At 71.9% G+C, this 57,671-nt stretch carries 44 protein-coding genes, 2 tRNA genes and 3 pseudogenes (2 of these 49 only partly in view); 26 read left to right on the top strand and 23 right to left on the bottom strand.

Translation table 11 applies throughout. The annotated features are described in order from the left end of the window. The 4 genes from OG819_RS19235 to OG819_RS19220 all read left to right on the top strand — a co-directional run. Positions 1 to 991, top strand: the 3' portion of a protein-coding gene (locus OG819_RS19235) for an extracellular solute-binding protein (protein ID WP_266650576.1). The gene continues 341 nt to the left of window position 1, outside the view; 991 of the gene's 1,332 nt are visible here — the last part of the coding sequence; its start codon lies beyond the left edge, outside the window; its stop codon occupies positions 989 to 991. A 5-nt stretch (positions 992 to 996) separates the two neighbouring features. Continuing rightward, positions 997 to 2,022, top strand: a complete 1,026-nt coding sequence (locus OG819_RS19230) for a carbohydrate ABC transporter permease (RefSeq protein ID WP_266652743.1) — start codon at positions 997 to 999, stop codon at positions 2,020 to 2,022. 12 nt (positions 2,023 to 2,034) lie between these two features. Beyond that, positions 2,035 to 2,943 (top strand): carbohydrate ABC transporter permease, encoded by a 909-nt coding sequence (locus OG819_RS19225; RefSeq protein ID WP_266650574.1) that lies wholly within the window; start codon positions 2,035 to 2,037, stop codon positions 2,941 to 2,943. 151 nt (positions 2,944 to 3,094) lie between these two features. Continuing rightward, on the top strand, positions 3,095 to 4,531 hold the full coding sequence (locus tag OG819_RS19220) for a GH1 family beta-glucosidase (RefSeq protein WP_266650572.1): 1,437 nt from the start codon (positions 3,095 to 3,097) through the stop codon (positions 4,529 to 4,531). Between the two features lie 99 nt (positions 4,532 to 4,630). Here the strand turns inward: OG819_RS19220 and OG819_RS19215 are convergent, their stop codons facing one another. Next, positions 4,631 to 5,053 carry an ATP-binding protein gene (locus tag OG819_RS19215; protein WP_266650570.1) on the bottom strand — a complete coding sequence of 141 codons (423 nt, stop codon included), beginning with the start codon at positions 5,051 to 5,053 and terminating at the stop codon, positions 4,631 to 4,633. Between the two features lie 251 nt (positions 5,054 to 5,304). On the opposite strand from OG819_RS19215, the gene OG819_RS19210 reads away from it, so the two are divergent. Together OG819_RS19210 and OG819_RS19205 are read left to right on the top strand one after the other, a co-directional pair. Next, complete coding sequence (locus OG819_RS19210; protein WP_266650568.1) at positions 5,305 to 6,186, top strand: helix-turn-helix transcriptional regulator; 882 nt, start codon at positions 5,305 to 5,307, stop codon at positions 6,184 to 6,186. Positions 6,187 to 6,197: 11 nt separating this feature from the next. After that, a complete protein-coding gene (locus tag OG819_RS19205; protein WP_266650562.1) occupies positions 6,198 to 6,392 on the top strand; it encodes a DUF397 domain-containing protein in 195 nt (64 codons plus the stop codon). Between the two features lie 48 nt (positions 6,393 to 6,440). Here the strand turns inward: OG819_RS19205 and OG819_RS19200 are convergent. Then, positions 6,441 to 6,623, bottom strand: a pseudogene (locus OG819_RS19200) (DNA-binding protein); the annotation flags it as partial. 173 nt (positions 6,624 to 6,796) lie between these two features. Between OG819_RS19200 and OG819_RS19195 the strand changes: the two are divergent. Continuing rightward, positions 6,797 to 8,200, top strand: coding sequence for a transposase (locus tag OG819_RS19195; protein ID WP_266650560.1), 1,404 nt, complete (start codon positions 6,797 to 6,799; stop codon positions 8,198 to 8,200). A 56-nt stretch (positions 8,201 to 8,256) separates the two neighbouring features. Then, a complete protein-coding gene (locus OG819_RS19190; protein WP_266650559.1) occupies positions 8,257 to 8,988 on the top strand; it encodes a class I SAM-dependent methyltransferase in 732 nt (243 codons plus the stop codon). A gap of 17 nt (positions 8,989 to 9,005) precedes the next feature. On the opposite strand, the pseudogene OG819_RS19185 reads toward OG819_RS19190, so the two are convergent. From OG819_RS19185 to OG819_RS19175, 3 genes and pseudogenes are all read right to left on the bottom strand, one after another. Next, positions 9,006 to 10,445, bottom strand: a pseudogene (locus tag OG819_RS19185) (cellulose binding domain-containing protein). Between the two features lie 204 nt (positions 10,446 to 10,649). Then, complete coding sequence (locus tag OG819_RS19180; protein ID WP_266650557.1) at positions 10,650 to 12,029, bottom strand: HAMP domain-containing sensor histidine kinase; 1,380 nt, start codon at positions 12,027 to 12,029, stop codon at positions 10,650 to 10,652. Beyond that, positions 12,026 to 12,727, bottom strand: a complete 702-nt coding sequence (locus OG819_RS19175; RefSeq protein ID WP_266650555.1) for a response regulator transcription factor — start codon at positions 12,725 to 12,727, stop codon at positions 12,026 to 12,028. Before OG819_RS19175 ends, OG819_RS19180 begins: the two co-directional genes overlap by 4 nt. 119 nt (positions 12,728 to 12,846) lie before the next feature. Here OG819_RS19175 and OG819_RS19170 point away from each other — a divergent pair, with 119 nt between their 5' ends. Continuing rightward, positions 12,847 to 13,374 carry a hypothetical protein gene (locus OG819_RS19170; RefSeq protein WP_266652741.1) on the top strand — a complete coding sequence of 176 codons (528 nt, stop codon included), beginning with the start codon at positions 12,847 to 12,849 and terminating at the stop codon, positions 13,372 to 13,374. 105 nt (positions 13,375 to 13,479) lie between these two features. On the opposite strand, the gene OG819_RS19165 is transcribed toward OG819_RS19170, so the two are convergent. Together OG819_RS19165 and OG819_RS19160 are read right to left on the bottom strand one after the other, a co-directional pair. Then, positions 13,480 to 14,397, bottom strand: a complete 918-nt coding sequence (locus tag OG819_RS19165) for a spermidine synthase (RefSeq protein WP_266624908.1) — start codon at positions 14,395 to 14,397, stop codon at positions 13,480 to 13,482. A gap of 75 nt (positions 14,398 to 14,472) precedes the next feature. Further along, entirely contained in the window at positions 14,473 to 14,904 is a 432-nt protein-coding gene (locus OG819_RS19160) for a hypothetical protein (RefSeq protein WP_266624909.1), read from the bottom strand. A gap of 300 nt (positions 14,905 to 15,204) precedes the next feature. Between OG819_RS19160 and OG819_RS19155 the strand changes: the two genes are divergently transcribed. Then, positions 15,205 to 16,653, top strand: coding sequence for a hypothetical protein (locus OG819_RS19155; RefSeq protein ID WP_266650553.1), 1,449 nt, complete (start codon positions 15,205 to 15,207; stop codon positions 16,651 to 16,653). Positions 16,654 to 16,673: 20 nt separating this feature from the next. On the opposite strand, the gene OG819_RS19150 is transcribed toward OG819_RS19155, so the two are convergent. Beyond that, on the bottom strand, positions 16,674 to 17,270 hold the full coding sequence (locus tag OG819_RS19150) for a histidine phosphatase family protein (protein WP_266650551.1): 597 nt from the start codon (positions 17,268 to 17,270) through the stop codon (positions 16,674 to 16,676). Between the two features lie 261 nt (positions 17,271 to 17,531). On the opposite strand from OG819_RS19150, the gene OG819_RS19145 reads away from it, so the two are divergent. The 7 genes from OG819_RS19145 to OG819_RS19115 all read left to right on the top strand — a co-directional run bounded on the left by OG819_RS19145 (position 17,532) and on the right by OG819_RS19115 (position 24,140). Beyond that, entirely contained in the window at positions 17,532 to 18,533 is a 1,002-nt protein-coding gene (locus tag OG819_RS19145) for a phosphatase PAP2 family protein (protein ID WP_266650549.1), read from the top strand. Next, entirely contained in the window at positions 18,484 to 19,674 is a 1,191-nt protein-coding gene (locus tag OG819_RS19140; RefSeq protein ID WP_266652739.1) for a hypothetical protein, read from the top strand. Before OG819_RS19145 ends, OG819_RS19140 begins: the two co-directional genes overlap by 50 nt. After that, positions 19,665 to 21,281, top strand: coding sequence for a hypothetical protein (locus tag OG819_RS19135; RefSeq protein WP_266650547.1), 1,617 nt, complete (start codon positions 19,665 to 19,667; stop codon positions 21,279 to 21,281). Before OG819_RS19140 ends, OG819_RS19135 begins: the two co-directional genes overlap by 10 nt. Further along, positions 21,278 to 22,612, top strand: a complete 1,335-nt coding sequence (locus OG819_RS19130) for an AAA domain-containing protein (protein WP_266650545.1) — start codon at positions 21,278 to 21,280, stop codon at positions 22,610 to 22,612. Before OG819_RS19135 ends, OG819_RS19130 begins: the two co-directional genes overlap by 4 nt. Positions 22,613 to 22,792: 180 nt before the next feature. Next, complete coding sequence (locus tag OG819_RS19125) at positions 22,793 to 23,176, top strand: hypothetical protein (protein ID WP_266624914.1); 384 nt, start codon at positions 22,793 to 22,795, stop codon at positions 23,174 to 23,176. Between the two features lie 264 nt (positions 23,177 to 23,440). After that, complete coding sequence (locus OG819_RS19120) at positions 23,441 to 24,076, top strand: bifunctional DNA primase/polymerase (RefSeq protein ID WP_266624915.1); 636 nt, start codon at positions 23,441 to 23,443, stop codon at positions 24,074 to 24,076. Then, a tRNA-Lys gene (locus OG819_RS19115) sits at positions 24,067 to 24,140 on the top strand. The genes OG819_RS19120 and OG819_RS19115 overlap by 10 nt, the downstream gene beginning before the upstream one ends. A gap of 90 nt (positions 24,141 to 24,230) precedes the next feature. Here OG819_RS19115 and OG819_RS19110 read toward each other — a convergent pair. After that, positions 24,231 to 25,703, bottom strand: a complete 1,473-nt coding sequence (locus OG819_RS19110) for a M6 family metalloprotease domain-containing protein (RefSeq protein WP_266650543.1) — start codon at positions 25,701 to 25,703, stop codon at positions 24,231 to 24,233. Positions 25,704 to 26,233: 530 nt separating this feature from the next. Here OG819_RS19110 and OG819_RS19105 point away from each other — a divergent pair. Beyond that, positions 26,234 to 28,282, top strand: a complete 2,049-nt coding sequence (locus OG819_RS19105) for an EAL domain-containing protein (RefSeq protein WP_266650541.1) — start codon at positions 26,234 to 26,236, stop codon at positions 28,280 to 28,282. A 13-nt stretch (positions 28,283 to 28,295) separates the two neighbouring features. Here OG819_RS19105 and OG819_RS19100 read toward each other — a convergent pair whose 3' ends face one another. The 3 genes from OG819_RS19100 to OG819_RS19090 form a co-directional block, all read right to left on the bottom strand. Beyond that, on the bottom strand, positions 28,296 to 29,390 hold the full coding sequence (locus OG819_RS19100; protein WP_266624918.1) for an LLM class flavin-dependent oxidoreductase: 1,095 nt from the start codon (positions 29,388 to 29,390) through the stop codon (positions 28,296 to 28,298). A 426-nt stretch (positions 29,391 to 29,816) separates the two neighbouring features. Then, complete coding sequence (locus OG819_RS19095; RefSeq protein ID WP_266650539.1) at positions 29,817 to 30,548, bottom strand: aspartate/glutamate racemase family protein; 732 nt, start codon at positions 30,546 to 30,548, stop codon at positions 29,817 to 29,819. Beyond that, positions 30,545 to 31,327 carry an aspartate/glutamate racemase family protein gene (locus OG819_RS19090; RefSeq protein ID WP_266650537.1) on the bottom strand — a complete coding sequence of 261 codons (783 nt, stop codon included), beginning with the start codon at positions 31,325 to 31,327 and terminating at the stop codon, positions 30,545 to 30,547. Before OG819_RS19090 ends, OG819_RS19095 begins: the two co-directional genes overlap by 4 nt. Before the next feature lie 274 nt (positions 31,328 to 31,601). On the opposite strand from OG819_RS19090, the gene OG819_RS19085 reads away from it, so the two are divergent. Together OG819_RS19085 and OG819_RS19080 are read left to right on the top strand one after the other, a co-directional pair. After that, positions 31,602 to 32,552 carry a D-2-hydroxyacid dehydrogenase gene (locus OG819_RS19085; protein ID WP_266624920.1) on the top strand — a complete coding sequence of 317 codons (951 nt, stop codon included), beginning with the start codon at positions 31,602 to 31,604 and terminating at the stop codon, positions 32,550 to 32,552. Between the two features lie 29 nt (positions 32,553 to 32,581). Further along, entirely contained in the window at positions 32,582 to 33,997 is a 1,416-nt protein-coding gene (locus OG819_RS19080; protein ID WP_266650535.1) for an amidase, read from the top strand. Here the strand turns inward: OG819_RS19080 and OG819_RS19075 are convergent. Then, positions 33,978 to 34,472 carry a DUF3830 family protein gene (locus OG819_RS19075; protein WP_266650533.1) on the bottom strand — a complete coding sequence of 165 codons (495 nt, stop codon included), beginning with the start codon at positions 34,470 to 34,472 and terminating at the stop codon, positions 33,978 to 33,980. The two genes, OG819_RS19080 and OG819_RS19075, sit on opposite strands and share 20 nt — an antisense overlap. 107 nt (positions 34,473 to 34,579) lie before the next feature. Between OG819_RS19075 and ehuB the strand changes: the two genes are divergently transcribed. The 6 genes from ehuB (at position 34,580) to OG819_RS19045 (ending at position 38,830) form a co-directional block, all read left to right on the top strand. Further along, positions 34,580 to 35,518, top strand: coding sequence for an ectoine/hydroxyectoine ABC transporter substrate-binding protein EhuB (ehuB, locus tag OG819_RS19070; RefSeq protein ID WP_266650531.1), 939 nt, complete (start codon positions 34,580 to 34,582; stop codon positions 35,516 to 35,518). Continuing rightward, positions 35,515 to 36,234, top strand: a complete 720-nt coding sequence (gene ehuC / locus OG819_RS19065) for an ectoine/hydroxyectoine ABC transporter permease subunit EhuC (RefSeq protein ID WP_266624924.1) — start codon at positions 35,515 to 35,517, stop codon at positions 36,232 to 36,234. Before ehuB ends, ehuC begins: the two co-directional genes overlap by 4 nt. Next, positions 36,231 to 36,881 (top strand): ectoine/hydroxyectoine ABC transporter permease subunit EhuD, encoded by a 651-nt coding sequence (ehuD, locus tag OG819_RS19060; protein ID WP_266650529.1) that lies wholly within the window; start codon positions 36,231 to 36,233, stop codon positions 36,879 to 36,881. The genes ehuC and ehuD overlap by 4 nt, the downstream gene beginning before the upstream one ends. Before the next feature lie 10 nt (positions 36,882 to 36,891). Beyond that, positions 36,892 to 37,668 (top strand): ectoine/hydroxyectoine ABC transporter ATP-binding protein EhuA, encoded by a 777-nt coding sequence (ehuA, locus tag OG819_RS19055; protein WP_266634357.1) that lies wholly within the window; start codon positions 36,892 to 36,894, stop codon positions 37,666 to 37,668. A gap of 216 nt (positions 37,669 to 37,884) precedes the next feature. Continuing rightward, positions 37,885 to 38,643, top strand: coding sequence for an IclR family transcriptional regulator (locus OG819_RS19050; protein ID WP_266582638.1), 759 nt, complete (start codon positions 37,885 to 37,887; stop codon positions 38,641 to 38,643). A gap of 113 nt (positions 38,644 to 38,756) precedes the next feature. Then, positions 38,757 to 38,830, top strand: a tRNA-Lys gene (locus tag OG819_RS19045). Between the two features lie 33 nt (positions 38,831 to 38,863). On the opposite strand, the gene OG819_RS19040 is transcribed toward OG819_RS19045, so the two are convergent. The 10 genes and pseudogenes from OG819_RS19040 to OG819_RS18995 all read right to left on the bottom strand — a co-directional run. Next, positions 38,864 to 41,476 (bottom strand): amino acid adenylation domain-containing protein, encoded by a 2,613-nt coding sequence (locus OG819_RS19040; RefSeq protein ID WP_266650527.1) that lies wholly within the window; start codon positions 41,474 to 41,476, stop codon positions 38,864 to 38,866. A gap of 37 nt (positions 41,477 to 41,513) precedes the next feature. Further along, positions 41,514 to 42,342, bottom strand: a pseudogene (locus OG819_RS19035) (SDR family oxidoreductase). 5 nt (positions 42,343 to 42,347) lie between these two features. Continuing rightward, a complete protein-coding gene (locus OG819_RS19030) occupies positions 42,348 to 43,070 on the bottom strand; it encodes an alpha/beta fold hydrolase (RefSeq protein WP_266650525.1) in 723 nt (240 codons plus the stop codon). An 85-nt stretch (positions 43,071 to 43,155) separates the two neighbouring features. Then, the gene (locus OG819_RS19025; RefSeq protein ID WP_266650520.1) at positions 43,156 to 44,448 is read right to left on the bottom strand and encodes a M18 family aminopeptidase; all 1,293 of its coding nucleotides are present in this window, start codon (positions 44,446 to 44,448) and stop codon (positions 43,156 to 43,158) included. A gap of 6 nt (positions 44,449 to 44,454) precedes the next feature. Next, entirely contained in the window at positions 44,455 to 50,121 is a 5,667-nt protein-coding gene (locus OG819_RS19020) for a MupA/Atu3671 family FMN-dependent luciferase-like monooxygenase (RefSeq protein WP_266650518.1), read from the bottom strand. Further along, on the bottom strand, positions 50,118 to 53,366 hold the full coding sequence (locus OG819_RS19015; RefSeq protein WP_323139351.1) for a beta-ketoacyl synthase N-terminal-like domain-containing protein: 3,249 nt from the start codon (positions 53,364 to 53,366) through the stop codon (positions 50,118 to 50,120). Before OG819_RS19015 ends, OG819_RS19020 begins: the two co-directional genes overlap by 4 nt. Further along, the gene (locus OG819_RS19010) at positions 53,320 to 54,642 is read right to left on the bottom strand and encodes an MFS transporter (protein ID WP_266624931.1); all 1,323 of its coding nucleotides are present in this window, start codon (positions 54,640 to 54,642) and stop codon (positions 53,320 to 53,322) included. Before OG819_RS19010 ends, OG819_RS19015 begins: the two co-directional genes overlap by 47 nt. A 254-nt stretch (positions 54,643 to 54,896) precedes the next feature. Further along, positions 54,897 to 56,597, bottom strand: coding sequence for an AMP-binding protein (locus OG819_RS19005; protein ID WP_266624933.1), 1,701 nt, complete (start codon positions 56,595 to 56,597; stop codon positions 54,897 to 54,899). Between the two features lie 26 nt (positions 56,598 to 56,623). Beyond that, entirely contained in the window at positions 56,624 to 57,121 is a 498-nt protein-coding gene (locus OG819_RS19000; protein ID WP_266650516.1) for a DUF3592 domain-containing protein, read from the bottom strand. 129 nt (positions 57,122 to 57,250) lie between these two features. Further along, positions 57,251 to 57,671: the 3' portion of a lytic polysaccharide monooxygenase gene (locus tag OG819_RS18995; protein ID WP_266624935.1), read on the bottom strand. The gene runs 218 nt beyond the window's last position; 421 of the gene's 639 nt are visible here — the last part of the coding sequence; its start codon lies off the right edge, out of view — the gene reads right to left on this strand; the stop codon is at positions 57,251 to 57,253.

The following is a 57,671-nucleotide window of genomic DNA, read 5'->3' as shown; positions in this document are numbered from 1 at the left end:
CAACATCGCCGAGGTCGTGGGGACCCAGGCGAGCAAGCTCGTGGACCTGTCCAAGGTCTCGGGGGTGAGCAAGAGCAACTGGCTGGACTGGAAGTGGCAGCAGGCCACCACCAAGGACGGCCAGACGATAGGACTCGGCACCGACATCGGCCCGATGGCGATCTGCTACCGCAAGGACCTCTTCCAGCAGGCCGGCCTGCCCACCGACCGTGACAAGGTCGGGCAGCTGTGGGCGGGCGACTGGAGCAAGCTCGTCGCCGCCGGCGAGACGTACAAGAAGAAGGCGCCCAGCGGCACCACCTTCATGGACTCCCCCGGTGGTCTGCTCAACGCGGTCATCAGCAGTGAGCAGGAGAAGTTCTACGACTCCTCCGGCAAGGTCATCTACAAGACGAACCCGGCCATCAAGAGCGCCTTCGACCTGACCGCGAAGGCCGCCTCGGAGGGGCTGGTCGGCGCGCAGACGCAGTTCCAGCCGGCCTGGGACACGACGATCGCCAACAGCAAGTTCGCCGCGGTGGCCTGCCCGCCGTGGATGCTCGGCTACCTCAAGGGCAAGTCGAAGCCGGACGCCGCGGGCAAGTGGGACGTGGCCGCCGCGCCCAAGTCCGGCAACTGGGGCGGCACCTTCCTGACCGTGCCCAAGAGCGGCAAGCACGTCACGGAGGCCGAGAAGCTGGTCACCTGGCTGACCGCACCCGCCCAGCAGGCCAAGCTGTTCAACGTGCAGGGCAGCTTCCCGAGCGCACCCGGTGCCTACAGCCTGCCCCAGGTGACCGACGCGAAGAACACGATGACCGGTGACACACCGATCGGCAAGGTCTTCGCCGAGGCCGCCAAGGCCATCCCGACCCAGGTGATCGGCCCGAAGGACCAGATCATCCAGCAGGGTCTGACCGACAACGGCGTCATCCTCGTCACCAAGGGCAAGTCGGCCGCGGAGGCCTGGAACACGGCCACCAAGACCATCGACAACAACCTCGAGAAGTGACCGGTATGGCCACCCGGCACGACACCGCCGCGCCCCCCGCCGAGGAGGGGGGCGCGGCCCCGGGCCGTCCGCCCGCCGACGCCGTATCCGCCGAGCCCGACGAGAAGGACCGGCGGCGCCGGGCCCGACTGTCCCGCCGCTGGCAGCGGGACCTGCGGTGGAGCCCGTACGCGTTCGTCTCACCGTTCTTCCTGCTGTTCCTCGCGTTCGGCCTGTTCCCGCTGATCTACACGGGCTGGGCCTCGCTGCACACGGTGGAGCTGACGGCGCCCACCGACATGCAGTGGGCGGGCCTGCGCAACTACACCCGCATCTTCGACGACGACTTCTTCTGGAACGCGGCGAAGAACACCCTGACCATCGGGATCATCTCGACCGTCCCGCAGCTGCTGATGGCGATGGGCCTCGCCCACATCCTCAACTACAAGCTGCGCGGCTCGATCTTCTACCGGGTCATGATGCTCGCGCCGTACGCGACGTCGATCGCCTCCGCCTCGCTCGTGTTCGTGCTGCTCTTCGGTCGCGACTACGGCATGATCAACTGGGCGCTGCACGCCATCGGTTTCGACAAGATCGACTGGCAGAACGACAAGTGGCCCTCCCAGATCGCCGTCTCGACGATCGTCATCTGGCGCTGGACCGGCTACAACGCGCTGATCTACCTGGCGGCGATGCAGGCGATCCCGCACGACCTGTACGAGTCGGCGGCCCTCGACGGGGCCAACCGCTGGCAGCAGTTCTTCCATGTGACCCTGCCGTCGCTGCGGCCGACGATCCTGTTCACCGTCGTCGTCTCGACCATCGGAGCAAGTCAGGTCTTCGGCGAGCCACTGCTGTTCGACGCCAACAAGGGCGCGTCCGGCGGTGCCGAGCACCAGTTCCAGACACTCGGCCTGTACCTCTACGAGCAGGGCTGGGTCAACCAGCACCTGGGCCGCGCCTCCGCGATCGCCTGGACGATGTTCCTGATCCTCATCGTGATCGGGATCGTCAATTACGTCATCTCGCGCCGGCTGCGCGCCAGTAGTTAAGGAGAACCGGCCGTGACGACGACCCTGACGAAACCCCCGGCGGACGCGGTACCCGAACCGCCGAAACGTCTGCGGCGCCCCAAGTCGGCACGCGCGGGCGGACAGATGCACGCGGGGCCCCTCGCGTACGTCATCCTCGCACTGTTCACCTTCGGCTCGCTGGGCCCGCTGGTGTGGACCGCGATCGCCGCCTCCCGCGACACCAACCGGCTGGCGCAGTCCCCGCCGCCCTTCTGGTTCGGCTCGAACCTCTTCCACAACCTCGACGTCGCCTGGACGGAGGCCAATCTGGGCGAGGCCTTCGTCAACACCACGTTCGTGGCGGGTGTTTCGGCGGTGACCGTGGTCTTCCTGTCCACCCTCGCCGGATTCGCCTTCGCCAAACTGCGCTTCAAGGGCCGCGGCGCCCTGATGCTGATCGTCGTCGGCACGATGATGGTGCCGCCACAGCTCAGTGTGATCCCGCTCTACATGATGGTCGCCAAGCTCGACTGGACCGACCAGCTGCAGGCGGTGATCTTCCCGTCGCTGGTGAGCGCGTTCGGGGTGTTCTTCATGCGGCAGTACCTGATCCAGGCACTGCCGGACGAGCTGATCGAGGCGGCCCGTGTCGACGGCGCGAGCAGCTGGCGGGTGATCTGGCACGTGGTGTTCCCGGCCGCCCGGCCCGCCATGGCGGTGCTCGGCATGCTGGTGTTCGTGCAGACGTGGAACGACTTCCTGTGGCCGTTCCTCGTGCTCACCCAGACCGGCAACCCGACCGTGCAGGTCGCGGTCGCGGGCCTCGGCCGCGGCTTCACTCCCGACCAGTCCCTGATCATGGCGGGCGCGCTGCTCGGCACGCTGCCGCTGCTCTTCGTCTTCGCCCTGTTCGGCAAGCAGATCGTCGGCGGCATCATGCAGGGCGCCGTCAAGGGCTGACCTCTTTTCGCCGGCGGGAGAGGGGGGCCGGGCCACCACGGTCATGGCCCCTCCTCCCCCCTCTCTTCCCTCCCCTCTTCTCTTCTTCTCCCCTCTTCCCTCCCCCTCTTCATTTCCGTCGGTCTCCACGACCTCCTATGGGAGCGCTTCCATGCCTGAGTCCGCATCGCCCGTGACCTTTCCCCCCGCCTTCCTCTGGGGCGCGGCGACCTCCGCGTACCAGATCGAGGGGGCGGTACGGGAGGACGGCCGTACGCCCTCCATCTGGGACACCTTCAGCCACACGCCGGGCAAGACGGCCGGTGGCGAGACCGGTGACATCGCTGTCGACCACTACCATCGCTACCGCGACGACGTGGCCCTGATGGCGGAGCTGGGCCTGTCCGCGTACCGCTTCTCGATCTCCTGGTCCCGGGTGCAGCCGACGGGTCGCGGCCCCGCGGTCCAGCGGGGCCTGGACTTCTACCGCAACCTCGTCGACGAGCTGCTCTCGCACGGCATCAAGCCGGCCATCACGCTCTACCACTGGGACCTCCCGCAGGAGCTGGAGGACGCGGGTGGCTGGCCGGAGCGCGACACGGCGTTTCGTTTCGCGGAGTACGCGCAGATCGTGGGCGAGGCACTGGGTGACCGTGTCGAGCAGTGGATCACCCTCAACGAGCCCTGGTGCAGCGCGTTCCTGGGCTACGGCTCGGGTGTGCACGCGCCGGGCCGTACGGACGCGGCGGCGTCGCTCAAGGCGGCCCACCATCTGAACCTGGCGCACGGCCTGGGCACCACCGCGCTGAGGTCCGCGATGCCGGCCCGCAACACGGTCGCGGTCAGCCTGAACTCGTCGGTGGTCAGGCCCCTTTCTCCGTCCCCGGCGGATCTGGCGGCGGTCCGGCGCATCGACAACCTGGCCAACGGCGTGTTCCACGGTCCGATGCTGCACGGTGCCTACCCGGAAGGCCTGTTCGCGGAGACCTCCTCGATCACGGACTGGTCGTACGTCCTGGACGGCGACCTCGCGGTGATCAAGCAGCCGCTCGACGCGCTGGGGTTGAACTACTACACCCCGACGCTGGTGTCGGCGGCTTCGGAATCGTCCGACGGCCCTCGCCCGGACGGCCACGGAGCGAGTGCCTACTCGCCGTGGCCGGGTGCGGACGGTGTCGCTTTCCACCAGACTCCCGGCGAGCGTACGGAGATGGGCTGGACGATCGACCCGACCGGCCTGCACGACCTGATCATGCGCTACTCGCGGGAGGTCCCGGGTCTGCCGCTGTACATCACGGAGAACGGCGCGGCCTACGACGACAAGCCGGACCCGGAGGGCCGCGTCCACGACCCCGAGCGCATCGCGTACCTGCACGGCCACCTGGCGGCGGTCCGCGGTGCGATCGCCGACGGCGCGGACGTACGGGGCTACTACCTCTGGTCCCTGATGGACAACTTCGAGTGGGCGTACGGCTACGGCAAGCGGTTCGGGGCGGTGTACGTCGACTACGCGACCCTGAGCCGTACGCCCAAGTCGAGCGCGCACTGGTACGGGAAGGTGGCACGGACGGGGTCGCTGCCGCCGGCGGCGTCGGCCGACGCCGAGTAGGTCATTTGGTTCCTTTGTCCGGGGGGAGCGGGGGGAGGGGGCGCGGCGCCTGGGGGGGTGCCGCGCCCCCGTCGCGTATCGCGTGCGCGTGCCGCCCGATCAACGCCCGAGCTCGAACCAAGTGGCCTTGCCCGGCCCCGGGCCGTGCGTGCACACGCCCCAGGCGTCGGAGCCGTACGAGATGAGCTGTATGCCGCGGCCGTCTTCGGCGTCGGGGGTGGGGGTACGGCAGGTGGGCAGGCCCGGGGCTTCGTCGTGCACGAGGACGCGGAGACGGTGGGGGGCGGTCCAGCCGGCGTAGAGGGTCACGGGGTTGGTGCAGTCCTTGCCGACGCAGGCGTTGATGGCGTTGGTGACGGCTTCCGAGGTCAGCAGCACTGCGGTGTCGGTGAGTTCGGGGCGGTGGGAGGCGGCGAGGAGAGTACGGACGGTTTCGCGGGCGGCGCGGACCCAGACGGGGTGGGGCGGGAAGACGAGGGAGACGTCGGTGGGGGCGGGGAGGGGGTGTGGGGGGTCCTCCATGAGGGCTCCTTCGGGTGTGGGTGGGTGTGGGCGCGCGCATGCGGTGACCAGGTCCGGGGCCTCAACTGGGGTGAGGGTGGGGGTACTTCCTCGGGGCGCGGGGGGGTAGTTCGTCTCCGACGGTACGGTCAGCCGTGAGTTGAGTTCAATCGTGAACGCCACTTACGACCCATGTGGGTGACATCGGAAGCAACGGGTCGACGCCACTCCTGTGATCGCGGCACACTGCGCACGGTTCAGAGGGAGGGAACATGCCACCACGGAGCAGCCCCAGCGAACGTCAACGACGTCTGGGCGCGGAGCTGCGCAAACTCCGGCTGCGCGCTCACCTGTCGACCGACGACGCTGCCGCGTTGTTGGAGGGCGAGCGCACTCGGGTCAGCCACATCGAGGCAGGGCGGCTCAATGTCTCCCACAACCGGCTGTACAAGTTGCTCCGCGCATACCACTGCCCGGCAGGACCGTACTTCGACGAGCTCATGAGCATGGCCCAGGCGAGCGGGAAGGGCTGGTGGGACGAGTTCGACGACACGATCGGCCCCACCGCCCGGAACCTGGCAGAGCTGGAGTCACGGTCTGCTGTGCTGCGCACGCACGAACCGCTGTTCATCCCCGGCATGCTCCAGACCGAGGAATACGCACGCACTGTCCTCAGTGAAACCGAGGAGAACCCTCAACGGGCCGACCGTTACGTCGAGTTCCGCCTCGCCCGGCAGCGCGTCCTACAAGGCGATGCGGCCGTGACGTACCGGTCAGTCATCCACGAAGCGGCGCTGCACACCCTCATCGGCGGCCCTCAGGTCATGCGCAGGCAACTCCTCCGCTTGATCGAGGTCTCCCGACTGCCCAATGTGACCGTGCAGATCTTCCCGTTCGAGGGTGGTGGCTACTCCGCGTACAGCGGTTCGTTCGCCATCTTCGGAGGTGTGGCGAACGCGTTGGACACGGTCTACCTGGAACACCCGCGGAACTCTCTCTTCCTCGGCGATAGCAAGCACCTCGACGAGTACGCCAAAATGTTCGAGCGACTTTCCGAGCTGGCTCTTGCTCCTGTCGATCCCCAGTCGGCACCGGAAACTCATGAGTCCCGCGACTCACTGAGCCTGATCCAGCACGTCATGTACGCCCTCTGAAAGGAACCGCGATGGCCCGACTCACCTGGCAGAAGTCCTCATTCAGCGGCGGCGGCGAAGGCAACTGCGTGGAGCTGGCGGCAACCCCCACCTTCGACCGCATCCACCTCCGCGAAAGCGACCAGCCCGCCATCATCGCCACCGCTACACCCCACGCCCTGGCGAACCTGCTTCACGCGGTGAAGGCCGGAAACCTCAGTCGCTGAGCCCCAGGCACCTGATACCAGCCCGGCATCCCACAGAAGTGCATCCGCTCACACTGCGACGAGGCGGACCCTCTCCCCGCACAGCTTGACCATGTCGTCGAGGTCCGAGGTGAGCATGACCACCGGGCGGCGTTGCCGCAGCGCCATCTCGGCCACGGCGGCGTCGATCGCGTACTTGTGGCCATGCAACCCAGCGCCGATCAGCATGGCCGAGGCAGCCTTCGCATCCTCGTGACCGCGGCGCGGAGCGCCGCGGTGTCGCTCGTGTCTGCTCGGCCGCGAAGCGGCCAGGTGCCGTGTCCGGCGGAGCTGGCGCCGCATCGCGCCGTGGCGGGTTTACCCGTTCGGGTGACGCATAGTGAACGTGCGGTGGGCAGTCGCACGCGTGTGTAAGTTCGGTGATCGTGAAGCTGGTGGTGCAGGTCAAACTGCTGCCGACGCCCGTGCAGGCGGCGGCGCTGGAGGCGACCCTGCGCGCCTGCAACGAAGCGGCCACCTGGGCCTGCAGCGTGGCGTTCGAGAAGGATGTGAAGAACAACTTCGCACTGCGCGAGCACACCTACGGTGAGATCAAGGCCCGGTGGGGGCTGGGGGCGCAGGCCGCCCAGCACGTCATCAAGAAGACCTGCGACGCGTACGCCGCGCTGAAGGCCAACCTGAGGGCCGGGAACCTGGGCAGGCCGGGCTCGAAGCGCTACTGCAGGGCGGTGGACAAGCCGGTCGTCTTCCGTCCGGAGGGCGCGCAGCCCTACGACGACCGGATGCTGTCCTGGCAGATCGACCGGCGCCGGATCTCGATCTGGACGACCGCCGGGCGGATCAAGGGGGTGGCGTTCACCGCCTCAGCGGAGCAGATGGCCGTCCTGGCCCTGTACCGCAGGGGTGAGTCCGATCTGCTGTCGCGGGACGGCATGTGGTTCCTGAACGCCACCTGCGAGGTTCCCGAAGCGCCGCTGAACACCGATCCGGCGGACTTCCTTGGCATCGACCTGGGCATCGTCAACATCGCCACCACGTCCGACGGCGAGATCATGGCCGGACGCGAGCTCAACCGCATCCGCACCCGGGAGCGCACGCTGCGCACCAAGCTGCAGAAGAAGAACACCCCGTCCGCCAGGCGCCGACTGAAGAAACGGCGGCGCAAGGAGACGCGGCGCGCACGAGACATCAACCACAAGATCGCGAAGCATGTGGTGGCCGAGGCAGAACGCACCGGTCGCGGAATCGCCCTGGAAGAGCTGACGGGCATCCGCGAACGGGTACGGCTTCGAAAGCCCCAACGGGCCACCCACTCCAGCTGGGCCTTCGCCCAGCTGGGAGCGTTCATCGCGTACAAGGCCCGCAAGGCAGGGGTGCCGGTGGTGCACGTCGATCCGGCGTACACCTCCCGCACCTGCGCCGAATGCGGGCACATCGACAAGGCGAACCGGGTCTCGCAGGCCTGGTTCGCGTGCCGGTCCTGCCGATTCGTTGATCACGCAGACCGGAACGGCTCCCGCAACATCCGCGCCAGGGCGCGGGAGTTGTGGCGACGCGGGGCGCAGTCAACCGCCCCAGACCCGCATCCCGAACCGGGGCGTGGGACAGGACGCAAACGCAGCACCACAGCCAGTGGCGCCCGTTGTGCAAGCCCGAGACTTCAGTCTCGGGTCGTTGACAAAGTTGCCTTGGCGCCGCCGAGATTGCCGTCAGGGTGGCCTTCGAAGGGGGCAGAGCCGACCGCGGGCGACACCCCGCGGCAGGGCGGGCACGCCCTCCCCCTCACCTCCCGCAAAGGCCCTTCACGACCCTCCGCGCATCTGCCCTGACCTGGCCTTTCGCGCCTGCTAGGCCCTACCGTCACCCCATCACGGAAGGGGACCGGATGGACCGGAACATACGCACGATCGACGATGTGGTGAAGCTGCTGGACGGCCTGTTCGCGCCGGAGGCCGACCGCTGGACGAGCGGCGGCGCCGCCTGGTGGGACGGCTTCTACGCCGACCGATCCAAGCCCGTACCGTTCTTCGTCGCGAAGCCGGACGAGAACCTGGTCGGATACCTCGACGAGAACCTGATCGCCCCGGGCCGCGCCCTCGATCTGGGCTGCGGGCCGGGGCGCAACGCCCTTCACCTGGCCGCCGCGGGCTTCCGGGTGGACGCGGTCGACCTGTCCCCGACGGCCATCGCCTGGGCCGAGGACCGTGCGCGGGAGGCCGGGGCCGAGATCCGCTTCCACTGCGGCGACGCGTTCGCGCTCACCCCTGACGAGCTGGACGGCCCTTACGACCTGATCTACGACTCGGGCTGCTTCCACCATCTGCCGCCGCACCGCCGTATCAGCCACCTCGCCCTGCTCGACCGCGTCCTCGCCCCGGGCGGCCATCTCGCCCTCACCTGCTTCGCCGCCGGCGAGATGGGCTGCGAACTCCCCGACGAGGCCTTCTACCAGCAGTCCGCGCTGCACGGCGGACTCGCCTACACGCCCGAGTCCCTGCGCTGGGTCTTCTCCGACCTGACCGAGGTCGAACTGCGCCGCATGCGCGACGAGCCGCCCGAGTCCGGGCTCTTCGGCGAGCCCTTCCTCTGGACGGCCCTGTTCCGCCGCGACGGGTAACCCCCGGGCGGGGTCGATTACTTGTACGCGCCGAACGCCTTCGAGAACGCCCCCGCGTCCTGCGCGATCGAGCTGCAGGTCGCGTCGGCGGAGTTCTTCGCGCCGCCGGGGCACTGCTTGTCGCGGGTGGCGGATCACATAGAGAGCCAGCCGAGGCCCTTCGACTTGGCGAAGTCGACCAGTTGGGTCGCGTCGTCGACCTTGAAGATCTCGGAGGCGACGTCGTTGACGCCGATCATCGGGGTGACGGCGACGGACTTCCACGCCGCGCTGTCCGACAGCCCGAGAACACTCTTCACCTGGGCCTGGGTGGCGGTGGCGGCCTGCTCGGCGTAGGTGCCCATGTCGCCGCTGTACGCGGGGCCGTAGTCCATCGCCATGATGTTGACCGCGGAGATCTTCACGCCGTTCGACTTGGCGTCGGAGAGCAGGTTCACGCCGTCCTGGGTCAGGCCCTCGGGCATGACCGGGAGGGTGAGGGACACGTCCAGATTGGGGTGTTGCCGCTGGAGCTTCGCGATCGCCTTCGCCCGGTTGGTGTTCGCGGCCGTGTTCGGCAGCGCGCCACCCTCGATGTCGAAGTCGACCTTGGTCAGGTCGTACGCGTCCACGGCCTTCCCGTACGCCGCCGCCAGCGCGTCCGCCGACGCACAGGTCGTCGCCAGCTCCGAGCCCGAGGCTCCGCCGAAGGACACGCGGACGTCGCCGCCCTTCGCCCGCAACGCGCCGATCTGCGATGCCACGCCGTCACTGGCGAGGTCGGTCACCCCGCCCCACTTCGGCGTACAGCCGCCGCCGTCGGTGATGAAGGCCAGGTTGTAGTCCTTCACACCGGTGGCCGTGGCGCTGCCGACCAGGTCGAAGGCCGGGTAGAGGGAGGTGTCGACATACGGCGCGAAGCCCGCACCGGTCGTCGTGCCACTGCCGGTGGTCTCCGAGGCGGAGGGAGTGGGCGTGGGGGTCGAGGTGGGGGTGGCCGTGGGGGTCGAGGTCGATGTGGGGGGCCGCGTGGCGGTGGGAGTGGGGGTCGGCGACGACTGGGTCGGGCGGCCGCTCGGCTCCGGCGTCGCGCCGTCGTCCACCGAGCACTTGGCGCCGTCGATGACACAGCCCTTCGGATCCGCGGTGCCTTTCACGACGAAGCCGACAGTGACCGACTCGCCGGCCGCCAGCCCGTCCTTGTCCCAGGACGGCGGCTTCACGGTGACGTGCTGCCCGCTCACCGTCGACGTCCCGTTCCACAGCGAGCTGAGCTCCGCGCCCGTCGGCAGGTCGAACTCCAGCGTCCAGTCCCCCTTCGCCCGGCCGGTGTCGTTGGTGATGACGTACTGCGCGGTGTAGCCCGTCGACCAGTCACTGGTCTTGGTGTACGCGGCGCCCACGCCGGCCGCCAGCGCGGTCCCGGAGAACAGGAAGGCGCCACCGCCGACCACGGCCGCGGCGACGATCCCGCCTATCGCCTTGTTCCTGCCACTGACCTTGCGCCGGTGCGTGCTGCTCTTGGCGTGTGCCTGCCTTCGCGGTTCGCTGAGGGTGGGGTGCGGCAGCACGCTAGCGATCCGGAATCGGGCAAACCGCCTCATCAGGACGCCCGTTGGCGATCTTATGGCGCGCTTAAGGAAGGCATGGGGGACGGTTAAAGGTAGAGACCAATTGGGGCTTCACACCCGGCTCACACCCATGCCCCGCCTACGACGCCGCACTGATCCCCTGTGCCCGCGTCGCACCGGAGCCCGCCCGTCCAGCTGGATCCATATCCGCACCTCGGTGCCGCCCAGCACCGACGAACCGATCCGCACGTCCCCGCCCGTCGTCTCCGCGAGCCGGCGGACGATGTCCAGGCCGAGGCCGGTCGAGCCGTCGTTGCCGGAGCCCTTCCCCCGCGCCATCGCCGCCTCCGGGTCCAGGATGCCCGGGCCCGCGTCCGACACCAGCACGATCACCGCGTCCTCGCTGTTGTGCACGTCGACCGCGAAGGCCGTGCCCTCCGGGGTGTGCCGGAACACGTTCCCGAGGAGTGCGTCGAGCGCGGCGACGAGGTCCGCCCGGGCGACCGGTATGCGTACGGGACGGTCCACTCCCGCCACCCGCACCTTGCGCCCCTCGTCCTCGGCGAGCGCCGACCAGAAGTCCATCCGCTCGCGGACGACCTCCGACGCGTCGCACCCGGCGCCGATGACCGCCGCCGTCTGCGGCTTGGACTCCCGGGCCGTCCTGATGATCGTGTCGACCTCCCGCTCCAACTGCGCCACCGCCGCCCGCGTCTGCTCGGCGGCCGGCCCGTCACCGAGCGAGGCCGTGTTGAGCCGCAGCACGGTCAGCGGGGTACGCAGACGATGGGAGAGGTCGGCGGCCAACTCCCGCTCATTGGCCAGAAGCTGTACGACCTGATCCGCCATCGAGTTGAACGCCACCGCCGCCAGCCGCAGTTCGGTCGGCCCCTCCTCGGGCACCCTCGCACCGAGCTTCCCCTCCCCCAGTTCATGCGCGCCCTCGACCAGCCGCTGCGCCGGCTGCACCATCCGTACTCCCAGCCGGTCGGCGACCGCGACCGAGCCGACGATGAGCGCGACCCCGACCGCGGCGAGCACCGCCCAGGCCGTGCCGACCCCGTTGCTGACCTCGGACTCGGGGACGTACACCTCGACGACCGCGATCTCGCCTGAGCTCAGCGCGGTGGGCTGGAGCAGGATGGAACCGCCCGGGACCTCCGCGGTGGAGGCCCGGCCGATGCTGCGCGTGGTCGCGATGTCCTTGGCCGCGGCGCGCTGTCGTCCGATGTCGACCGCCTTGGCGCCGTCGCTCGCCGGTATGTGCACGGCCATCCCGTCGTCCGAGCCGGCGGAGGCGACGACCCGCTCCAACTGCTCCCGGTCGGTGGTGATGGACAGCGCGGGCGCGATGGCCGCGGCCTGCCGCTCGGCGTTCGAGAAGGCACGGTCCCTGGCCATCTCCTTGATGACGAGGCCCAGCGGGACCGCGAAGGCCACCACGACCATCGTGGTCACCGCCACGCACACCTTGACCAGTGCCCACCTCATCGCGGCGGCTCCGAGCTCGGTAGTTCCAGCTTCACGCCGACCCCGCGCAGCGTGTGCAGATAGCGCGGCCTCGCCGCCGTCTCGCCCAGTTTCCGGCGCAGCCACGACAGATGGACGTCGATGGTCTGGTCGTCCCCGTACGACTGCTGCCACACCTCGGCGAGCAGTTCCTTGCGGGCGACGACCACACCCGGCCGGCCGGCGAGAAACGCGAGCAGGTCGAACTCGCGCCGGGTGAGGTCCAGTCGGGCGCCGTCCAGCTCGGCCTGGCGGCGCAGCGGGTCGATGGCCAGGCCGCCGACCCGGATGACCGACGAGGCGGGCGCGTCCCCCGTCGCCCGCGCGCGGCGCAGGACGGCGGCCATCCTCGCGGACAGGTGCTCGACCGAGAACGGCTTGGTCAGATAGTCGTCCGCCCCGTCGTTCAGCAGGCGGACGATCTCCGTCTCGTCGTCCCGCGCGGTGGCGATGATCACCGGGACGTCGGTGATTCCGCGCAGCATCTTCAGGGCCTCGGCCCCGTCCAGATCGGGCAGTCCGAGGTCCAGGATGACGACGTCGAAGGGGTTATGGGCAACCTCGCGCAGCGCCTCAAGGGCGGTGCCGACACTGCGCACCGTGTGCGCGGCTTCGGTCAGATGCCGGATGAGAGCGCTGCGTACGAACTGGTCGTCCTCGACCACGAGCACACTTGCCATGCGCCGCACCGTACGCCATCTGTGCGATGCCGGTCCGGTGCCTGTGGATAACTCGGGCCGCCGTCCTGACGGATGACATGGGAGACACCCGTGGGGCGGGTGAGGCAGTATGGCCCGCGATGCTCAGAGGATTCGTACACGTACTGGCTTGGTCGCTCGCCACGGGCGCGGCGGTCACGCTGTCGTGGTGGGGCGTCCACACGGTCATGACGGGTACGGCGTACGATCCGCCGCGCGCGCTGCCCATCACGGTGGGCACGGCGACGACGCAGAGAACGAAGCCGCTTGTCTCGCCGACGAGTCGGCTGTCGGCGAGCCCGAGTCCCTCCGCCCCGAAACCGACGACGAGTCCTCGGCCGTCCGCGACCGCGGCCCCCTCGAAGTCGCCCTCCGCCGACCCGAGTCCGGCCGCCTCCGGGCCGACTGGGCAGGTCAAGAGTTACGACACCGACGGGGGGCGGGCCGCGTTCGATCTCGGCGCGACCTCCGCGACGCTCGTCTCGGCGACGCCGGGGGCGGGGTGGTCGATGCAGGTGTGGAAGACGGAGACGTGGATTCGGGTGGAGTTCACTTCGGGGGCGGATCGGGTGTCGGTGTTCTGTACGTGGCACGACGGGCCGCCGAGGGTCGAGATCGGCACGTACTAGCCGCACCGGCTCTGCGGGTCGGGTGCGGGTGGTTCGTAGCTGGGCGCGCCCACCCGGCGGAGCCGCATATGTCACAGCCCCGCGCCCCTTTGGGGCGCGTCACACTCACCGGAACACAGAAGCCGGCGGGGCCGGGGATGCGACCGCTGTCGCGTCCAGCACCGGTATCGCTCCGCCGGTGAAGTCGGTGAGCTGCTTGCCGTGTTCGAGTCTGGCCGGGTGGGGGTCCGAGGCCGCTCGGCGGGTCAGTTCGGCCAGGGGCAGGGGGTGGTCGGAGGCCACGAGGACGGCGTTGCCGAAGCGTTTGCCGCGCAGGACCGTCGGGTCGGCGATGAGGGCGAGTTCGGGGAAGACGGTGGCGGCGGTGGCGATCTGGCCGCGCAGGTGGGCCAGCGGGGGCCCGTCGGCGAGGTTGGCGGCGTACAGGCCACCGGGTTTGACGGTTCTGCGGACGTCGGTGAGGAACTCGACCGAGGTCAGGTGGGCGGGTGTGCGGGCGCCGCTGAACACGTCCGCGATCACCAGGTCCGCCCAGCCGTCGGGGACCTTGGCTAGGCCTTCACGGGCGTCCAGGGAGCGCACCCGGATGCGGGCGTTCGGGTCCAGGGGGAGTTCGCGTCGGACCAGTTGGACGAGGGCCCCGTCGCGTTCGACGACCTGCTGGGTGGAGCGGGGGCGGGTCGCGGCGGTGTAGCGGGCCAGGGTGAAGGCGCCGCCGCCGAGGTGGACGGCGTGCACGGGCTTGCCGGGCGGGGCCACGAGGTCGATGACGTGGCCGAGGCGGCGCTGGTACTCGAAGCTCAGATGGGCGGGGTCGTCGAGGTCGACGTGGGACTGGGGCGCGCCGTCGATGAGGAGGGTCCAGGCGCGCGGGCGGTCCCGGTCGGGTATCAGCTCGGCGAGGCCGCCCTCGACCGTCTCGACGACGGCGTCGGCGGACGCCTGCCCGCGGCGCGCACCGCGCGACGCTTCACGTGCCGCGCCCCGCGCGTCGTCGGACCGCTTGTTCCTCGACCTTCCCACCCCGCCATTATCAGGGCGTACGGGGAGGTCGGGCCAGCGGCGGCCCGTGCGGGCGACCGGTCGGTGATCACCGCGTCAGCAACAGTTGTCCGCGGCCTCGATCAGCCGGGCCGCCTCGCCCAGCGCCGCCCGAAGGACGGCCGGGTCGGTCGCGAGATCCGCGTCACCGGGCGGCAGCAGCCAGTCCGAGCCCTCGACCGGGGGCGCGGGGGTCACCAGGCTGAGGCCGCGGCCGTTGGTCTGGGTGCAGGTGCTGCCCGGCACGTCCCAGGCGTCGGCGGTGCCGGGCGGCACCAGGAAGCCGAGGGTGTCGCAGCCGTCGTCGTGCAGGACGGGTCCGACAAAGTCGCAGGAGCCGCGGCGGAGGATGTCGACCGCCTCCAGCCCCTGACGCGCCGGAACGGTCACGAGGTCGCAGTCGGCGACCGGCTCCGGCGGGGCGCCGCACTCGGGGGACAGCCTGTGCTCGGCGGTCGACAGCGGCGTACGAAACTCGGTGCTCTCCATCCCGGCCTCCAACACGGAACCCCTCCTCCTGCACGAGCGGGTCGGGAGTTCGGGTGCGCTCCCGGTTCACAGGGCTCAACGCGTCAGAACGTCAACGGCTACGGCGTAACACAGCCGCAAAGGATGGCAGTTCATGGCAGATCGTGCATGAGATATCCGTTTTGTAGCCAAACGAAGCGTGTCGACACCGTCACAGCAGGTACGTTCTTGCTCCGCCGGGACGAGGCGACACACGGTACGACACGGACAACTCGCCTTGAGTCCGGCATGGTTCGACGGTTCGTAAGAGAGGGCCCGGCCATGGCGTCGTCAGCGGTGACCTCGTCCCAGTCCCCCCGGCCACCACGGCCGAATCTCGCCTTCCGGCGGCTGCGCGGACAGCGCTCGCCGGGCGAGTTCGCCGCGGCGGTGCGGAGGGCCGCGCGCGAGATCGGCGAGCGGGTCAGCTGTGACGCGCGCTACATCGGACGGGTGGAGGCAGGCGAGATCCGCTGCCCCAACTACGCCTACGAACGGGTGTTCTTGCACATGTTCCCCGGCCGCACGCTGACCGATCTGGGCTTCTCGCCCCGCTCGTCCGTACGCGGCCGGGGGGCGCGCGGCACGGACGAGGCGCCCCCTCCCCACACCACGAGCCCGACGTACGCCACTGGTGAGACGGAGGAGACGCACGAGACGTATGACACGCAGGACCCGTATGACACGCACGAGAACCACGAGGAGAGCGACGTGCAACGTCGCGCATTCATGACTGGAGGCACCGCCACCGTGGCGGCTGCCTCACTGGGCCCCTTCGGGGTCGCCTTCGGCGCTCCGGCCGCGGCCGCGGGCCGTCGTGGCCACCGGGTGGGGACGTCCGAGGCGGGCGCCCTCGAAGAGGCCGTCCGCCGGATCCGGCTGCTCGACGACCGGCACGGGGCCGACGGCCTCTACCGGCGGGCCGCCGCACCGCTGCGGACCGCCTACGAGCTGCTCGACGCGGGCACCACCCGGCAGACCACCGCCGACCGGCTGTACGCGGGGGCGGGTGAACTGGCGATCTCGGTCGGCTGGTTGGCACACGACTCCGGGCGCTTCGACGACGCGCGCTCGCACTACGCCGAGGCGCTGGCGACCGCCCGGATGGCCGGCGACCCGGCCCTCGAGGCGCACGCCTTCTGCAACACGGCGTTCCTGGCACGCGACGCGGGGCGCCCCCGCGAGGCCGTGCGCGCGGCGCAGGCGGCACAGCGCGCGGCGCGCCCGCTCGGCTCCCCGCGGCTGCTGTCGCTGCTCGCGCTGCGCGAGGCGGGCGGCTGGGCCGGACTCGCCGACCGCCCGGGGTGCGAGCAGGCACTCGTCCGCGCACAGACGCTCTTCGAGCGCGGCCCCTCGGAGACCGATCCCGAGTGGATGACCTTCTACGGAGAGGCCGAACTGGAGGGTCTGGAGGCGCAGTGCTGGTCGACGCTGGGCGACTGGACCCGCGCGGCCCGGCACGCCCGGCGCGCCGCGCATCTCCAGGACCCGCACTTCACCCGCAACATCGCCCTCTACACGGCCGAGCTCGCCGACGACCTCGCGCGCGGCGGCCGCCCCGACGAGGCCGCCGTCGCGGGTCTGCGCGTCCTCGACCTGCTGGGCGAGGTCCAGTCGTCGCGTATCCAGACCATGTTGGCGGGCACCGCGCGCGTACTGCTGCCGCACCGCCGGGCGTCGGGTGTGTCGGCGTTCCTCGAGCGCCACGCGAGTCTGCCGCGCATCGCGTGATCCCAGCCGCCGGCCGGTGCTTACGTGGTCAGGTGCCCGCAGTCGTTCCACGCCTCGATCGCGGGCTCTCCGTAAGCCCAGCCGAGCACCGACAGCGAGGTCGGGTTGAGGCGGATACGGGCCGCGAAGTCGAGCGGGAGGCCGAGCCAGCGGGCGCCGATCGAGCGCAGGATGTGCCCGTGCGCGAAGACCAGCACATCCCGGTCCTCCGCACGGGCCCACGCGACGACCTCGTCCGCGCGCGCCGTGACCTGATCCAGGGTCTCCCCCTCGGGGACACCGTCACGCCAGATGAACCAGCCCGGGCGGACCGCCTGGATCTCGGGCGGGGTCATGCCTTCGTACGCTCCGTAGTCCCACTCCATGAGCGTGTCCCAGGTGGTGGCACGCTCGCCGAAGCCGGCCAGTTCGCACGTCTCACGCGCGCGGGCCAGCGGACTGGTGCGCACCTCGACGCCGGGGAGCCCGTCGAAGGGCGCCCGGTGCAGTCGCTCCCCCAGCACCTTGGCGCCGCGTCGGCCCTCTTCCAGGAGCGGGATGTCGGTCCTGCCGGTGTGCTTGCCGGACAGTGACCACTCCGTCTGACCGTGCCGGGCCAGCAGGATGCGCGGTGCCATGGAGAGAAGCCTTTCCGGTTCGCGTGAAGGACGTACGGGACGAGGAGGAGACGCGGACCTGGGGGATGGGTGACTCCATCATCGCTCACCGGCTCGTCGGGCAACCCGGTGGCCGATCTCTGCGTCTTTGACGACCGGGGGCGCCTCCTTAGGCCGTTCACATACACCGTAAAATCGGATGGTCGCGTCACCGGACCGCAATCGGCTGGTCACGCAAGCAGCAACCACAGGTCACGCAAGCAGATGGGGGAGGGCGATCGGATGCCGCAGACCGATGCACGGCGAACCGAGGCGGCACCACGCGCCCGGCTCCGCCGGTGGACCGAGCTGCGGACCGCCGCCGCGTCCCACACCCGGCTGCGCTGGTGGACCGAGCTGCCACTGCTCGTGTTGGTGTACGCGTCGTACTCGGCGGGCCGGCTGCTCGCCCGGGGCGACACCCGCGACGCCGTCGACCACGGCCTCGAGATCCTGCGCATCGAGAAGGCCCTCCACCTCAACGCCGAGCACCCGCTGAACCGGTTGTTCACCCGCGAGGCCTGGCTCGGCGTCCCCGCCGACTTCTGGTACGCGTCGCTGCACTATCTGGTGACGCCCGCGATCCTCATCTGGCTCTTCCGCTCCCGGGCCATGCGCTACCGCGCCGCCCGTACCTGGCTGATGACCTCCACCCTGATCGGCCTCATCGGCTTCACGCTGCTGCCGACCTGCCCGCCCCGGCTGCTCTCCGCGGGCCACGGCTTCGTCGACACGATGGCCCAGTACAGCTCGTACGGCTGGTGGGGCGGCGAGGCGAGCGCACCGCGCGGCCTCGGCGGCATGACCAACCAGTACGCGGCGATGCCCAGCCTGCACGTGGGCTGGTCGCTGTGGTGCGGAGTGATGCTGTGGCGCCACGGCCGCACGCGCGTCGCCCGGCTCGCGGGCATCGCCTATCCGCTGATGACCACGATCGTCGTGATGGGCACCGCCAACCACTACTTCCTCGACGCGGTGGCGGGTGTCACGGTGATGGGAATCGGGCTGCTGCTGGCCCCGTACGTGATGCGGCTCGCGGACCGCGTGCGGGAGTCGCTGGGTGCCCGCATCCCGTGGGTCGCGGACGCTACGCGCGGCACGCGTTCCTCGATTGTCAGTGGTGGATGCCAGACTTCCGCGGGTGAGCGAATTCCCCGACAGCGCGAGTCCCTACCCGGGCCCGAAGCCGAACCGGGTGCCTCCCCCAAGGATGCCGGGGAAGGCGCTGCGACAGCGGCTCGCTGAGCTGCGCGGTCCCGCCGTACCGCCGAAGGCGCTGGACGCGCGGGCCCTCGCGGCGCTCGCCGCGAACCCCGGGTGCGAGCGGCGCGCCCTGCTGGACGGCGCGGGCGTCGACAAGGCGAAGCTGGCGGACGCGCTGGGCTCGCCGTCCGCCTTCGGCCAGTCCCAGTTCGCCTTCATGCGGGGGAACGCGTTCGAGGCGCGGGTCAAGGCCGACGGCGGCGCGGAGCTGCTGCGGCTGGTGCACGAGAAGCTGGACCCGGGCGCCGAGCCGCCCACGGCCGGTGTCGTCCCCGACCTGAGCGCGGTCGGCCCCGAGGGGCGCGCGGCCCGTACGGCGCTCGCTCTGCGCGAGGCCACCGCGGCCGGCGTCTGGACCCTGCTCGACCACCCCATGCTCGCCCTCGACGTCGCGGGCTCCCCCGCCTTCCTGGAGCCGGACGCCGTCGTCGTCCACCCCGACGGAAGCTGGACGGTCGTCGAGATCAAGTCCTTCCCGATGCTGGACGGCTCCGCGGACCCGGCGAAGGTGGGCGCCGCCGCCCGCCAGTCCGCGGTCTACGTGCTCGCCCTGGAGGAGGTCGCCGCGCACCTCGCCCAAGGCGGCGACCCCGCCCCCGAGGTCCGCCACCGGGTCCTGCTGGTCTGCCCCAAGGACTTCTCCAACCTGCCCACCGCGTCCGCCGTCGACATCCGCAAGCAGCGCGCGGTCACCCGCCGCCAGCTGGCCCGCCTCACACGCGTCGAGGACATCGCGGACACCCTCCCCGAGGGCACCTGCTTCGGCCCCGACCTCCCGGCCGCCGACCTGACGACCGCCGTCGAGTCCGTCCCCGCGGCGTACGCCCCCGAGTGCCTTGCCGCCTGTGAGCTCGCCTTCCACTGCCGTGACCGCTCCCGCGCCGAAGGCGTGGTGACGGCCCTGGGGCGTTCGCTCCGCTCCGAGCTGGGCGGGCTGACGACGATCGGTGAGGTCCTGGCCGCGGCCCACGGCGCGGCCGGGGACCCCGACGACCCGGCGGTCGCGGCCCTGCGCAGGGCCGCGACACTGCGGTCGGAGGCCCTGCGGGGGCGCGCGACGCCTCCCACCGGCCGGCCGGAGCTGCGCAGTGAAGACCTCCCGGAGGTGGCCCCTTGTCGCTGATCGCCACCCTCGCCCGGCTGGAGGCCGTCGAGAGCGGGCGGGCCCAGCCCCTCGCCACCGTGCGGCACCGGCATCTCACCGAGCGGCCCCTGGTGTTCGTACCGCTGACCACCGCGGGTGAGGCCGGGGCCCCGCTCGGGGCGCTGGTCGGCACGGACCGGGACGCGCCCCGCCTGCTGGTCGTGCCCCAGCCCCGGGACCGTGACCTGCGGTTCGCGTTCCTCGCGGAGCTGGCCGATGTCGTACTGCCGTACGTGGACACGTACGCGGACGTCGTCGAGGCGGCCGAGCGCAGCGAGACCGATCCCGAGACCGGCAAGCGCGTCAAGGTCGAGGTCGAACTGTGCGCGGACGCCCCGCAGCTGATCGTGCCGAGCCGCGCGGGCGTGGAGTTCGTACGGCTCCTCGGCCGCTCCACGCGCTTTCGGCGCACCGCGGAGCAGGAGCCGGAGGCACCCCATCCGGCGCCGCCCCGGGTGCCGTTGCTCGGGCGGTGGCTGACGCACTTCGGGGAGCGGGCCCGGGTGCCCGGATCGGCCCTGCTGCTCGCCCTCACCGACGTGCTGTCCCGGCACTGGGCGACCGGCCAGAGCAGCCTGGAGGACCAGCACCTGGGGGCGCTGCTCGCCTGGATCGACCCCCCGGAGGGCGCGTCGGGCGCGGAGGCCGCGCTGCGGGCCGAGTTGCGGCGGGACGCCCGGGGACAGCTCGTGTGCCCGCCCGCCGGGCCTGCCACCGACCCCGCCTTCGACAACAAACTGCTCGCTCCCGCCATCGAGCGCTACGACCGCGCGCGGACCGCCCTGGCCGGCGCCGAGGACGGCCTGGAGGCGGACGACCGGCTCGGTGAACTCACCGCCGCCGAGCACGAGATCCGCGCCCTCGTCGAGCAGGTCACCCGGCCCACCTGGGACGCGGTGTGGCGTGGCCTCGACCTGCTGCGGACGCTCCCCGAGGGCACCCACGCGACCGACCGGTGGACCCGCGACCGCTGGTCGTTCACCGGCCACCGCGACCGGATCACCGCGGGCGAGCCCCCGCAGCCGCGCCGTGACGACGCGGTCACCGCGGCGAACAAGCTGGCCACGCGCGAGCGCGAACAGGCCCGCCTGGACGCGCAGGAAGCCCTCGACGATCCGCTGGTCATGGCCGGGCGACGGCTGGTCGGCGAGGCCTTCGCTGGCGAGGTCACGGACGTCGTCATGGCGTACAGCGAGAGCAAGCGGCCCAGCCCCCGCCCCCTGGTGACCGTGCGCACGGACGACCGGCCGCACCTCGGGGAGCGGACGAAGGTGTACCGGTCGCTGGGCGGAAAGCCGCAGGCGGCCGAGTTCGTCGGGTACGAGGAGTCACCGGAGGGCGACGGGCAGGGCGACGGTCTGGTGGTCCTGCGGATCGTCGACAAGATGGGGCGCGGCAAGGAACCCGAGACGGGGTCCGTGCCGGAGAAGGGGGACCTCCTCTGCTTCACGCTCTTCGAGCACGAACAGCGGGGCGGCGCGAAGCTGCCCGACCCGGAGGAGACCCCGTGGACGCACGGCGGACCGCCGGGAGAGCCCGACGCAGTGCCGCAGCCGGACCCGATGACGGAGGAGGACCTCCTGTGACCACCGTCTTCGATCCCGGAGCCGCGGCCGGCCGCGCCACCGACGCGATCCTGCGCGACACCCTGCACGGCACGCACCGCGGAGTCGTGGTCGACTCGCCCCCGGGTGCCGGGAAATCCACCCTCGTCGTCCGCGCGGCGCTCGAACTCGCCTCCGCCGGGCGCCCGTTGATGGTCATCGCGCAGACCAACGCGCAGGTCGACGACCTGGTGCTGCGACTCGCCGAGAAGAACGCGGAGCTGCCGGTGGGACGCTTGCACAGCAGCGACCCCGACCCCTACGACAAGGCTCTGGACGACCTGCCGAACGTACGCAAGTCCGCCAAGGCCGGCGATCTGGCCGGGCTGGACGTGGTCGTGTCGACCGCCGCCAAGTGGGCCCACGTCAAGGGGATCGAGCCATGGCGGCACGCGATCGTCGACGAGGCCTACCAGATGCGGTCGGACGCGCTGCTGGCCGTGGCGGGGCTCTTCGAGCGGGCGCTGTTCGTCGGCGATCCCGGGCAGTTGGACCCGTTCGCGATCGTCGGCTCGGAGCAGTGGGCGGGGCTGTCGTACGACCCGTCGGCGTCCGCGGTGACGACCCTGCTGGCCCACAACCCCGAACTGCCGCAGCACCGCCTCCCGGTGTCGTGGCGGCTGCCGGCCTCGGCGGCGCCGCTGGTCTCGGACGCGTTCTACCCGTACACGCCGTTCCGCAGCGGCACCGGCCATGGTGACCGGCGGCTGAAGTTCGGTGTGGCGTCGGACGGTTCGGGTCCCGACCGGGTCATCGACGAGGCGGCGGAGGCGGGTTGGGGGCTGCTGGAGCTGCCGGCCCGGCACACGCCGCGTACGGACCCCGAGGCGGTACGGGCGGTGGCCCAGGTCGTACGACGGCTGCTGGACCGGGGCGGTGCGGCCACCTCGGAGCGGGCGGACGAACCGGTGCCGCTGACCGCCGACCGGATCGCCGTCGGCACGGCGCACCGGGATCAGGCGGCGGCCGTACGGGCGGCGCTCGCCGACCTCGGGGTCGCGGACGTCACCGTCGACACGGCGAATCGTCTCCAGGGGAGGGAGTTCGACGTCACCGTGGTGCTGCATCCGCTGTCCGGGCGGCCCGACGCGACCGCGTTCCACCTGGAGACGGGGCGGCTGTGCGTCCTCGCCTCGCGGCATCGGCACGCGTGCATCGTGGTGTGCCGGGCGGGAGTGACGGAGCTGCTGGACGACCATCCGTCGACGGAGCCGGTGCAGCTGGGGGTCACGGTGAAGTTCCCTGACGGCTGGGAGGCCAATCACGCGGTGCTGTCGCATTTGGCGGAGCATCGGGTGGTGTGGCGACCGTAGACCCGGGTTCGGCGGCCGTGGATCCACGTTTGGCGGCCGTAGATCCATGTTCGTCGGCCGTGGGTCCGGCTTGCACGGTTGTGCGGGTCAGCTCACACGGGTCTACTTGCGCGGGCGGGGGAGAATGGACGGTGGCCCACCCCCGAAGCGGGCCCCTGAACCGTACGAGGAGGAGAAGACATGGCGGAGCCCACGCCGCGTCGGAACGAACCGCGGCTACGCCCCGCGCCCCTGCTCTTCGAGCCCGCGGAGGCGGCCGGTGATCCGGAGCACTTCTTCGATCTCGAGTCGATCGACGATCCTCGGGCGCTGCTGGCGCGGGCCACGGAGCTGACGCTCGCGTTCCGTGCGGCGGCCGATCGGGCGCTCGAGTTCCAGGCGATCGCCGCCGCGCAGCTGGCTGATCCCCGGCGGTTCGATCGGCTTACGCCGGCCGCGATCGCGGAGCGGGCCGAGTGGACCGAGGACTACGCGAAGAAGATGGTCGAGTTCGGGCGGGATCTGTTGCGGGGGACCGAAGGGGAGGGGCGTGGGCTCGGACATGGGGTGGGCGACCATGCGTGAGCCGGTCGTTCCGGTGTGACCGCGGGGGTTTCTCGCCCCCGCCGCCCCTACCTGTCCCATCCCCACCTGGGGGCTCCGCCCCCAGACCCCGGGGTGCGTTTTCTGCCTGCGGGTCGGTGGGGGTGATCGCGCAGTTCCCCGCGCTCCCGAATACCTCCAGGCTGGCATATGCCAGGGGGCAAGATACTCCTCTCCCCTGCTCCCTGTCCTGGGTTCTCGCAACTCTCGGGGGCCGGATGCTTACCGACGGTAGATCTCATAGGCATGAGCAGCACACGGAATCCGGCAAGCTCCGCCGCCCCGTTGCCCGACCGGTTCGACGTCTGTGGCGTCACCCCGGACGGAGCCGCCTGGCTCGCCTCGGCAGGGACATATCCGCGCAGCACCCTCACCCTCTGGGAGGAACGCCCGAGCGCCCCGGTCGTCCTGCCCTGCGGCACCGCCTTCGACATCGTCAACACGCCCGCGATCTTCGGCCGACGGATGCTCGACCGGCTGTGGGACGAGGGGCCGGGCTCGGGCCCGGTGGCCGTGCACCATGGGCGGATGCTGCTGTTCAGCGCGCCGGGCACCACGCAGCGCCTGCCGTCGCTCCTGGAGTGGGAGGGGTGGGGGGCGGGTGAGTCGGGGGGATCCGGGCGCGTCGACGCCGTCCCTCCACTGCTCTGCCACGGCGTCGGCGACGCCGTGACCGTCCCCGCGCTGAGCCCCGTGGCCCACCTCACATCCCGCTGGCTGGTGGCCCCCGACACCCGGCATCCCTGGCTTCCGGGGCCCGAGATCCTGGCGTGGGCGGCCGTCCGGGCGGCCCGCACGGCCGCGTCCGCGGCGGTGCGGATATCGATTTTTCCTCCCGCCGATCAGGATGCTAAGGTCTACGATGTCAGCAGGCGCCGCTAGCTCAGTTGGTTAGAGCAGCTGACTCTTAATCAGCGGGTCCGGGGTTCGAGTCCCTGGCGGCGCACAGACGGTGAGAAGCCCCTCGCGCGAGCGGGGGGCTTCTTGCGTGCCCGGGCCCGGAGGCCCCACGCCGGCGCCGCAAGGGCGAGCAGGCTCAGCCTGTCGTGATCTTCACCGTCCACGCCCCGGACGCCGTCCGGTCCTCGACCTCGACGCGCACGTGCTCGCCGGGAACCGTGAAGCTCTCCCCGAGGCCGACCGGCGCGTCCGCCAGGGGCGGGTAGACCGAGTCGCCCCAGCAGGACTCGGAGTGCGGATGGGCGTCGATGACCTCGATCGGGCCGCCGCCGGAGTCGGTCTCGCTGCGGATGCGGTAGATCAGGACACCCTGGGTGCAGGTGGCGCCGTCGTTGCCCGTCGAGCTGCGTGCCTCGAAGGCCAGCGCGCTGTCGGGACCCGTACGGACGACCGCCAACTTGGTACCGCGACCGGAACCGAAGATGCGCGCCCCCGGGACCAAGGTGGGCAGGGCCAGGGCCGAGGCCCGCACCCGGGAGCCCGAGACGGCCGCCACCGGGCCGGAGGGGGCGACGGAGACGGACACTCCGGGGCCCGGGACGGACAGCTCCGAGCCCGGGGCGGACCCCCCGGAACCGGAAACCGACCCCCCGGAGCCCGGGGCGGACCCCCTGGAGCGTGGGGCGGACCCCCCGGAGCCCCGAACCGGTGCCGGGCCGGGCAGGGCGGCGGTGCTCGTCGCGGAAACCGGCGCCCCCGACGCCGCCGTCCCCGCCCCGCCCGTGACCGGCCCCGAGCCCAGCGGTTCCAACGTCAGCCTCGCGGTCCCGTGCTCCCGCAGGCACGCCACCTGGCGCGTCTCCAGCCAGCCGAGCTTCCACTTGTGCCAGCCGAACAGGTCGGGGGCGAGGCCGAACTGGCTGCCCATGAGGTCCCAGTCGCCGACGTAGGTGTCCCAGTCGCCCTTGCCGTCGGAGGGGCGGTGGTAGAGGTCGGGCAGGTCGAAGACGTGCCCCGTCTCATGGGCGAGGACGAGGCGGTCCGGCGGGTGCTTCTCGAAGACCGTGACGACGCGACGGATGTCCTTGCCGTCGGCCTCGATGGGGCTGTCGAGGTTGACGACCTTCGTCGCGTCGGAGTCGACGCCCGGCGCGTCCGGATCGGCCACGAAGTAGATGATGTCGTAGCGGGAGAAGTCGACCTGCCGGTCGGCCACGGCGACCGCGTCCCGGAGATAGGCGCCGCGCCGCGCGGCGTTCCAGTCGCGCTTCATGGCGTACGAGGTGGAGGCGTGCGGCATCTGGATCCAGTCGCGCTGCGGATGCGGGCGCAGCGTGAACTTGCCGTACGAGGCGCGCTCGAAGAACTGGCTGGTGGCCGGGAAGTAGTCGGCGGCCAGTTCGGCGGGCGTGATGCGGGGCCGGGAGTCCGGGAAGGACAGATAGACGAGCACCGCGTCGAGGGGGTGGGTGGGGCGGGGGTAGTCGGCGTTCCAGGTGTCCAGGCCCTCCGAGTGGTGGGCCTCGGTCCGCTTCAGGGCGCAGGGGGAGAAGAGGGGTTCGGCGAGTGCGGGGCCCGTGATCAGGGAGGTCGCGGCCAGCGCCGTCATGGAGGTGAACACAGCCGCGGTACTGCGCCAGCGCGGCGCGCTCAGACCGGCGAGAGCCCTCGGCGCGCCGAGAACCGTCGGGACGTCAGGAACCCGCGGCACGTCACGGGTTCGACCCTGCCGAGCCTCTCGGGCGAGACCCCTCAGGGGGCGCTGACGCGGCACGTCGACCTCCGGATGCGGTTTTCGGGACACCGCACCCAGCTTGTGTGGGTTAGTAGCACTTCGCCCTGTTTGCCTGCGCCGGAAGAGTGAGCGGCCGCGCAGAGCCGAAACCCCGAACGACACCCCGAACACTCACGGAACGTCATATGTGATCGCTGGACGCAGGAACCGGTCCAGAAGCAGGCAGAAACGATCTGTCAGAACCGGTGGTTGTTCCGGGACACTGGACTGTGGCTGGAAGGCTCCGGAACCAGCCTCTATGATCGGCACACTTTCCTGCACGGACACGGCTTGTTCGGCCGTCCAGCACCGGCCGACCACCCGAGAGACCCATACGAAGAACGAGTGCACTGCGGGAGCGAGCGGTGAGCGGAACGTCCGAAGGGCCGACGCCCGCGGCAGATCTCATCCGGTCGGCCGTCACAGAGCGTCACATCGACACATCTCCGCGTACGTCTCCTCGTACGTACGCCGGGGTGCCTCCCAGCGCATCCGTCTCCGCCGTTTCACCCCCCGGCGCATCCCCTCGCACCGGAGCCTCTCCCGGCACGTACGCCCCGGCGGAAACACACCTCGGCACCCTCGACATCCCCGAGTCCACCCTCGACGCGCCCGGGTTCGTCCCCGACACGCCCGAGGCCGTCCCCGACGCGGCGCCCGTCCCGTCCGCCGGCGCATCGGCATCTCCCGGTGCCTTCCGTGCCGCCTTCGGCGCCGCGCCCCTTCCGATGGCCGTGGTCGACCGCGAGGGTCTGGTCGTCATCGCCAACGAGTCGCTCGGCGCGCTGCTCGGCACGGGACCGGGCGCGCTCGTGGGGCGGGTCGCGGCGGATCTGGTGGATCTGGCCTCCGAGGCCCGCACCTGGCACGCGTACCGCGAGGTCCTGCGTGGCCGACAGGCCCGGCTGCGCTGCGCGCGCCGCCTCAAGCATCCCGACGGGCACTCGCTCTGGGTGCAGGTGACGGTCGCGCCGCTGCCCGCGCAGGAGGAGGCGGTACTGGTGTCCATCGCGGACATCAGCGCCCGCCGTGAACTCCAGGCACGGCTGCGGCACTTGCAGATGCACGACCCGGTGACCCGGCTGCCCAACCGCACGCTGTTCTTCGAGCGGCTCTCGTCCGCCCTGGAGGCGGAGGCGTACGAAGAGGGCGGCACCGGCCGGATCGGGCTCTGCTATCTGGACCTGGACGGGTTCAAGGCGGTCAACGACACGCTCGGCCACCGGGTCGGCGACCGGTTGCTGGCGGCCGTCGCCGAACGGCTCACGCGCTGCGCCGACGAGGCGGGTTACGCCCGGGGCGCCACTCCCCTGGTGGCCCGGCTGGGCGGCGACGAGTTCGCGCTCCTGGTCGAGGACTCCACGGGGACGGACCAGTTGGCCGAGCTCGCCGAGTCCGTCCTGAAGTCACTGCAGACGCCCTTCGACCTCTCCGGCCAGCGGCTGTCGGTCTCCGCGTCGATCGGGGTCGTCGAGCGGCGCGCCGCCGGGACGTCCGCGACCCATCTGATGCAGGCCGCGGACACCACGCTGTACTGGGCGAAGGCCGACGGCAAGGGCCGCTGGACGCTCTTCGACCCGGAGCGCAACGCCCACCGGATGACCCGTCAGGCGCTCTCCTCCACCCTCCGGGCGGCGATCGAGCGGAACGAATTCGCCCTGGAGTACCAGCCCTTGGTGGGCATGGAGGACGGCGGGGTGCGCGGGGTCGAGGCACTGGTCCGCTGGAACCATCCACAGTTCGGCACGCTGACGCCGAATCGGTTCATCGGACTGGCCGAGGAAGACGGTTCGATCGTGCAGCTCGGCCGGTGGGTACTGGCCACCGCGTGCCGCCAGGCGCGCCGTTGGCAGCTGGACCACCCGGACGCGGTGCCGATCTTCGTCAGCGTCAATGTCGCCGTACGGCAGGTGTGGGACTCCGACCTGGTCGCCGACGTGGCGGAGATCCTCACGGAGACGGGTCTCGCCCCGCGTCTGCTCCAGTTGGAGCTGACGGAATCGGCGGTGATGGGCTCGGCGGGCCGGCCCCTGCAGGCGCTGCAGGCCCTCAGCGACATGGGCGTCCGCATCGCCATCGACGACTTCGGCACCGGCTACTCCAACCTCGCCTACCTCAGCCGCCTGCCAGTCTCCGTCCTGAAACTGGACGGCTCCTTCGTCCGCGGCTTCCAGTACGAGGGGCCCGACGGCGGTGCCGACGGCGCCCACCCCAACCCCGCCGACGAGGTCATCGTCGAGGCCCTCATCCAACTCGCGCACCGGCTCGGCCTGACGGTCACCGCCGAATGCGTGGAGACCGCCTCCCAGGCCACCCGGCTGCGCGGGATCGGCTGCGACACCGGGCAGGGCTGGCTGTACTCCCGCCCGGTGGCGCCGGATCGTATCTCCGCCCTCTTGACGGCGAAGTCCTGACCGCGAGCGGCCGCTATCCGGCCTTCGGCAGCCCGTAGGCGTCCGCGATCAGTTCGTAGGAGCGCAGGCGTACGTCGCCGCCGTGGGCGTTGCCCGTGAGCATCAGCTCGTCGGCGCCGGTGCGCTTGTGGAGGTCGTCGAGGCCGGCGCGGACCTCGTCCGCGGTGCCGTGGATGACGTTGGCGTTCCAGGAGTCGACGAACTCCCGCTCCATCGGGCTGAAGTCGTACGCCTCCGCCTCCTCGGGGGTCGGGACGAGACCCGGGCGGCCGGTGCGCAGCCGGACCATGTTCAAAGCGGCGGCCCTGACCTGGCGGCGGGCCTCCTTCTCGTCGTCCGTGGCGAGGGCGGAGACGCCGATCAGGGCGTAGGGGGCGTCCAGCACGGCGCTCGGCCGGAAGGACTCGCGGTAGAGGTCCAGCGCCGGGATCGTGTTCTGGGCCGAGAAGTGGTGCGCGAAGGCGAAGGGCAGGCCGAGGACGCCGGCCAGGCGGGCGCTGAAACCGGAGGAACCCAGCAGCCAGATCGGGGGGCGGTGCGGGGACTGCACGCCGCCCGGGGAGGTCGACTGGACGGGGCCCGGGACCGCGTGGATACGGGCGTAGGGGTGGCCGTCCGGGAAGTCGTCGTCCAGGAAGCGGGTCAGCTCCGCGAGCTGCTCGGGGAAGTCGTCGGCGCCCTCATGGAGGCGCTCGGTGCGGCGGAGGGCGGCGGCCGTGGCGCCATCCGTGCCGGGGGCCCGGCCCAGGCCCAGGTCCACTCGGCCCGGGGCCATGGCTTCCAGCGTGCCGAACTGCTCCGCGATCACCAGGGGGGCGTGGTTCGGGAGCATGACGCCGCCCGAGCCCAGGCGGATGCGGGTCGTGTGGGCGGCGAGGTGGGCGAGGATCACCGCGGGTGAGGACGAGGCCACGCCCGGCATGGAGTGGTGTTCGGCGACCCAGTAGCGGTGGAAGCCGCGGGACTCCGCGAGGCGGGAGATGGCGACGCTGGTGCGCAGGGCGTCGCTCGCGGTGCGGCCGGCGCCGACGGTGACCAGGTCCAGTACGGAGAGGGGTGCGGGCGCGGTGCCTTGTGCGGTGCCTCGGATCTCGTCCGTGTCGTCCACCGGGGTGCCTCCTGTTGCGTACGTGTTGCTGTCCTCAGGGCGCCAACAGGAGACAGTCCCCGGTTATTCCCGCCCCCGCCGCCCCTACCCGTCCCATCCTTCGGGGGCTCCGCCCCAGACCCCGCCAGGGGCGCTGCGCCCCCTGGACCCCCGCATCGCCCGAAGGGCTCGTCCTCACACGCCGGACGGGCTGGAGGTGCGGGCCGGCCGGGGTGGGTGGGGCCATCGGCCTCCGACCTCGTCCTCGAACGCCGGACCGCCTGGAGGTGCGGGCCGGCCGGGGTGGGTGGGGCATCGGCCCCCAGCCTCGTCCTCACACGCCGGACGCACTGAAGACCCGGGCCAGGCGGAGGCTTTTAGGGGGCGCGGGGAACTGCGCGACCAGCCCCCACCCACCCGCAGGGCGAAGAGCACACCCCGGAGGGCTTACATCTGGATGATGGGTGCCTTTGTGAAGAGGGTGCCGAGGGTGGGGGCGTTCACCTTGCGGCCGGCGAGGCGTAGGGCCTCCCAGACCGTGACCTGGTTGGCGGTGAGGACCGGCTTGGAGAGGGCCTTCTCCAGGGCCGGGAGGTGCGCCGCCGTGTGGAGGGCCGTGTCGGGGAGAAGGACGACGTCGGCGTCGGGACGGTCGCCGGCCCGGGCCACCGCCAGGATCTCCGCCTCGCCCCACGTCCCGACCTCCGCCGCCGTGACGATCCCGGAGGCCCTGGTCGACACGACCTCCACCCCCGCCTCCCGAAGAAACGCGGCGAAGAGGTCCGCCACGTCCTGCGGATACGTGGCCGCGATCGCGACCCTCCGGGCCCCGATCTCCCTGACGGCGTGCGCGAACGCGAAGGACGTGGAGGACGCGGGCAGCCCGGCCGCCCGGGCCAGCGCGCGCACCTGCTCGTGGGCCCCCTCCCAGCCGTACACGAAGCTGCCGCTGGTGCACGCCCAGACGACCGCCTCCGCGCCGGACAGCCGCAGCTGCTCGACGCCCGCCGCGAGCCGGGCCGCCGAGCCCATCTCGCGCAGCGCGTCGACCCGGTGGGCGTCCTCCCCGATGTCCGTGTGGACCAGTTGGAGGCGGACGTCGCTGCCCAGGAGCTGTTCGATGCGCGGGTAGTCGTCCTCGGCCGAGTGACCCGGGTAGAGGAATCCGAGTGCGGTCATGCCCAACCTTCCTGTTCTTCCGGCAGTACAGGTCCCCCGCGGGCGGCCCTGTCGATCAGCCGCTGATAGGGGCCCACCGCCCGGGTACCCAGGTGACGCAGCGCCGCCCACATCGTCACCTGGTTGGCTGAGATCACCGGTATGCGCAGCTCCGCCTCCAGCTGGGGGATGACGTCGTACGTCGGAAGGTTGGTGCAGCTGATGAAGAGGGCGTCGGCCCCTTTGCCCCGCATCGCGCGGCGGGCCATGTCGACCACATCACGGTACGGGACTTTCCAGATGTGCCTGGTCAGGCCCATGAAGGCGCGCCCGATGACGTGCACGCCCGCCTCGGCGAGGTACTCCTCCAGGGACTGGGTGACCGAGACCGTGTAGGGGGTGACGAGAGCGATCCGGTGGGCGGCCAGCTCGGTGAGCGCCTCCAGCAGTGCGCCGGAGGTGGTCAGGGACGCCACCTCCCCCGCCCTCGCCATCGCCTCGCACATCACCCGCTCGCCCGCGACACCGCCCACGAAACTGCCGGAGGTGCACGCGTACGCCACGACCTCGGGCGCGACCGCGTTCAGCGCGCGCACCGCGTCGCCGAGCGTCTCGTGCTCGGAGACCAGGCGGGCCAGGTCCAGGCTGACCTCGACCGGTACGAACGGGGTGCGGGTCAGGTGCAGGGAGACGTCGTCGGGGACCCAGCGCCACAGCTCGCGGTCGAGGGCGAAGTCGAAGGGGGCGACGACGCCGATCCCGCGCTGCGGGCGGGGGCCGCCGAGAAAGGAGACATCCATGGCAGCACCGGCCTCACGAAGGGAGACGAAGGGGCAACGGACCGTGTGTGCGTCCGTGTTGACGAAGGTAGGTTCGGGTGCGAGCGTGGTCAATCCGCGCATCTCAGACGGCTCCGGCCGCCCCCGCCCCGCAGGCTCGTCCACCCAGGAACCCGGAAACCCGGAAACCCGGAACCTCAGGAACTCAGGCACTCAAGCACTCTCAGGAACTCTCAGGCACTCTCAGGAAAGCGGACTCGCATTGCGAAACGGTTTCCCCCGAACACCGCGCCCGGTGTCCCGCACCACCACCCTCCTCGTCCTGGACGCCGAGCCGCTCCCCCGCCTCGGCAGACTCACCGGCCGGGTGCGGATCGAGCACGCCGACGAGTCGACGCTGGCCGAGCGGCTGCCGCACGCGGACGTACTGCTGGTCTGGGACTTCGGCTCGCACGCGGTGCGCCGCGCCTGGCCCGGTGAGGGTCCCAGGCCGCGCTGGGTTCACACGGCGAGCGCGGGCGTCGACCACCTCATGTGCCCCGAACTCGCCGCGTCCGACACGGTGGTGACCAACGCGCGCGGCATCTTCGACCGGCCGATCGCCGAGTACGTCGCCGCGCTGGTCCTCGCGATGGCCAAGGACCTGCCGAGGACATGGGATCTGCAGCGGCAGCGGGAGTGGCGGCACCGGGAGTCGCAGCGGGTGGCGGGCACACGCGCGTGTGTGGTGGGTTCCGGGCCGATCGGACGGGCGATCGTCAAGACGCTCAAGGCACTTGAGGTGACGACGGCCCTGGTGGGGCGTACCGCGCGCACCGGGATCCACGGGCCCGAGGAGCTCGACCGGCTGATGGCGCGCGCCGACTGGGTGGTGTCGGCGGCGCCGCTCACCGAGGCGACGTACGGCATGTTCGACGCGCGGCGCTTCGGGATGATGCAGCCTTCGGCGCGCTTCGTCAACGTCGGCCGGGGGCAGTTGGTCATCGAGGACGCGCTCGCCGAGGCGTTGTCGAAGCGGTGGATCGCGGGCGCGGCCCTCGATGTCTTCGAGCACGAGCCGCTCGGCCCGGACAGCCCGCTGTGGGGCGTCCCCGGGCTGATCGTGTCGCCGCACATGAGCGGGGACACGGTCGGCTGGCGGGACGAACTCGGGGCGCAGTTCGTGGAGATGTACGAGCGCTGGGAGGCGGGCAGACCGCTGCCGAACGTGGTCGACAAGAAGCGCGGATACGTACCGGGACACTGAGACTTCCCCGACTTCCTCTGGAGGGGCCGATGCCGGAACTCGTCGAGCTGACCGCGGTACAACTCCTCGACGGCTACCGCAAGGGCGAGTTCAGCCCCGTGGACGCCACGCGGGCGGCGTTGCGCAGGGCCGAGGAGAGCGGGCCGGACGTGAACGCGTTCGTGCGTCTCGACGCGGAGGTGGCCCTCGCGCGGGCGGCACAGTCCGCGGACCGCTGGCGGCGGGGTGAGCCGGCGGGGCTGCTGGACGGCGTTCCGGTCTCCGTCAAGGACATCCTGCTGCTGCGTGGTGGTCCGACCCTGCGCGGCTCCAGGACCGTTGACCCACGCGGGAGTTGGGGTGAGGACGCGCCGTCCGTCGCCCGGCTGCGCGAGCACGGGGCGGTGTTCCTCGGGAAGACGACGACACCCGAGTTCGGCTGGAAGGGCGTCACGGATTCGCCGCTGTCGGGGGTCACCCGCAATCCGTACGACGTCACGCGCACGGCGGGCGGCTCCAGTGGCGGCAGCGCGGCGGCGGTCGCGCTCGGTGCGGGGCCGCTGGCGCTGGGCACGGACGGTGGCGGCAGTGTGCGCATCCCGGCCGCGTTCTGCGGGATCTTCGGTCTGAAGCCGACGTACGGGAGGGTGCCGCTGTACCCCGCGAGCGCGTTCGGGACGCTCTCGCACGTGGGGCCGATGACACGGGACGCGGCCGACGCGGCGCTGATGATGGACGTGATCAGCGGGCCGGACGCCCGTGACTGGTCGGCGCTCGGGCCGGTGGACGGGTCCTTCGTCGACGCGCTGGAGGGCGGGGTGCGGGGGCTGCGGGTCGCGTACTCGCCGTCCCTCGGCGGGCAGGTCCCGGTCCAGCCGGCCGTCGCGGCGGCGGTACGGCGGGCGGTGGAGCGGCTCGCGGGGCTCGGCGCGTACGTCACCGAGGCGGACCCCGATCTCACCGACCCGGTGGAGGCCTTCCACGTCCTGTGGTTCGGGGGTGCGGCCCGGGTGGCCCAGCGGCTCGGGCCGCGGCAGCGGGAGTCGCTGGATCCGGGGCTGCGGGAGATCTGCGCGCAGGGCGCGCGGTTCGGCGCGCTGGACTATCTGGCCGCGGTGGACGTCCGGATGGACCTCGGGCGGCGGATGGGCCGCTTCCACGAGTCGTACGACGTGCTGGTGACACCGACCCTGCCGCTGACGGCGTTCGCGGCGGGGGTGGAGGTCCCGCCGGGCTCCGGCCACCGCCGCTGGACGGGGTGGACCCCGTTCACGTACCCCTTCAACATGACCCAGCAGCCCGCCGCGAGTGTCCCGGTCGGCACGGACGGCGACGGCCTCCCGGTCGGTCTGCAACTCGTCGCCGCCCGCCACCGCGACGACCTCGTCCTGCGCACGGCGCACACGCTGTACGAGACGGGCGTCGCGGGCATCGCACCGCCGGGCCTCACGCCCTGCGGAAGCTGAGCGTCTCCCCCAGGGCGCCCGAGCGCCAGAGGTCGTTGCAGGCCTCGGCCATCGCGTCCAGGCCCTCGGTCACCTGGCCCCAGACGATGCCCGGGACCCAGCCCACGTCCCCGTTGAGCAGCAGGTTGTTGCGTTCGTAGAAGAGGGCCAGGTCGACGACCGTGGTGCCGGGGCGTACGTCGGTGTCGTAGCCGTAGGCCTTGGTGCCCAGTTCCGTACCCGCGAAGGCGAAATAGCAGAGGTCTCCGGGAATGGGCGTGACTGTCGGATTTTCCAGCGGTGGCTCCGATTTCGCGAAAGGCGGGAAAAGGGCGTAGATCTCATTGCGCGCGTATTTCGCGTGGTAGACGTCGCCGCCCAGGGGAAGCGCGTCCCACACCGCCGCGCAGGTGATCGGCGCCCGGTCGTCGAGCAGTTTCGCCGTGCAGTGGACCCCTCGCTCGACCAGCGAGATCTCGATGAATCGATCAGCCATGCGTTCCATGGTCTCCCCGGAGTCAAGGGCGCCTCGACGTCACTCGACGTCGTACGGGGCCGGAATCGATCCGAATACTTCGCATCCTCTCGGGTAGCCGCGCGGCCATGGCTCCACCACTCAGGAATGACGGGAATGACGGGAATGACGGGACCGACGCGGAGAAACGAAGTCCGAGTCGGCGGTCGCTGCTCGCGGGTGTCTCCGCGCTCGGTGCCGCCGGTGCGCTGGGCGCCGCGGGCTGTGCCCGGGTCGCCACCACGTCCGACAACGGCGGTGATCTCCTCGACCGGCTCAAGGCGCAGGGCGTCGTACGGCTGGGCATAGCCGGTGAGATCCCGTTCGGCTACATCGACAAGAACGGTGATCTGACCGGCGAGGCGCCCGAACTCGCCAAGGTCATCTTCAAGCGGCTGGGCGTCGACCGGGTGCAGCCCGTGCCGACCGAGTTCGGCTCGCTCATTCCCGGGCTCGACTCACAGCAGTTCGACGTCGTGTCCGCGGGGATGTACATCAACCCGGAACGCTGCCGGCAGGTCGTCTTCGCCGACCCGGACTACCAGATGCTGGACGCCTTCATCGTGCGCAAGGGCAATCCGAAGGGCCTGCACGACTACAAGGACGTCGTGGCGAAGAAGGCCAGATTCGCGACCGGCACCGGGTACGCCGAGATCCAGTACGCCGTCGAGGCCGGGTACAAGGAGAGCGACATCCTGATCGTGCCGGATCAGGTCGCCGGGCTGAACGCCGTCGAGGCGGGGCGCGTCGACGTCTTCGCCGGGACCGCGCTGACCACCCGCGAGGTGGTCAGGAAGTCCCGCAAGGCCGAGAGCACGAAGCCGTTCGCGCCCCTGGTGAAAGGCAAGCCGCACGTCGACGGCGGCGGTTTCGCGTTCCGTTCCGCCGAGACGCGGCTGCGCGACGCCTTCAACGTGGAACTGAAGAAGCTGAAGGCCAGTGGGGAGCTGTTCCGCATTCTGCGGCCCTTCGGGTTCACCCGGGCCGAGATGACCGACATGACCGCGAAGGAGCTCTGCGGCGGATGACCTCGGGACTCTGGGAACTCGTACTCAAAGGTGTCTGGGTCACCGTCCAGCTGCTGTTCCTCAGCGCGCTGGTGGCCGGGGCCGTGTCGTTCGCCGTCGGTGTCGCGCGCACCTCGCGGCGGTGGATCGTCCGCTTCCTCGCGGGCTTCTACACCGAGGTGTTCCGCGGCACCTCCGCGCTGATCATGATCTTCTGGGTGTACTTCGTGCTGCCGCTCGCGTTCGGCTGGCAGCTCGTCCCGATGTGGGCGGGCACGCTGGCGCTGGGGCTGACCTACGGGGCGTACGGCAGCGAGATCGTGCGCGGCGCCCTGAACGCCGTCGACCCGGCCCAGCGCGAGGGCGGCGTCGCGCTCAGCTTCACGCCCTGGCAGCGGATGCGCCTGATCCTGCTGCCGCAGGCGGTGCCCGAGATGATCCCCTCCTTCTGCAACCTGCTGGTCGAGCTGCTCAAGGGCACGGCCCTGGTGTCGATCATGGGCATGGGCGATCTGGCGTTCAGCGGCAACCTCGTGCGGCTCGCGCTCCAGCAGAGCGCGGAGATCTACGCGTACGTCCTGCTGATCTACTTCGCGATCGCCTTCGTGATCACCCGGCTGATGCGGGCGCTGGAGCGGCGGCTGAAGGCCGGGATCGGCAAGGCGCCGGAGCCCGCCAGGACCACACCGCGGCGCGCGGAAGCCACCGGCGTCGGCGCGACGGGAGGTGCCGCATGAACTGGGACTGGGGCGCGGTACGCGACTTCATGCCGCACATCTGGGACGGGCTGCTGGTCACCCTGCGGGCCCTGGCCCTCGGCTCGGTGATCTCCTTCGCCCTGGGTCTGGTGTGGGCCCTGCTGATGCGCACGCCGACCCGCTGGGTGCGCTGGCCGGTCGGGGTCGTCACGGAGTTCATCCGCAACACCCCGCTGCTGGTGCAGCTGTTCTTCCTCTTCTACGTGCTGCCCGAGTGGAACATCACGTTCTCCGCGCTGACCACCGGTGTCGTCGCGATCGGGCTGCACTACTCGACGTACACGATGCAGGTCTACCGGGCCGGTATCGAGGGCGTGCCGGCCGGCCAGTGGGAAGCGGCCACGGCGCTCAACCTGTCGCTGCGGCGCACCTGGACCGCGGTGATCCTGCCGCAGGCGATCCGCCGGGTGGTGCCCGCGCTCGGCAACTACGTCATCTCGATGCTCAAGGACACCCCGATGCTGATGGCGATCACCGTGCTGGAGATGCTCGGTGAGGCGCGGCTGTACTCGCAGGAGCACTTCCAGTTCACCGAGCCGCTCACGGTCATCGGCGTGGCCTTCATCCTCATTTCCTATCCCGCCTCCCTCTTTCTGCGAGCCCTGGAGCGACGTCTTGTCCGCTGACACCTCCCTGATGAAGGACCCCGACGCGCACACCAATCCGCCGGTGGACGGCGGTGAGCTGATCCGTTTCGACAAGGTCACCAAGCGCTTCGGGGACAACACCGTCCTCGACGGCCTCGACTTCCGTGTCGACTCCGGCAAGCACGTCACGCTGATCGGCCCGTCCGGCTCCGGCAAGACGACGATCCTGCGGTTGCTGATGACCCTGACCAAGCCCGACGAGGGCACGATCACAGTCGCCGGGGAGCGGCTCCACCCGGCCCCCGAGAAGCAGATCCGGGAGGTCCGAAAGAAGATCGGGATGGTCTTCCAGCAGTTCAACCTCTTCCCGAACATGAAGGTGCTCCGCAACATCACCGAGGCACCGGTCACCGTCCTCGGGCTGTCCAGGGACGAGGCCGAGGCGCGGGCCCGGGAGCTGCTGGAGCTGGTGGGGCTCGCGGACAAGTGCGACGCCTATCCGAGCCAGTTGTCCGGTGGGCAGCAGCAGCGGGTGGCGATCGCGCGGGCGCTGGCGATGCGGCCGCGGGTGCTGCTTCTGGACGAGGTGACGTCCGCGCTCGACCCCGAGCTGGTCGCGGGCGTCCTCGACGTCCTCCGTGACATCGCGCACACCACCGACATCACCATGCTCTGTGTGACCCACGAGATGAATTTCGCCCGCGACATCTCGGACCAGGTGCTGATGTTCGATTCCGGCCATGTCATCGAGTCCGGTTCGCCCGATCGCATCTTCTCCGATCCGGAGCACGAGAGGACCCGGGAATTTCTCAGCGCGGTGCTGTGACTACAAGCAGTGAACGCGACAAGGTGCGAGGTCCGGACCGCGTGGCATGCCCGCCGAGTCATGACCTCGGCATATGCCAGAGTGCCGCGCTCCTGCTGAGCGAACCGGAGCGCGCCGACTTTCTCGCCAACACCCCCTCCCCACCGAGCGTTTGACAGTTATCGTGGAGGAGCTCAGCTGTCCGGATCGATGGCCCAAAAAGCGCAGGGGGAAACCGTGGCGCTGATGAACGAGCCGACCGCGCCGTACCACTCGGCCCAGGGCGCTCTGCGCGTCCTGGAGACGGTGTCCCGGTACTCCACCGGCGTCACCGATGTCGAGCTGGCCCGCCAGACGGGCCTCGGCACGGAGCGCCTGACCGCGCTGCTGCGGATGCTGCGCCGGGAGGGATACGTCGAGCAGGTCACCGACGGCGCTTACGTCGCCGGTGCCGCCCTCGGCCGGCTGGGCTCCGCCCACGGCCGCGACCAGGCGCTGCGCGAGAAACTCCAGCAGACCATCGACCGGCTGCGCGACTCGGTCGGCGCCGCGATCTACCTCAGCCGCTACATCGACGGCGAGGTGCACGTCACCCAGTGCGCCGAGGGCCCGGCGACCCCCGCGGTCAACGAATGGGTCGACTTCCGTTCCTCGGCGCACGCCAGCGCGGTCGGCAAGAGCCTCCTCGGCCAGCTCGACCTGAACGCCCGGCGCGATCACCTCTCCCGCCACAAGATGGCCCGCCTCACCTCGCGGACCATCACCAACGAGCGGCTGCTGCTGTCCCGGCTCGACGCCCAGCCGGCCACGGTGCCGGTGCTCGACCTCCAGGAGTACGCGATCGGCACGGTCTGCGCGGCCGTCCCCATCACCGCGGGCTCCTCGGTCGGCTGCCTCGCCCTCTCCCTCCCGGTCGAACACGCCCACCGCCTGCGCCGCGCCGCGGACACCCTCAACCGCGAAGCCACCCCCGTACTGCTGTCTCTCGCCATCTAGGACAGGTCCTGGGACCAGGCTTTCGGACCAGGTCCCGGGTGGTCGAGAGCACCCGTCCGGACCAGGTAGTATTTCTTTTGTCGCCGACCGCGGGAGCGGGAGGCGAGAGTCACGCGCCGCTAGCTCAGTTGGTTAGAGCAGCTGACTCTTAATCAGCGGGTCCGGGGTTCGAGTCCCTGGCGGCGCACATGAGAAGGCCCTTCACCACGGTGAGGGGCCTTCATTCGTCTCCCATGGCCCCCGACAGGGCACGGACCGTCGGATGCGTGTAGAGCAGCCGCATGGTGAGCGCGGGCAGGCCGCGCTCGCGCAGGGCGGTGCCCACGCGGATCGCGTAGAGGGAGTTCCCGCCGAGCTCGAAGAAGTTGTCGTCCGGGCCGACGGGGACACCGAGGACCTCCTCCCAGACTCCGGTGAGGGCCGTCACCAGGTCTCCCGGGGACGCGGACACGGGCACCGGCACCGGCTTCGCGGGCTCGGGTGCCGGCTTCGCGGGCTGCGGTGCCGGCAGGCGGTCGCGGTCCAGCTTGCCGTTCGGGGTCAGCGGCAGCGCGGCCACGGCGGTGACGGTCGCCGGCAGCATGTGGTCGGGCAGCAGCCGCGCGGCCCGACGGCGTACGTCGCCGGTGTCCCCGTCGGCCACCACATACGCGTCGATCCGCACCCCCGCCGCGTCCTCGAAGGCGTCCCCGCTCAGCACCACCGCCGCCGCCGTGACCACCGGATCCTCCAGCAGCACCGCCCGGATCTCGTCCAACTCGATCCGGTACCCGCGCACCTTCACCTGGCTGTCGATCCGGCCCAAATGCTCCAGTGAACCGTCGGCACACAGCCGCCCCAGGTCACCGCTGCGGTACCAGCGACCAGGGCGGTGGGGATCGGTCACGAACCGCTCCGCCGTCAGCTCGGGCCGCCCCAGATATCCGAGGGCGAGTCCGGCGCCGCCCACCCAGATCTCCCCCGCCGCGCCCGTCGGCAGCGGGCGGCCCCGCTCGTCGCGCACCGACACCGTCCAGCCGGGCAGCGGGCGGCCCACCGAGCGGGAGGCGGCCAGGGCCCCGCGCCGGGTGACGGTGGCCGCGGTGACGTGGACGGTGGTCTCGGTGATCCCGTACATGTTGACCAGACGGCAGCGGTCCTCCGGGTGGCGGTCGAACCAGCCGAGCAGCGGCCGGGTGTCCAGCGCCTCCCCGCCCAGCACCACCAGCCGCACCGACAGCCGTTCCTTCGCGCTCCGGTCGACCGCCCGCAACTGCCCGAAGGCCGACGGGGTCTGGCTGAGGACGGTCACCGACTCCCGTACCAGCAGCGCGTGGAAGTCCTCCGGCGAGCGCGCCACCCAGTGGTCCACGACCACCAGCCGGGCGCCGGTCAGCAGGGCGCCCCAGATCTCCCACACCGAGAAGTCGAAGGCGCTGGAGTGGAAGAACGTCCAGGTGTCGTCGGCGGTGAGGGCGAAGTCCTCGCGGGTGGCGTCGAGAAGGGCGAGGACATTGGTGTGGGGGACGACGACCCCCTTGGGGCGGCCGGTCGAACCGGAGGTATGGATGACATAGGCGGGATCCTGCCCGGTGCCCTGCCTCGGCCGGTCGATCCGCGTGGCCGCACCCAGGTAGGGCGCGGTGTCCCGGACGACCAGCCGAACGCCCGCGTCGCGTGCCGTGCGATCGAGGCGCTCCTCGGGGTGCGCCGGATCCATCGGTACATACGCCGCGCCCGCCTTCAGCACCGCGAGCATCATCGCCACCAGGTCGGCGCCCCGCTCCAGCCGGATGCCGACCCGGTCACCGGGGCGCACCCCGTCGGCGCGCAGCCCGGCGGCCAGCCGCTCGGCACGCTCGCGCAGTGCCCCGTACGTCGTCGTGGTGCCGTCGTGGGTGAGGGCGGGGGCGTCGGGGTGGCGGTCGGCGCGGGCGTCGAAGGCGGTGTCGATACGGGTGGGGGCGATACGGGTGGGGGCGATACGGGTGGGGGCGATACGAGCGGTGTCGATAGGGGTGGGGTCGTCGGACCGGGGTTTTCCGGCGTGGGGTGCGAGCAGGCGCTCGGCCTCCTCGTGGGGGATCAGCTCGATCTCCGCGAGGGGGACCCGGCCCAGCTGACCGTGCACATGGGTGAGGTGACGGACGAAGGCCCTGGCGCAGGCGTCGTCGATATGCCGGAGCTGGTGGTGCACTTCGACCGTGGTCCCGCGCGGGACGAGGGTCAGCGGGAAGGGGGCCGACTGGAAGGCGAGTCGGTGACTGAAGGCGGAATCCATCGGGCCCGGGTCGTCGAGGACCGTGGCGTAGGCGGGCAGGCCGTCCCCCGGGGCGCGGTGTTCGTAGCGGGCGAGGACCAGGGCGGCGGCGGGGGCCCCGGCCGGTACCGGCACGGTGACCACGCCCGTGCGGTCGCCGGCGCCCTCGTCGCCCGTCGCCCAGTCGACACGGGTCCGGTGCGGGCCTTTCGGGGGCTCGTGGCAGCCGAGGGGAACGGTCACTTCGGTGGCGGGGCGGTGACCGAGCAGGACGTGGGCGATGTCCCGCAGCGCGGCCGGGGTCAGCACCGCGTGGTGGGCCACCAGCACCAGGTGGGCGCCCCCGTCCTCGTATCCCGTGCCCTCGTCCTCGTACCGCAGCAGGACCGCGCGGAACGCCGGGCCCGATGGGTCGACCGGCCGGTGGAGTTCGGCCCGCAGCCGGTGTGCGGCGAATCGTGTGGGCACGGAGTCGCCCCACAACACCGGCCACCGCTCGGGCAGTTCGGGCCACCAGCCACGTACGGCCGCGTCGAGGACCGGACCGGGATCGACGGCGACGGGAAGACGGGCGGCCAGGGCATGACACGTCACGTTCGGTCTCCAACCGTGGGGTGGTCCCTGTCAGGCCCTAGCGGGCCGAGAAGCCTCCGTCGACCGTGACGACGGTGCCGGTCACCTGGCGGGACTCGTCCGAGGCGAGCCAGAGGGCGGCGGTGGCGACGTCGTCCGGTTCGACGAGGGCGTTCATGGGCTGGGCCTGGACGAAGGTCTGCTCGTGCTCGGCCACCGGCACGTCCAGGGCGCGGGCGATCTCGGCGAGCATCCGGCCCTCCACGCGGGGGTCGTCGCGGACCGAGCCGGGGCAGATGGCGTTGACGCGGACCCGGCGGGGCGCGTAGTCGAGGGCGACCGCCTTGGTCAGGCCGATCAGGCCGTGCTTGGCGGCGACGTACCCGGCGAAGTGGCGGTAGCCGACCAGCCCGGCCGTGGAGGCGATGTTGATGATCGAGCCGGCCCCCCGCGCGGTCATCAGGGCGCCCGCCGCGCGGATCGTGCGCCAGGCTAACGTCCAGCATCAGCTGCCACTCGTGCTCCTCGATCTCGTGGGCGGCCCGGCCGGAGGGGGCGGCGATCCCGGCGTTGTTGACGAGGACGTCGAGCCGTCCGAAGCGGGCCGTCGTCTCCTTCACCGCCGTCTCCACCGCGGCCAGGTCCCGTACGTCGACCCGGGCCGTACGGACGGCGGCGCCCGTCTCTCGGCAGAGCTCCGCCGTGTGCGCCAACTGGCTCTCGGAGCCCAGCGGGTACGGCACACCCGGCAGGTCCGCCGCGATGTCCAGGAGCATCAGGTCGGCGCCCTCGCGGGCGAAGGCGACGGCGGTCGCCCGGCCGATGCCGCGGGCCGCGCCGGTGACGAGGGCGACCTTGCCCGAGAGCCTGGGGCTGCTCGGGCTCACCGCGCTCACCGGGCGCGTCCGGCACGGAGTTCGGCCCCGATCAGGCGCAGGAGGGCGCCCGGGTTCTCCGTCAGGTACATGTGGCCGCCGTCCAGCTCCGCCGTGGTGAGCTTTCCGGTGGTGGCGCGGGACCACTCGGCGGCCTCGGCCGCGCTCACCAGCTCGTCGTCGCGGCCGCGCAGGGCGACGACCGGGGCGGCGAGCGGGCGGTCGGAGGCGGGCCGGTACGTCTCGTGCATCCGTACGTCGGCGCGCAACAGCGGGAGCAGCAGCTCGCGCATCTCCGGGTGCTCCAGGGCCGGGTGCGCGTACCCGGCGAAGGTGCGCACCCGGGCCAGGAACTCCACGTCGGGCAGACCGCTCGCCCGGTCCGCGCGGCCGCTCCACGGGCCCGGCGCGCCGCTGACGACGAGGGCGTCGAGGCGAACGCCGGGCTCGGCCTCCAGCCGGTGTGCCAGCTCGTAGCCGAGCACCGCGCCGAGGCTGTGCCCGAACACCGCCACCCGCGCGCCCTCCGGGAGCTGCCGGGTCACCTGGGTGTGCGCCTCGGCGGCCGCCCGCACCGCGTCCGTGTGGGGCTCCTCCACGAACCGCTCCTCGCGGCCCGGGAGTCGCACCGGCAGGACGTGCAGTCCCTCCGGCGCCCGGTCCTGCCACGGCTTGAAGAAGGACGCGCCCGCCCCGGCGAAGGGCAGACAGACGAGGTGGGTCTCTTCCACTGCTGACATCGCTCCCGAGTCTCGGTTACGGGGACAAAGGGACTGGACGCAAAGGGGCTGAGGACAAAGGGACTGAGGACAAAGGGACTGGGGCTCAGCCCGTGGTGACGAACTCGGTGAGGACCCGCGCCAGCAGACCGGGGTCCTGCGCCCCGCACAGCTCCCGCGCGGAGTGCATCGACAGCCCGGGTACGCCCACATCGACGGTGGCGACTCCCAGCCGGGCCGCGGTGATCGGGCCGATCGAGGTGCCGCACGGCATGGCGTTGTGGGAGACGAACGGCTGCCAGGGCACCTCGGCGCGCTCGCAGGCCGCGGCGAAGGCGGCGACTCCGGTGCCGTCGGTGGCGTACCGCTGGTTGACGTTGACCTTGACGACGGGGCCGCCGTTGGGGAGGGGGTGGTGGTCCGGGTCGTGGCGTTCGGCGTAGTTGGGGTGCACGGCGTGCGACATGTCGGCGGAGACGCAGAAGGCGCCGGCGAGGGCCCGGTTGAAGTCCTCGGCGCTGCCGCCGCGCGCGGCGACGGACCGGCCGAGCACTCGCTCCAGCAGGGGGCCCTGGGCGCCCGACTGGGAGCCGCTGCCGACCTCCTCGTGGTCGAAGGCGGCGAGTACCGGGATGTGGGCGGGCGGCCGGGCGGCGGTGGCGGCGGCGACCAGCGCGGTGATGCCCGCGTGCACGGAGATCTGGTTGTCCAGACGCGGTGAGACGAGGAACTCCTCGTCGGCGCCGAGATAGCCGGGCGGCTGGATGTCGTGCAGCATCAGGTCCCAGCCGAGGACCTCGGCGACGTCGGTGTCGGCCTCGGCGGCGACCCGGGCGAGCAGGGCGCCGGGCCGGGTGGGGCCGAGGCCCCACAGCGGGGTCATGTGCAGCTGCGCGTCGAGCGCGACACCTTCGTTGACGCTGCGGTCGAGGTGGATGGCGAGCTGGGGTACGCGCAGCAGCGGCTGGTCGACGCAGACAAGGCGGCTGGATCCGTCGCGCAGTGTCAGCCGGCCCGAGATGCCGAGGTCGCGGTCGAGCCAGGTGTTGTGGGGGACGCCGCCGTAGATCTCCACGGCGATCTGCCGCCAGCCCGCGGAGCCGGTGTCGGGCTCGGGCTTGATCCGCAGGTTCGGGGAGTCGGTGTGGGCGCCGACGATCCGGAACGGGGTGCGTGCCGGGGCGCCCGCGGGGACGTACCAGGCGAGCAGCGCTCCGGCGCGGACGACGTACCGGCCGCCCTCGGCACCGGCCGTCCAGTCGTCCGTCTCCCGCAGCTCCTGGAAGCCCGCCTTCTCCAGGCGCTGGGCCGCGTTCGCGACGACGTGGTACGGCGAGGGGCTGGAGCGGACGAAGGAGAGCAGATCGTCGCTGTGACTGCGGTCATGTGTGGGGGACATGGGCGCTCACGCCTTTCGGAGGGGCTGGAGAGGGTTGAGGAGTGGGGCGACGGGCGCGTCCGGCCGAGTGCACAGCTCGGCGAGGACGGCCTGCCAGTCGTCGAGGAGCTCCTGAGCCGTGGCGGGGTCCCACAGATCGGCGGAGTACTCCAGGAAGGTGCGGTAGCCCTTGGCCGGGTCGCGGCGCGGGGCGAGACCGAAGGAGAGGTCACCGCGGGACACGGGCGGGGCGAGGTCGTCGACCTCGACGTCGAGTCCGGGGATCTCGATGTCCGTGTCCAGGGAGTTCTGGAAGGCGATGGTCAGCGGGAAGCGCTCGGGCACGGCGCGGGCGCCGCTCTCGCGCAGGGCGCGCACGATCCGCGCGGTCGGCAGGACGTGCGCCGTCGCCTCCAGGGCGCCGGCACCGGTGCGCTGCACGAGGGCGCCGCGCGTCTCGTCCGGGTCGGGCGTCACCCGGACGACCACACCGGTCGACGTCAGCGCGACCATCGACTCGAACGCGCTGCGCTCGCGGTGGGCGTACGGCGTGCCCATCGCGACGTCCCGCACCCCGGACCGGCGGGCGACCAGTACGCCGAGCGCCGTGGCCGCGACCCCGAAAGGTGTGGTGTGCCGAGCCGCCGCCAACTCTTCGACGGCCCTGCGCAGTTCGCCCGACGCGGTGCCGCGCAGGGTGTCGCCGCGCCCGCTCGGCACGGCGGGCCGGGCCCGGTCGCCGGGGATCTCGACCGTGGCCGGGATCCCCTCCAGGTACCGGGTCCAGTACGCCGTCCTGCGGGCCTCCTCGGCGGGGTCGGCGTGCGCGCGCTGCCAGCGGGCGTAGTCCGTGCACTGCGCCGCAGGCTCGGGCAGACCGTGCGGGCGGCCGGTGGCGGCGGCCGTGTAGAGGGCGGCGAGCTCGTCCAGGAGGAGGGAGAGGGACCAGCCGTCGACGCAGATGTGGTGCACGACGAACATCAGCGTCCACCGGTCGGGCGCGTCGCGCAGCAGCCGCAGGACCGGCAGGACGGGTTCGGTCAGCGCGATGGGCGTGGCGGCCGCCGCGCGGCACAACTCCTCGATGCGCGCGAGCCGTTCGGACTCGTCCGCGATGCCGGTGAGATCCTCGACGGGAAGCGCCGGGGGCGGCACGTCGACAACCTCCTGCCGCCAGCCGGTCCCGTCGTCGGGGGCGGACGACGGGACCGGCCGGCCGTCTCCCGGTACGAAGCGGCATCGCAGTCCGTGGTGCCGGTCGAGCAGTCCGGCCACCGCCGTGCGCAGGGCGGCCACGTCCAGGGGGCCGGTGAAACGGATCCGGGTCGGGATGTTCCACACCTCGGGGCGGGGCATGCCCAGGACGCCCGCGATCATGCGGGCCTGCTGGTCGCTGACGGGCGCCGTGTCCACCACGGTCACGCCCCGGGGTGGCGCGAGCCGGGCGGTCATCGCCCCCAGCGTGGCGTCGGCGAAGAAGTCCGCCAAGGGGTATTCCACGCCGAAGCTGTCCCGGACCCGGTTCACCAGCCTGATCGCGCCGATCGAATTCCCCCCGAGTTCGAAGAAGTTGGCGTCCGGGGTGACATCGCCGACGGGGCCGAGGGTGTGCTGCCAGAGGGTACGCAGGCGGTGGGCGCCGTCGGGGACGCCCAGGGTGACGGCGGACGCCGGCGTCAGGTCGCCGACCGTCTCCGCGGCGCCCGCCGTCATGGCGGTCAGCGCGTCCTCCAGCCGGTCCAGGCACCCGCGCACCGTCTTCTCGTCGAACAGGTCGGCGTCGTAACGGATCCGCAGGCCGAGGTCCCCGTCGGGGCGCCGGGTGGCCATGAGGGCGAGTTCGAGGGGGGCCGACTCGGTGCCGCCGTCGAGGGGTTCGGCGCGCAGGCCGGGCAGGGCGAGGGCGGTCAGGGGCGCGGTGTCGAGGTCGGCGGAGACCGTGACGAGGGGGCGCGGGTTGCCCGGGTCGGGGTGGCGGGACGCCAACAGGGCGTCCATGTCCACGTGTTGGCGGGCGTCGGCGGCGAAGAGCGTGTCCCGGGTGGCGCGTAGGGCGTCGGTGAGTGTCGTGGCGTCGGTCAGGGTCCCGCGCAGGGGCAGCAGGGAGACGTGGAAGCCGACGGTGTCCCGCGCCTCAGGGGTGCGGCGGCCGAAGGTGGACCCGATGACGAAGTCGTCCTGACCGGCGTACTGGCGCAGCACGATCCGCCAGGCGGTGAGCAGCGTCGCGAACAGGGTGACCCCCTGCCGCCCGCTCCACTCCCGCAGCCGACCCGCCCGCTCCGGGCCGAGCCGCAGCCCCACGGCGCCGCCGCGTCCGGCGACGGTACGGGTGCGCGGCCGGTCCGTGGGCAGTGCGGGCGCGCCCGGCCCGTCCCCGAGGTGGGCGCGCCACCAGTCCAGGTCGTCCGCTCCCCCGGTGGCCGCCGCCGCGTCGAGCGTGCTCCCGGCGGCGCGCTCGAACCGGGGCGCGCGCCCCTCCACCGCCGCCCGGTAGAACTCGCCGAGGTCGGCGGCGATCAGCCCGGCGGAGTGGCCGTCGGTGACGAGGTGGTGCATGCCGAGGATCAGCGCGTGGTCGTCGTTGGCGAGCCGCAGCAGGCGGGGCGTGAACAGCGGCCCCGCCGCGAGGTCGTAGGCCCGGGTGCTCTCCTCCCGCAGGGCGGCCCGGATCACCTCGTCGGCGTCCCGCCCCCGGACGTCGTCGACGATCAGTGCCGGACCTGCCCGATCCTGGTCCCGATCCCGATCCCGATCCCGGTCCTCCCGTACGACCTGGAAGACCCCGTCTCCCCCGGCCACGAACACGCTCCGCAGACCGTCGTGGCGGCGGACGAGGCCGTCCACGGCGGTCCCCAGCGCCTCGACGTCCAGCGGACCCCGCAGCCGTACGCCCTGGATCTCGTTGTACGCGGCCGGATCGGCGATCAGCGTGGCGGCGAGCCAGAGGCGGCGCTGGGCCGGGGTCGCGGGAGCCCGCCGTTCTTTCGGCTCCTTCGGGGGCTCGTGGTAGCGGCGGCGCAGTACGTCCAGCTGCTCCAGGCCCGCCCTCATCTCCTCCGGCGGCAGCCCGAAGTCGACCAGGGCGGCGATCTCGTCGACGCCCGCGGCCCGCAGCGCGTCGACGGTGGCCGCGCAGGTGTCCGGGGATCCGATGAGGGCCCGTTGGTCGCAGTAGCGGTCGTAGGCGCGGTCGAAGAGGTAGGCGAGGTCGGCCTCGCTCGCGTCGGCCACGTCCTCGGGGCGGCCCCCGAGGGCGCTCGCGGCGGAACGCATCTGGAGGGAGGAGCGCAGATAGCGGCTCATCGGCTCGCGTGCGGCGGCCCGGGCGGCGGCGTGGTCCTCGGCGAGGTGGGTGTGGAGCAGGACGGTGACGCGGCCCGATTCGGGGTCGAGGCCGCTCTCGGCACGGGTGCGCCGGTAGTGGCGGATGTTCGCCGCGAGCTGCTCGACCGTCTGGTTCATGAGGTTGGTGACGATCCCGAGGTCGCGGCGGGCCGCCTCCTCGTACGAGGCACGCCGCCCGGATGTCGCCAGATACATCGGCGGCAGCTCCTGCACGGGCCGCGGGTGCAGGCGTACGTCGATGGGGTGCCCTTCGCCGGTGTGGCGCGGCACGCTCTCCCCGCGCCACAATCGCCGTACGTCCTCCAGGTGCTGGAAGGCGATCTCGGTGCGGTCGGTGAAGCGGTCGGGGTGGAGGGCGAAGTCGCTCGCGTGCCAGCCGCTCGCGCAGCCGATGCCGACCCGGCCGCCGGAGAGGTTGTCGGCCACCGCCCACTCCTCGGCGATCCGCACGGGATCGTGCAGCGGAAGGACCACCGAGCCCGCGTGCAGACGGATGCGGCGGGTCTCCCGGGCGAGCGCGGCGGCCAGCACGGAGGGGTTGGGGAAGAGGCCGCCGAAGGAGTGGAAGTGGCGTTCGGGGAGCCAGAGCGTGCTGAAGTCGTGGATGTCGGCGAAGCGTGCGGTCTCGATCAGCCGTTCGTAGGCCTGCGCGCTGTCCTCGCCGTCGGGGTGGTCGCCGAAGAAGTAGACGCCGAAATCGGGAGCGGGGCGCTCGGCGGCCTCACCTCGGCTGTGGCTACGGCCGCGTCGGGCCGCCGTCGGGAAGTAGCCGCCCGTGCGTAGCTCCCGCAGCGAGTCCTTCACCGCGTCCGCGACCCGTTCGACGTCGGCGTCGGTGTGCGCGGTGGAGAGGTAGAAGGAGCGCCACTCCCAGACGTAGATCCCGCGCAGGAGGAGGTGGTGGTAGAGCAGCTCCATGTCGGCGCGGTGGGTGAAGCGGAACATGGACCCGAAGTGGGCTGTTTCCAGCGGGAATTCCTCGGCGCGGAAGAAGTCGTCGAGGTCGGCGGCGAGCGCGTCGGTGCGGGCGTTCAGCGTCTGCTGGAGCCCCGGGCCCCGCTCCTTGAGGTGGGTGAGGACCGCGCGGGCGGCGGCCATCGACAGGGGGTGCTGGATGTACGTACCGCCGAAGAAGGTCGTGTCGCGCGTCGGGCGGCTGTCGTCGCCGTACCGCCAGAAGCCGCCGTCGACGCCGTCCATGAGGTCGGCGCGGCCCGCGATCGCGCCGATGGGGTGACCGCTGCCGAGGGCCTTGCCGTAGGTGGCGAGGTCGGGCACGACGCCGTAGTGGTGCTGGGCGCCGCGGGGGTGGGGCCGCAGGCCGGTGAGCATCTCGTCGAAGAGGAGGACGATTCCGCGGCGGGCGGTCAGATCCCGCAATGTACGCAGGAACGCGACGGGACGCAGGGCGGGGTTGCGGCCCTGGACCGGTTCGACGAGGACCGCGGCGATCGTGTCGCCGAGTTCGTCGATGACGTCCAGGCTCTCCTGGCTGCCGTATTCGAGGACGAGGAGTTCGGACACCGCGCTCGCGGGAATGCCGCGCGAGACGGGGACGGCGTGGCGGCCGTCGGCGCCGGGGCGGCCGAGGACCGAGTCGATGTGGCCGTGGTAGGAGCCGCGGAACATGACCACTCGGTCGCGTCCGGTGGCCGCGCGTGCGAGCCGCAGGGCCGCGGAGTTGGCCTCGGTGCCGGAGTTCGCGAACGCCACCCGCTCCATGCCGGTGAGCTCCGCGAGCAGTTCGGCGGCCGCGCCCGTGTCCTCGGAGCGCGGGCCGAGGCGCAGTCCGCCTGCGAGGTGCCGGCGGACGGCCTCCGTGACCGGCGCGGGCTCGTGGCCGAGCAGCAGCGCGCCGAAGCCCATGGTGATGTCGGTGTAGTCGTTGCCGTCGACGTCCGTCAGCCGGGCGCCGTGCGCCGAGCGGGCCGCGATCGGGTACTGCATCTCCTTCGTCGCCCGCCGGAAGCCGACCACAGCCCGGCTGTCCGCCAGCACCCTTCGGTGCCGCTGCGCCAGCTCCTTCGACGCCCGGGTCCGCTCGGTGAAGCGCCGGACCAGGCTGTCGGCGTGGGCCCGCTGGGCCTCGCTCGCACCGGTGCCGGACATGCCGGAGTCAGGGGGAAGGGTGACGTGGGGGCCGTGGTGGAGGGGTGGCTCGGCGGGTTGCCCGGCAGGCGGCTCGGCGGGTTGCCCGGCAGGCGGCTCGGCGGGGTGCCCGGCAGGCGGCTCGGCGGGGTGACGGGACGCCGCCAGGAGTTCGTCGAGCCGTCCGGAGACGGCGGCGGTTCGGGCGACGGCCTCGGCGCTCGCCCGCGACTCGGGGCTGATCTGTGCCGTGGTCATCCCCCGACCGCCTTGCTGCCCTCGGCGAGCAGGGCCACGGCCTCGGAGAGCTGACCGAGCATTCTGGTCTGGGTCTCGGCGAGTTGACTTATCTGGCGGGCGAGTTCCTCGACCTCGGCACGGGTGGCGTAGCCGGGCTCCTCGGTACGGGGGGCGTGGCCGGGCTCCTCGTCGGCGGCGGCGTGCACGGGTTCGCCGTCCGGAGGGACGCCCGTGGAGGCCCACGCCCCTTGCCCCGTCCGCTCCGTGATCAACCGGGCCGCGAGCCGAGGGGTCCCCGCCTCCTCCAGGATCTCCCGCATCCCGATCTCCACCCCGAACTCGGCCTCCAACTGCCGTACCATACCGATGAGTTGGAGCGAGTCCGCGCCGAGCCCGACGAACGTCCGCTCCGCCGTGATCTCCTCGGGCGTGTATCCGAGATGACGTGCGCTGAGCATCACCACCCGTTCCAGTACAGCCTGTTCGCTCTGTTCGGTCTGTTCGGTCATGCCGTCCTCCGTCCTGCGGTCGTCGGCCAAGGGGGTGGGCGGCGGTCCGGTCCAGTACGACCGGCGCTCGAAGGGATACGGCGGCAACGGGATCCGGCGGGCGTCGCAGCCGTCGAGCAGGGCCGCCCAGTCGAGCCGGTGGCCCGCGCAGTGCAGCCGGGCGACGGCCGCCCAGAGGGTGCCGAGGCCAGGGTCGCAACGACGCTGGGTGGGGACGGCGGCGGCATCCGGCCGGGCGCGCCGGACCAGGCCGGTGAGGGGCGCGTCGGGGCCGATCTCCAGATGGACCGGCCGCCCGGGTGTCCGCTCCAGCGTGCGCAGTACGGCGGCGAAGTCCACCGGCCGCCGGGTCCCCCGTACGAGGTGGTCGGCGTCCGGCAGCCAGCCCACCGGGTGCCGGACCCCGTCCGCGCCGCTGACGAACTCGGTCCTGGTGGGCCGCAGCCGTACCTTTCCGCAGGCGTCCCGGAAGTCCGCCAGGACCGGGTCGAGCAGGGCGGTGTGGAACGCGCGGTCCACCGGCAGGGGCTCCGCGGGCGTGCCGCGGTCGGCGAGCCGGGTGCGGGCGGTGGCCACCGCCTCGGGCGGTCCGCCCACGACGTACCGCCCGGGCCCGTTGAAGACGGCGAGTTCGAGGCCGTCGACGTCGGTGACCAGCCCCCGTACGACGTCCTCGGCGGCGGACACCGCGAGCATGCCCCCGGCCGGGGTGCCGTCCCGCATCAGTCGTCCCCGTCTGCAGACCAGCCGCAGTCCGTCCTCCAGCGTCAGCGCCCCGGCCACGCACAGGGCCGCGTACTCCCCGGCGCTGTGCCCGGCCACCGCGACCGGTTCGACGCCGAAGCGCCGCCACAGCCGCGCCTGTGCGACCTGCAAGGCGAAGAGCGCGGGCTGCGCGAAGGCGGTGTCCCAGGCCCGCGCCGCCTCCAGGCCCCAGACCCGCGCTCCTTCCGGGGCCCCGGCCCGCGCTCCCTCCGGAGGACCACCGTCGGCGCCGCCCAGCAACCGGTCGAGGAACCCCTCCTCCCCCGTCTCGTCCCGGTGGATCCGCGCGCACTCCTCCAACGTGCGGGCCACCACCGGGAACCGCTCGGCGAGCGCCGTGCCCATCCCGTCGTACCCGCTGCCCTGACCGGTGAAGAGGAACACCGGTCCGCCGCCCGCCTCCGCCCCGGCGACGCCGTGCGCGTACGCCCCCGCCTCGCCCCGCACGAAGGCGTCCAGCGCCGTCGCCGTGTCGTCGGCCGCGGCGGTCACCACCAGTCGGTGTTCCAGGTGCCGTCGCCCGAGCGCGGTGGTGAGGAGCAGGTCGGCGGGGTCGGTCCCGGGGTGTTCGGTGAGGTGGTCGCGGAAGGCCCGTGCGGAGGCGAGGAGCGCCTCGGGCGTGTGGCCGGACAGCGGCAGCAGCGTCGGGGCCGGACCGCGATCCGGCGGACGGGGGGCCGGGGTCGGCGCCTCCTCCAGGATCACGTGGGCGTTCGTGCCGCCCATCCCGATGGAGTGCACCCCGGCCCGGCGCGGGCGGCCCTCCTCGGCGGGCCAGGGCAGCGCGCGGGTGGGCAGGACGAAGGGGCTCCCGGTCACGTCCAGGGCCGGGTTGGGGCGGGTGTGGTTCACCAGCGGCGGTATCTCCCCGTGCCGCAGCACCAGCACCGCCTTGATCAGCCCCGCGAGACCGGCCGCGCTGTCCAGGTGGCCGATCGCCGACTTCGTGGAGCCCAGCGCACAGAAGCCGGTGCGGTCGGTGTGCAGCCGGAACGCCTCGGTGAGGGCGGCGAACTCGATCGGGTCGCCCTTGAGCGTGCCGGTGCCGTGCGCCTCCAGATAGCCGATGGAGTCGGCGGGCACCCCGGCCGCGCGCAGCGCGCCGAGCACGGCGTCGCGCTGACCGGCGGAGCCCGGCGCGGCGAACCCGGCCCGGTCGGCGCCGTCGTTGGTGACGGCGGACCCGGCGATCACCGCGTACACGGTGTCGCCGTCGGCGAGCGCCCTCTCCAGCGGTTTGAGGACGACGGCGGCGACGCCGTTGCCGCCGACGGTGCCGTCCGCGTCGGCGTCGAAGGCGCGTACGGTCCCGGAGCGCGAGATCGTCGAGCCGCGTACGTGCCGGTGCCCGGTGACCTGGGGCACGTGCAGGGCGGCCGAGGCGACGACCATGAGGTCCGCGTCGCCGAAGTGCAGGGCCTGGCGGGCGAGATGGACGGACACCAGGGACGACGAACAGGCCGTGGCCACGTTCAGGGCCGGGCCCGTCAGTGCGAGCCGGTGGGCCGCCCGGGGGGCCGCGAAGTCGGGGTAGTTGCCGACCTGCGCCTGCTTCTGCCGCTGCCACTCCCCCGAATCCGCCTCCTCCCGCAGGTTGTTGGCGAGGTAGCTGTGCAGCGAGTACAGCCGGTAGCCGGTGCTCCCGCACACCCCGATCCGCACCCCGGCGCGCGGCTGCGCGTACCCGGCGTCCTCCAGGGCGTGGTGCGCGCACTCCAGGAAGAGCCGCTGCTGGGGATCGGTGACCGTGGCCTCGCGGGCGCTCATCCCGAAGAAGGCCGCGTCGAAGCCGTCGATGCCGGGCAGCGTGGCGCTCGCGGCCACGAAGTCGGGCGCGCCGTACTCCTCGGGGGCGACCCCGGCCGCCGCCAGCTCGGCGTCGGTGAACCGCCGCACGTGCGTCACGCCCGCCCGGATGTCCCGCCAGTACCCGTCGGGGGTGTCAGCTCCCGGAAACCTCAGCGCCATCCCGACGACTGCCGTACGCACCGCTCGTCCCCTCCTTGCCTGCGCCGTGGACCGCGTACAACCGGAGCAGGTAGATCCCCGCGACCAGGATGGCGAGGCCGTGCGACCAGGCCACGACGGTGAACGCGGAGAACGATTCGAGGGCCGCCGACACACCGATCATGCCGAGCCCGAAGCCGAGGTTCTCGACCGTCGCCGTGAGCCCGAAGGCGTGGCCGCGCAGGGTCTCCGGGAGGGTCTGCAGATGTGAGGTGTACGACACCTCGGTGAGCCCGTCCGCGGCGCCCGCGACGAGGGCGATCAGCACGGTCGCCACCATCGGGAACCCGGCGAAGCCGAGGATGAACGCGGAGGACATGACGATGGTGCCGAGACCGAAGCCGAGCGCGCCGACGGCCCGTCCGGAGCGTTTGGCCCAGCGTTGGATGACCTGCTGTGCCAGGACGTTGCCCAGCGCCCAGAACAGCCAGAAGCGGCTGACGAACGCGGCCGGGTCATCGGGGTGGAGCGTGCTGGAGTAGACGGGCAGGGCCGCGTTGTGCGAGGAGGAGCCGAGGGCGTCGACGGTGCGCAGACACATCATGAGGCCGAGCGCGGGCACGGTGGCCAGTGCCGTCATGGCGGCCCACACTCCGTTCTTCTGGCGGGGTTCGTCGGGCGCCCGCGGGGGCTCGGGGGCGCGTTCGATGCCCGGCAGCCACGCGACCGCCGCCGCGCACACCACGAAGCTCGCCGCGTCCACCAGGAACGCGGCGGTGAAGCCGAGCCAGGGCACCACCACCCCGGACGAGGCGAACCCGGCGACCATCGCCAGCGAACGCCCGCCCACCATGAGCGAGTTGGCCCAGGCGCGCCGGTCCGCGCCGACCAGGTCGGGGATGGAGCTGCGCAGCGCGACCATGAACACCGTGCCGCACGCCCCGACGACGGCGGACACCGTGAACAGCACGCCGGTCCGCAGTCCCCCGTCCGGCGTCACTACCAGCAGGAACATGACAACAGCTTGGGCGATGTTGGCCCACAGCATGACCGGCTTGACCCCGAACCGGGCCTGCACCCGCCCGGCGACCGTCCCCGCCAGGAACCCCGCGCCCAGCCGCACCGCCATGAACAGTCCGATGGCGAGGGCGCTGTCGGTGGTGGCGTAGACGAACAGGTTGAGCGCCACCATGTTGAGGAAGGTGCCGTACGAGGACACGGAGTAGCCGGCGACCAGGACGCGGTAGCGCCCCTCGGCCGTCACCGGTGCCGCGCCACGAGCCGTTCCCGGACCGCCGCCCGCCCCCACGCGCCGCATGGCGGTGCGGCACCGGCGATGTTCACGACCCGGATCAGGTGACGCATGTTCCCTCTTTCCTCGGCGCGGACGACACAGGTGTCCGGGGGCATCCTCCCCCTGTGGGGCGGAGGGGATTCCTCTTCTCCGGGACTCCCTGGGACGGGACGTCCGCCGGGCCGCCGAAAGTTCCGGCCGACGGGCACCCCCGCGCGGGAAGCGCGCCCGGAACCTGCCTGGTCGGCAACAACTTCTCGCGTCCGCGCGCCCGGAACCTACCCGGCCGGCAGCAACTTCTCGCGCCCGCGCGCCCGGTACTCGGCCAGCAGCCCGTCGATGTCCGGCTCGCGCAGTCTGCGGTACGCCGACTCCCCCGGCGGCCGCCACCACACCGGGTCGGCACAGCGGAAGCCCTCGCGGCGCAGCCCCACCCGGTGGATCTTGTTGGTGGCGGTGACCGGCATCCGTGCCACGATCCGGACGAAGCGGGGTGCCATCTTGGTCCCCAGGTCGGGCTGGTCGAGGAGGAAGGCCTCGAAGGCCGACGGGTCGAATCCGGCTCCCTCGCGCGGTGCGATCGCCGCCATCACCTGGTCCCCGGCAACCGGGTCCGGCACCGCGTACACCGCCACGGCGGCGGCGTCCTCGTGGCGGGCGAGGATGTTCTCGATCATCGCGGCGGCGAGGTTCTCGCTGTCCACGCGCAGCCGGTCGTCGGCCCGCCCGGCGAAGTAGAGGAAGCCGTCGCTGTCGCGGTAGAAGAGGTCCCCGGTCCAGTACCAGCCTCGCCCACTCTCGGCTTCGTTCGAGCGGGGGGACCCCCGCCGGCGGCGTTCGGCGTCCGCGGCGGGGTTGCGCCAGTAGCCCTCGAAGGGGTTGGGTCCGCGGTTCACCAACTCCCCTATCGCCTCGTCCCCGTTGAGGAGCCTTCCGTCCTCGGCGAAGACGGCGGGCGGGCACTCGGCCGCTGTCTCCGGATCGACCACCGCGAGGTCGTCGCGGGGCGCCGCCCGCCCGATCGCGCCCGGCGGGGCGCCGGGCGTCCACTGGATGGCGGCGCCGCCCTCGGACGAGCCGTACCCCTCCACCAGCCGTACCCCGAAGCGCTCCTCGAAGGCGGCCGCGTCCACGGCCCCGGCCTCCGTCCCGAACCCCATCCGCAGCGGGTTGTCGCGGTCGTCGCCGCGGGCGGGCGTGGCCAGCAGGTACTGCACCGCCCGGCCCACATAGGTGAAGTACGTCGCCCCGCAGGCCCGTACGTCCGCGAGGAACCCCGACGCCGAGAAGCGCCGCCGCAGCGCGATCCCGGCGCCCGCCGCCAGCGCGGGCGCCCAGTCGGCGATCACCGCGTTGCCGTGGAACATCGGCATGCAGATGTAGTGCGTGTCGTCCGGGCGCACCCCGAACTGCTCGACGAGCGAGCGCCCGGCGGCCGCCAGCCGGCCCTGGGTGCAGATCGCGGCCTTGGGGGCGCCGGTCGAGCCGGAGGTGAAGTAGAGGAGGAGGCGGGCGTCCGGCGACACGGAGGGCGCCGCGTCCGGCTTCGCGCCCTCGTACGGCGCGAGGAGTTCCCCGTACGCCTCGGTGTCGGTGACCAGGACGCGTACGCCGGGCAGTTCGAGGCCGTCCAGGAGCGGCAGGTGGGTCCGCTCGGTGACCAGGACGCGGCACTCGGTGTGCAGGATGTCGCGGGCCAGTTCGGGGCCGCGCCGGGTCGGGTTGATCCCGGCGACGGCGGCACCGGAGAGGGCCGCCGCGCTCAACCAGAGCGGATATTCGGGGGTGTTGTCGAGCAACACTCCGACATGCGGTTCGGCGCCGGGTGGCAGCAGGTCGGCGAGGAGCGCCGCCCGCGCCGCGGCGCCCGCGGCCACCTGATGGTGGCTGCGCACCCTCCCCTCGAACCACAGCCCCGGCCGGTGGTCGCCCCACCGTTCCTGTACGAGTTCCGCGACGGTGCGCCTCATGGACCCCATGGGGGCGCACGATAATTGACGTACCGTCAGAAGGGGAGGCCCGTGCCCTCGAACTCGTCCCCTCCGCTCCCGGCCGAGTCCCATATCGAGAAGAACTCGTGGACACCCACCATGAAGCCGATACAGAAGATGACGATCGCCGTGCAGAAGACCAGGGTGAAGACCGCGCCCGCCGCCAGCAGGCCCCGGTTCGGCGCGTGGGCCGTCGCCTTCTCGGGACGCTCGGCGATGTAGTGGACGGGGACGATGTCGCCCTCGATGATCGTCGCCGGGCCGTTCGGCTCCTCGAAGCGGATCGTGCGGCCGTCGCGCGTCATGAACTCGTACACGTGGTGCAGCGTCGTGGACACGGACGTGTCACCGCCGCCGCTGGTCGTCGCGTACGACCGCAGACAGCGCCCCTCCGCGATCAGCCCGCTGTTCCACGCCCGACTCACGTCCAGTGACCGGCGGACCACCACGACCGCCATGAAGATCGCCCCGGTCATGATCACCGCCGGCACGGCATAGAAGAAGACGTCCATGACATTCCCCCGTTGTCCGGTACAGCTCCACGCACGCCGTCATGGTCATGTCGACGTGCGTGGAACCTACCCGTGGGGGGTGCGCGAGCTCCTCAAGAGAGGCTCAGAACCTTTCCGGTCGGGACGCCCTCAGAACGTGACGTCCGCGCACGAGTAGAACGCGTTCGCGGTGTCGGCGATCGTCCACACACCGAGGATGACGTGATGACCGCTCAGCCCGGAGGGCAGCGAGCCGGTGTGACTGAACGTGGACGGCGGGCGCTGCCCGTTGTACGGGACGGTCAGGAACGGGGTGGTGTTCAGGTCCGCCCTGGTCAGTGCGTGGTTCTGGTTCCAGCCGGACTTGGTGACGAAGTACTTGAAGTCGGTCGTGGCGTGCACGGCCGTGAACTGCCAGCGGAAGGTGTAGCTCTGCCCGCCGGTGACCTTGGTCGTCGGCCAGGCCCCACCCGAGGGGGTCTTGGGCTGGTCGAGCTGGCTGAAGTTCGTGTGGTTCGCGGAACAGATCTGGCCGTCTGCGGGACCCGCCGCCGGGAAGCCCTTCGGGCCC

Origin of the sequence: Streptomyces sp. NBC_01549 (genome assembly GCF_026339955.1) — a bacterium.
In the GTDB taxonomy this organism is placed as follows: Bacteria; Actinomycetota; Actinomycetes; order Streptomycetales; family Streptomycetaceae; genus Streptomyces.
This window is presented reverse-complemented; position numbering and strand designations above follow the sequence as displayed.

What these genes read in the sequence shown, in the direction of transcription:
- OG819_RS19230 (WP_266652743.1), top strand. Translation starts at nt 997, where the DNA reads ATGGCCACCCGGCACGACACCGCCGCGCCCCCCGCCGAGGAGGGGGGC.
- OG819_RS19220 (WP_266650572.1), top strand. Translation starts at nt 3,095, where the DNA reads ATGCCTGAGTCCGCATCGCCCGTGACCTTTCCCCCCGCCTTCCTCTGG.
- OG819_RS19215 (WP_266650570.1), bottom strand. Translation starts at nt 5,053, where the DNA reads ATGGAGGACCCCCCACACCCCCTCCCCGCCCCCACCGACGTCTCCCTC.
- OG819_RS19210 (WP_266650568.1), top strand. Translation starts at nt 5,305, where the DNA reads ATGCCACCACGGAGCAGCCCCAGCGAACGTCAACGACGTCTGGGCGCG.
- OG819_RS19205 (WP_266650562.1), top strand. Translation starts at nt 6,198, where the DNA reads ATGGCCCGACTCACCTGGCAGAAGTCCTCATTCAGCGGCGGCGGCGAA.
- OG819_RS19190 (WP_266650559.1), top strand. Translation starts at nt 8,257, where the DNA reads ATGGACCGGAACATACGCACGATCGACGATGTGGTGAAGCTGCTGGAC.
- OG819_RS19180 (WP_266650557.1), bottom strand. Translation starts at nt 12,029, where the DNA reads ATGAGGTGGGCACTGGTCAAGGTGTGCGTGGCGGTGACCACGATGGTC.
- OG819_RS19175 (WP_266650555.1), bottom strand. Translation starts at nt 12,727, where the DNA reads ATGGCAAGTGTGCTCGTGGTCGAGGACGACCAGTTCGTACGCAGCGCT.
- OG819_RS19170 (WP_266652741.1), top strand. Translation starts at nt 12,847, where the DNA reads ATGCTCAGAGGATTCGTACACGTACTGGCTTGGTCGCTCGCCACGGGC.
- OG819_RS19160 (WP_266624909.1), bottom strand. Translation starts at nt 14,904, where the DNA reads ATGGAGAGCACCGAGTTTCGTACGCCGCTGTCGACCGCCGAGCACAGG.
- OG819_RS19155 (WP_266650553.1), top strand. Translation starts at nt 15,205, where the DNA reads ATGGCGTCGTCAGCGGTGACCTCGTCCCAGTCCCCCCGGCCACCACGG.
- OG819_RS19150 (WP_266650551.1), bottom strand. Translation starts at nt 17,270, where the DNA reads ATGGCACCGCGCATCCTGCTGGCCCGGCACGGTCAGACGGAGTGGTCA.
- OG819_RS19145 (WP_266650549.1), top strand. Translation starts at nt 17,532, where the DNA reads ATGCCGCAGACCGATGCACGGCGAACCGAGGCGGCACCACGCGCCCGG.
- OG819_RS19125 (WP_266624914.1), top strand. Translation starts at nt 22,793, where the DNA reads ATGGCGGAGCCCACGCCGCGTCGGAACGAACCGCGGCTACGCCCCGCG.
- OG819_RS19120 (WP_266624915.1), top strand. Translation starts at nt 23,441, where the DNA reads ATGAGCAGCACACGGAATCCGGCAAGCTCCGCCGCCCCGTTGCCCGAC.
- OG819_RS19110 (WP_266650543.1), bottom strand. Translation starts at nt 25,703, where the DNA reads ATGACGGCGCTGGCCGCGACCTCCCTGATCACGGGCCCCGCACTCGCC.
- OG819_RS19095 (WP_266650539.1), bottom strand. Translation starts at nt 30,548, where the DNA reads ATGACCGCACTCGGATTCCTCTACCCGGGTCACTCGGCCGAGGACGAC.
- OG819_RS19090 (WP_266650537.1), bottom strand. Translation starts at nt 31,327, where the DNA reads ATGGATGTCTCCTTTCTCGGCGGCCCCCGCCCGCAGCGCGGGATCGGC.
- OG819_RS19080 (WP_266650535.1), top strand. Translation starts at nt 32,582, where the DNA reads ATGCCGGAACTCGTCGAGCTGACCGCGGTACAACTCCTCGACGGCTAC.
- OG819_RS19075 (WP_266650533.1), bottom strand. Translation starts at nt 34,472, where the DNA reads ATGGCTGATCGATTCATCGAGATCTCGCTGGTCGAGCGAGGGGTCCAC.
- ehuB (WP_266650531.1), top strand. Translation starts at nt 34,580, where the DNA reads ATGGCTCCACCACTCAGGAATGACGGGAATGACGGGAATGACGGGACC.
- ehuC (WP_266624924.1), top strand. Translation starts at nt 35,515, where the DNA reads ATGACCTCGGGACTCTGGGAACTCGTACTCAAAGGTGTCTGGGTCACC.
- ehuD (WP_266650529.1), top strand. Translation starts at nt 36,231, where the DNA reads ATGAACTGGGACTGGGGCGCGGTACGCGACTTCATGCCGCACATCTGG.
- ehuA (WP_266634357.1), top strand. Translation starts at nt 36,892, where the DNA reads ATGAAGGACCCCGACGCGCACACCAATCCGCCGGTGGACGGCGGTGAG.
- OG819_RS19030 (WP_266650525.1), bottom strand. Translation starts at nt 43,070, where the DNA reads ATGTCAGCAGTGGAAGAGACCCACCTCGTCTGTCTGCCCTTCGCCGGG.
- OG819_RS19025 (WP_266650520.1), bottom strand. Translation starts at nt 44,448, where the DNA reads ATGTCCCCCACACATGACCGCAGTCACAGCGACGATCTGCTCTCCTTC.
- OG819_RS19020 (WP_266650518.1), bottom strand. Translation starts at nt 50,121, where the DNA reads ATGACCACGGCACAGATCAGCCCCGAGTCGCGGGCGAGCGCCGAGGCC.
- OG819_RS19010 (WP_266624931.1), bottom strand. Translation starts at nt 54,642, where the DNA reads ATGCGGCGCGTGGGGGCGGGCGGCGGTCCGGGAACGGCTCGTGGCGCG.
- OG819_RS19005 (WP_266624933.1), bottom strand. Translation starts at nt 56,597, where the DNA reads ATGGGGTCCATGAGGCGCACCGTCGCGGAACTCGTACAGGAACGGTGG.
- OG819_RS19000 (WP_266650516.1), bottom strand. Translation starts at nt 57,121, where the DNA reads ATGGACGTCTTCTTCTATGCCGTGCCGGCGGTGATCATGACCGGGGCG.